General features: G+C 38.6%; 56 protein-coding genes and 2 pseudogenes (2 of these 58 running past the window's edge). 43 read left to right on the top strand and 15 right to left on the bottom strand.

Annotation, left to right across the window (positions count from 1 at the left end):
* On the top strand, positions 1-703 hold the 3' portion of the coding sequence (locus G3O08_RS02025; protein ID WP_239540837.1) for a DUF547 domain-containing protein. The gene continues 122 nt to the left of window position 1, outside the view; the window shows 703 of its 825 coding nt (coding positions 123-825); the start codon falls outside the window, past its left edge; its stop codon occupies positions 701-703.
* A gap of 296 nt (positions 704-999) precedes the next feature.
* Here the strand turns inward: G3O08_RS02025 and G3O08_RS02030 are convergent, their stop codons facing one another.
* From G3O08_RS02030 to G3O08_RS02055, 7 genes are all read right to left on the bottom strand, one after another.
* Positions 1,000-2,214 carry an MFS transporter gene (locus G3O08_RS02030; RefSeq protein ID WP_163282996.1) on the bottom strand — a complete coding sequence of 405 codons (1,215 nt, stop codon included), beginning with the start codon at positions 2,212-2,214 and terminating at the stop codon, positions 1,000-1,002.
* 252 nt (positions 2,215-2,466) lie between these two features.
* Positions 2,467-3,216: a methyltransferase family protein gene (locus G3O08_RS02035; RefSeq protein WP_163282997.1), complete on the bottom strand. Its 750-nt coding sequence runs from the start codon at positions 3,214-3,216 to the stop codon at positions 2,467-2,469.
* Positions 3,217-3,232: 16 nt separating this feature from the next.
* Entirely contained in the window at positions 3,233-3,358 is a 126-nt protein-coding gene (locus G3O08_RS21400) for a hypothetical protein (RefSeq protein ID WP_262888924.1), read from the bottom strand.
* A gap of 199 nt (positions 3,359-3,557) precedes the next feature.
* The gene (locus G3O08_RS02040; RefSeq protein ID WP_163282998.1) at positions 3,558-5,234 is read right to left on the bottom strand and encodes a CotH kinase family protein; all 1,677 of its coding nucleotides are present in this window, start codon (positions 5,232-5,234) and stop codon (positions 3,558-3,560) included.
* 124 nt (positions 5,235-5,358) lie between these two features.
* Complete coding sequence (locus G3O08_RS02045) at positions 5,359-5,769, bottom strand: DoxX family protein (RefSeq protein WP_163282999.1); 411 nt, start codon at positions 5,767-5,769, stop codon at positions 5,359-5,361.
* A gap of 75 nt (positions 5,770-5,844) precedes the next feature.
* On the bottom strand, positions 5,845-6,393 hold the full coding sequence (locus G3O08_RS02050; protein ID WP_163283000.1) for a lipocalin family protein: 549 nt from the start codon (positions 6,391-6,393) through the stop codon (positions 5,845-5,847).
* A gap of 74 nt (positions 6,394-6,467) precedes the next feature.
* Entirely contained in the window at positions 6,468-7,778 is a 1,311-nt protein-coding gene (locus G3O08_RS02055; protein ID WP_163283001.1) for a DEAD/DEAH box helicase, read from the bottom strand.
* Positions 7,779-8,148: 370 nt separating this feature from the next.
* Here G3O08_RS02055 and G3O08_RS02060 point away from each other — a divergent pair, with 370 nt between their 5' ends.
* Genes G3O08_RS02060 through G3O08_RS02080 form a run of 5 tightly spaced genes read left to right on the top strand, consistent with a single transcriptional unit; the run spans position 8,149 to position 13,455 of the window.
* Entirely contained in the window at positions 8,149-8,865 is a 717-nt protein-coding gene (locus tag G3O08_RS02060; protein WP_204336746.1) for an esterase family protein, read from the top strand.
* Positions 8,866-8,895: 30 nt separating this feature from the next.
* Entirely contained in the window at positions 8,896-10,314 is a 1,419-nt protein-coding gene (locus G3O08_RS02065; protein WP_317164003.1) for a hypothetical protein, read from the top strand.
* Positions 10,315-10,338: 24 nt separating this feature from the next.
* On the top strand, positions 10,339-11,433 hold the full coding sequence (locus tag G3O08_RS02070) for a carboxylate-amine ligase (RefSeq protein WP_317164004.1): 1,095 nt from the start codon (positions 10,339-10,341) through the stop codon (positions 11,431-11,433).
* Positions 11,430-12,257, top strand: a complete 828-nt coding sequence (locus tag G3O08_RS02075; protein ID WP_163283002.1) for a type 1 glutamine amidotransferase family protein — start codon at positions 11,430-11,432, stop codon at positions 12,255-12,257. Before G3O08_RS02070 ends, G3O08_RS02075 begins: the two co-directional genes overlap by 4 nt.
* A 1-nt stretch (position 12,258) precedes the next feature.
* Positions 12,259-13,455, top strand: a complete 1,197-nt coding sequence (locus tag G3O08_RS02080; protein ID WP_163283003.1) for a hypothetical protein — start codon at positions 12,259-12,261, stop codon at positions 13,453-13,455.
* Between the two features lie 274 nt (positions 13,456-13,729).
* On the opposite strand, the gene G3O08_RS21405 is transcribed toward G3O08_RS02080, so the two are convergent.
* A complete protein-coding gene (locus G3O08_RS21405) occupies positions 13,730-13,861 on the bottom strand; it encodes a hypothetical protein (protein ID WP_262888925.1) in 132 nt (43 codons plus the stop codon).
* 51 nt (positions 13,862-13,912) lie between these two features.
* On the opposite strand from G3O08_RS21405, the gene G3O08_RS02085 reads away from it, so the two are divergent.
* From G3O08_RS02085 to G3O08_RS02185, 21 genes are all read left to right on the top strand, one after another.
* Positions 13,913-14,164 (top strand): type II toxin-antitoxin system Phd/YefM family antitoxin, encoded by a 252-nt coding sequence (locus G3O08_RS02085; RefSeq protein ID WP_163283004.1) that lies wholly within the window; start codon positions 13,913-13,915, stop codon positions 14,162-14,164.
* On the top strand, positions 14,164-14,421 hold the full coding sequence (locus G3O08_RS02090) for a Txe/YoeB family addiction module toxin (protein ID WP_163283005.1): 258 nt from the start codon (positions 14,164-14,166) through the stop codon (positions 14,419-14,421). The genes G3O08_RS02085 and G3O08_RS02090 overlap by 1 nt, the downstream gene beginning before the upstream one ends.
* A gap of 210 nt (positions 14,422-14,631) precedes the next feature.
* Entirely contained in the window at positions 14,632-14,916 is a 285-nt protein-coding gene (locus tag G3O08_RS02095; RefSeq protein ID WP_163283006.1) for a hypothetical protein, read from the top strand.
* 98 nt (positions 14,917-15,014) lie between these two features.
* A complete protein-coding gene (locus tag G3O08_RS02100; RefSeq protein WP_163283007.1) occupies positions 15,015-15,308 on the top strand; it encodes a type II toxin-antitoxin system HigB family toxin in 294 nt (97 codons plus the stop codon).
* Positions 15,305-15,676: a helix-turn-helix domain-containing protein gene (locus G3O08_RS02105; protein WP_163283008.1), complete on the top strand. Its 372-nt coding sequence runs from the start codon at positions 15,305-15,307 to the stop codon at positions 15,674-15,676. The genes G3O08_RS02100 and G3O08_RS02105 overlap by 4 nt, the downstream gene beginning before the upstream one ends.
* A 96-nt stretch (positions 15,677-15,772) precedes the next feature.
* Complete coding sequence (locus G3O08_RS02110) at positions 15,773-17,320, top strand: SDR family NAD(P)-dependent oxidoreductase (RefSeq protein WP_163283009.1); 1,548 nt, start codon at positions 15,773-15,775, stop codon at positions 17,318-17,320.
* 519 nt (positions 17,321-17,839) lie between these two features.
* Complete coding sequence (locus G3O08_RS02115) at positions 17,840-18,076, top strand: hypothetical protein (protein ID WP_163283010.1); 237 nt, start codon at positions 17,840-17,842, stop codon at positions 18,074-18,076.
* A 1,153-nt stretch (positions 18,077-19,229) separates the two neighbouring features.
* Entirely contained in the window at positions 19,230-20,693 is a 1,464-nt protein-coding gene (locus G3O08_RS02120; protein ID WP_163283011.1) for an aminoacyl-histidine dipeptidase, read from the top strand.
* Positions 20,694-20,712: 19 nt separating this feature from the next.
* On the top strand, positions 20,713-20,874 hold the full coding sequence (locus G3O08_RS02125) for a hypothetical protein (protein ID WP_163283012.1): 162 nt from the start codon (positions 20,713-20,715) through the stop codon (positions 20,872-20,874).
* 667 nt (positions 20,875-21,541) lie between these two features.
* Entirely contained in the window at positions 21,542-22,213 is a 672-nt protein-coding gene (locus G3O08_RS02130) for a toll/interleukin-1 receptor domain-containing protein (protein WP_163283013.1), read from the top strand.
* Between the two features lie 748 nt (positions 22,214-22,961).
* Positions 22,962-24,806: a hypothetical protein gene (locus G3O08_RS02135; RefSeq protein ID WP_163283014.1), complete on the top strand. Its 1,845-nt coding sequence runs from the start codon at positions 22,962-22,964 to the stop codon at positions 24,804-24,806.
* A gap of 133 nt (positions 24,807-24,939) precedes the next feature.
* Positions 24,940-25,404, top strand: coding sequence for a hypothetical protein (locus tag G3O08_RS02140; protein WP_204336747.1), 465 nt, complete (start codon positions 24,940-24,942; stop codon positions 25,402-25,404).
* A 390-nt stretch (positions 25,405-25,794) separates the two neighbouring features.
* Positions 25,795-26,034 (top strand): DUF6364 family protein, encoded by a 240-nt coding sequence (locus G3O08_RS02145; protein WP_163283015.1) that lies wholly within the window; start codon positions 25,795-25,797, stop codon positions 26,032-26,034.
* Complete coding sequence (locus G3O08_RS02150) at positions 26,027-26,446, top strand: type II toxin-antitoxin system VapC family toxin (RefSeq protein ID WP_163283016.1); 420 nt, start codon at positions 26,027-26,029, stop codon at positions 26,444-26,446. The genes G3O08_RS02145 and G3O08_RS02150 overlap by 8 nt, the downstream gene beginning before the upstream one ends.
* A gap of 475 nt (positions 26,447-26,921) precedes the next feature.
* Positions 26,922-27,701, top strand: a complete 780-nt coding sequence (locus G3O08_RS02155; RefSeq protein ID WP_163283017.1) for a redoxin domain-containing protein — start codon at positions 26,922-26,924, stop codon at positions 27,699-27,701.
* 328 nt (positions 27,702-28,029) lie between these two features.
* Positions 28,030-28,503: a hypothetical protein gene (locus G3O08_RS02160; protein ID WP_163283018.1), complete on the top strand. Its 474-nt coding sequence runs from the start codon at positions 28,030-28,032 to the stop codon at positions 28,501-28,503.
* Positions 28,496-29,047 carry a hypothetical protein gene (locus tag G3O08_RS20850; protein WP_204336748.1) on the top strand — a complete coding sequence of 184 codons (552 nt, stop codon included), beginning with the start codon at positions 28,496-28,498 and terminating at the stop codon, positions 29,045-29,047. Before G3O08_RS02160 ends, G3O08_RS20850 begins: the two co-directional genes overlap by 8 nt.
* Positions 29,048-29,184: 137 nt before the next feature.
* Complete coding sequence (locus tag G3O08_RS02170; RefSeq protein WP_163283019.1) at positions 29,185-29,658, top strand: DMP19 family protein; 474 nt, start codon at positions 29,185-29,187, stop codon at positions 29,656-29,658.
* A gap of 77 nt (positions 29,659-29,735) precedes the next feature.
* Complete coding sequence (locus G3O08_RS02175; protein ID WP_163283020.1) at positions 29,736-30,227, top strand: hypothetical protein; 492 nt, start codon at positions 29,736-29,738, stop codon at positions 30,225-30,227.
* Between the two features lie 301 nt (positions 30,228-30,528).
* Positions 30,529-31,329: a type IV toxin-antitoxin system AbiEi family antitoxin domain-containing protein gene (locus G3O08_RS02180; RefSeq protein WP_163283021.1), complete on the top strand. Its 801-nt coding sequence runs from the start codon at positions 30,529-30,531 to the stop codon at positions 31,327-31,329.
* A complete protein-coding gene (locus G3O08_RS02185; RefSeq protein WP_163283022.1) occupies positions 31,329-32,117 on the top strand; it encodes a nucleotidyl transferase AbiEii/AbiGii toxin family protein in 789 nt (262 codons plus the stop codon). The genes G3O08_RS02180 and G3O08_RS02185 overlap by 1 nt, the downstream gene beginning before the upstream one ends.
* A 181-nt stretch (positions 32,118-32,298) precedes the next feature.
* On the opposite strand, the gene G3O08_RS02190 is transcribed toward G3O08_RS02185, so the two are convergent.
* Positions 32,299-33,432: a DEAD/DEAH box helicase gene (locus G3O08_RS02190; protein WP_163283023.1), complete on the bottom strand. Its 1,134-nt coding sequence runs from the start codon at positions 33,430-33,432 to the stop codon at positions 32,299-32,301.
* Positions 33,433-33,781: 349 nt separating this feature from the next.
* On the opposite strand from G3O08_RS02190, the gene G3O08_RS02195 reads away from it, so the two are divergent.
* The 3 genes and pseudogenes from G3O08_RS02195 (at position 33,782) to G3O08_RS02205 (ending at position 35,115) form a co-directional block, all read left to right on the top strand.
* Positions 33,782-34,135 carry a hypothetical protein gene (locus G3O08_RS02195; protein ID WP_163283024.1) on the top strand — a complete coding sequence of 118 codons (354 nt, stop codon included), beginning with the start codon at positions 33,782-33,784 and terminating at the stop codon, positions 34,133-34,135.
* A gap of 90 nt (positions 34,136-34,225) precedes the next feature.
* Positions 34,226-34,534 (top strand): annotated as a pseudogene (locus tag G3O08_RS20855) (nuclear transport factor 2 family protein); the annotation flags it as partial.
* Between the two features lie 206 nt (positions 34,535-34,740).
* On the top strand, positions 34,741-35,115 hold the full coding sequence (locus G3O08_RS02205) for a DUF2237 family protein (protein WP_204336749.1): 375 nt from the start codon (positions 34,741-34,743) through the stop codon (positions 35,113-35,115).
* Here the strand turns inward: G3O08_RS02205 and G3O08_RS02210 are convergent.
* On the bottom strand, positions 35,112-36,392 hold the full coding sequence (locus tag G3O08_RS02210) for an NAD(P)/FAD-dependent oxidoreductase (protein ID WP_163283025.1): 1,281 nt from the start codon (positions 36,390-36,392) through the stop codon (positions 35,112-35,114). The two genes, G3O08_RS02205 and G3O08_RS02210, sit on opposite strands and share 4 nt — an antisense overlap.
* A gap of 609 nt (positions 36,393-37,001) precedes the next feature.
* Between G3O08_RS02210 and folE the strand changes: the two genes are divergently transcribed.
* The 3 genes from folE (at position 37,002) to G3O08_RS02225 (ending at position 39,705) form a co-directional block, all read left to right on the top strand.
* Positions 37,002-37,700 carry a GTP cyclohydrolase I FolE gene (gene folE / locus G3O08_RS02215; RefSeq protein WP_163283026.1) on the top strand — a complete coding sequence of 233 codons (699 nt, stop codon included), beginning with the start codon at positions 37,002-37,004 and terminating at the stop codon, positions 37,698-37,700.
* Positions 37,701-37,956: 256 nt separating this feature from the next.
* Positions 37,957-38,481, top strand: a complete 525-nt coding sequence (locus G3O08_RS02220; protein WP_163283027.1) for a glutathione peroxidase — start codon at positions 37,957-37,959, stop codon at positions 38,479-38,481.
* A 294-nt stretch (positions 38,482-38,775) separates the two neighbouring features.
* On the top strand, positions 38,776-39,705 hold the full coding sequence (locus G3O08_RS02225) for a class I SAM-dependent methyltransferase (protein WP_163283028.1): 930 nt from the start codon (positions 38,776-38,778) through the stop codon (positions 39,703-39,705).
* Between the two features lie 6 nt (positions 39,706-39,711).
* Here G3O08_RS02225 and G3O08_RS02230 read toward each other — a convergent pair whose 3' ends face one another.
* The gene (locus G3O08_RS02230; protein WP_163283029.1) at positions 39,712-40,413 is read right to left on the bottom strand and encodes a DUF3291 domain-containing protein; all 702 of its coding nucleotides are present in this window, start codon (positions 40,411-40,413) and stop codon (positions 39,712-39,714) included.
* A gap of 296 nt (positions 40,414-40,709) precedes the next feature.
* Here G3O08_RS02230 and crtD point away from each other — a divergent pair, with 296 nt between their 5' ends.
* The 10 genes and pseudogenes from crtD to G3O08_RS21055 form a co-directional block, all read left to right on the top strand.
* Positions 40,710-42,176, top strand: a complete 1,467-nt coding sequence (gene crtD / locus G3O08_RS02235; protein ID WP_163283030.1) for a 1-hydroxycarotenoid 3,4-desaturase CrtD — start codon at positions 40,710-40,712, stop codon at positions 42,174-42,176.
* Positions 42,173-42,832: a carotenoid biosynthesis protein gene (locus G3O08_RS02240; RefSeq protein ID WP_163283031.1), complete on the top strand. Its 660-nt coding sequence runs from the start codon at positions 42,173-42,175 to the stop codon at positions 42,830-42,832. The genes crtD and G3O08_RS02240 overlap by 4 nt, the downstream gene beginning before the upstream one ends.
* Before the next feature lie 203 nt (positions 42,833-43,035).
* A complete protein-coding gene (locus G3O08_RS02245; RefSeq protein WP_163283032.1) occupies positions 43,036-43,227 on the top strand; it encodes a cold-shock protein in 192 nt (63 codons plus the stop codon).
* Between the two features lie 335 nt (positions 43,228-43,562).
* On the top strand, positions 43,563-44,972 hold the full coding sequence (locus G3O08_RS02250; protein WP_163283033.1) for an FAD binding domain-containing protein: 1,410 nt from the start codon (positions 43,563-43,565) through the stop codon (positions 44,970-44,972).
* Positions 44,969-47,221 carry a xanthine dehydrogenase molybdopterin binding subunit gene (locus G3O08_RS02255; RefSeq protein ID WP_163283034.1) on the top strand — a complete coding sequence of 751 codons (2,253 nt, stop codon included), beginning with the start codon at positions 44,969-44,971 and terminating at the stop codon, positions 47,219-47,221. Before G3O08_RS02250 ends, G3O08_RS02255 begins: the two co-directional genes overlap by 4 nt.
* A 112-nt stretch (positions 47,222-47,333) precedes the next feature.
* Complete coding sequence (locus tag G3O08_RS02260; protein ID WP_204336750.1) at positions 47,334-47,714, top strand: hypothetical protein; 381 nt, start codon at positions 47,334-47,336, stop codon at positions 47,712-47,714.
* Positions 47,711-48,664, top strand: coding sequence for an XdhC family protein (locus tag G3O08_RS02265; protein WP_163283035.1), 954 nt, complete (start codon positions 47,711-47,713; stop codon positions 48,662-48,664). The genes G3O08_RS02260 and G3O08_RS02265 overlap by 4 nt, the downstream gene beginning before the upstream one ends.
* 781 nt (positions 48,665-49,445) lie before the next feature.
* Positions 49,446-50,330 carry a hypothetical protein gene (locus G3O08_RS02270; RefSeq protein WP_163283036.1) on the top strand — a complete coding sequence of 295 codons (885 nt, stop codon included), beginning with the start codon at positions 49,446-49,448 and terminating at the stop codon, positions 50,328-50,330.
* The gene (locus G3O08_RS21050) at positions 50,327-50,500 is read left to right on the top strand and encodes a hypothetical protein (protein WP_239540840.1); all 174 of its coding nucleotides are present in this window, start codon (positions 50,327-50,329) and stop codon (positions 50,498-50,500) included. The genes G3O08_RS02270 and G3O08_RS21050 overlap by 4 nt, the downstream gene beginning before the upstream one ends.
* 21 nt (positions 50,501-50,521) lie before the next feature.
* Positions 50,522-50,896: pseudogene (locus tag G3O08_RS21055) on the top strand (GNAT family N-acetyltransferase); the annotation flags it as partial.
* A 197-nt stretch (positions 50,897-51,093) separates the two neighbouring features.
* Here the strand turns inward: G3O08_RS21055 and G3O08_RS02280 are convergent.
* From G3O08_RS02280 to G3O08_RS02295, 4 genes are all read right to left on the bottom strand, one after another.
* Entirely contained in the window at positions 51,094-52,317 is a 1,224-nt protein-coding gene (locus G3O08_RS02280) for a C45 family autoproteolytic acyltransferase/hydolase (RefSeq protein WP_163283037.1), read from the bottom strand.
* A gap of 638 nt (positions 52,318-52,955) precedes the next feature.
* Positions 52,956-54,806, bottom strand: a complete 1,851-nt coding sequence (locus G3O08_RS02285) for a biotin carboxylase (RefSeq protein WP_163283038.1) — start codon at positions 54,804-54,806, stop codon at positions 52,956-52,958.
* A gap of 1 nt (position 54,807) precedes the next feature.
* Entirely contained in the window at positions 54,808-57,579 is a 2,772-nt protein-coding gene (locus G3O08_RS02290) for an aminotransferase class I/II-fold pyridoxal phosphate-dependent enzyme (protein ID WP_163283039.1), read from the bottom strand.
* A 2-nt stretch (positions 57,580-57,581) separates the two neighbouring features.
* A protein-coding gene (locus tag G3O08_RS02295) for a VOC family protein (RefSeq protein ID WP_163283040.1) crosses the window boundary here: on the bottom strand, positions 57,582-57,671 show its 3' end. The gene runs 315 nt beyond the window's last position; the window shows 90 of its 405 coding nt (coding positions 316-405); its start codon lies beyond the right edge, outside the window; its stop codon occupies positions 57,582-57,584.

A 57,671-nucleotide genomic window follows, 5' to 3' on the forward strand; every position in this document is an offset into this window, starting at 1 on the left:
AAATTCTCAAACCGCTTTATCAAACCCGGTAGATCACAGTGCATGGGATGCTTTACTAAAAAAACATGTAAATGATAAAGGGCTGGTAAATTATAAGGCTATGATGAAGGATAGTGTGGCCTTGAACAAGTATTTGGATATGTTGAGTGTAAACGTGCCCGATGAAGATGTGTGGACAGACGCGGGGCAACTGGCCTACTGGATAAACGCTTATAATGCCTTTACGGTAAAATTAATTTTGAATAACTACCCCGTAAAATCTATTAAAGATATTGCCGGCGGCATTCCGTTTGTAAATACGCCTTGGGATGTGAAGTTCATTAAAATAGGAGATGAAACCTACGATTTGAATAATATTGAGCACGGAATAATCAGGAAGCAATTTGATGAAGAGCGAATTCACTTTGCAGTAGTTTGTGCCGCTATGTCTTGTCCGCGTTTGCGAAACGAAGCGTACACTGCAGAAAAGCTTAATGCACAACTTGACGATCAAGCCAGAACATTTTTTAACGACGAGAGCCAGAACAAAATTTCGAAAGATCAAGCCAGTATATCGCCTATTTTAAAATGGTACGGTGGCGATTTTAAAGATAAGGCTCCCAGCTTGCGCGAATATGTAAATCAGTACAGCAAAGTGCAGATAAACCAAGGTGTTGATGTTGGCTTTACAGACTACGATTGGGCACTTAACGAACAGAAATAATTCCAGATGCAATTCCGGAAAAGGAATAAATAAAAGGTCCGAAGAATGAATTTTCTTCGGACTTTATTTTATCTGTTGATTATTAATAGCTTAAAACTGGTGTTGGCCTTATATTATTTTTTTGAGCCTGCACAGTTTGCGGTGCTACTTTTTGGGTAGAGATTGCTTTATCAATAATGGGCTTCCATTTGTCTACAAGCTGCAATTCGCCTACCAATTGAAAAGTTTAACTTCTGCCGCCAGAATAAAACACAGGGCAACCGCTATGGGACTTCGAAACCGAACAAAAATATCTTTCATGACAATTGCGGGTTTAGCGTTTCAGCTGGCGAAACATTCAAGACTTTCTGCGACGGCGGTATGGAAATAAAATAAGCAATAACAATTGATGTGGCGATTGCTGAAAACAAAAATGCAGCAGTGGAGCCGTATTGAAACCAAATAAACCCGGTAAGGCTGCTGGCTACCATGGCACTGATGCTTTGCAAGGCCGTGTAAGTACCTACTGCCGTGGCTGTTTCGTTGCTTTTGCAAATGTTGGTAATCCATGCTTTTGAAATACCTTCCGTGGCAGCACCGTATATTCCGTAAAGGACAAATAGGACGATATAAACCACGAAATGATCATTTAGCGCAAAGCCGAAATAGACGATCGCAAAAAGGCAAAGTCCGAATACAAATGTGTTTTTCAGTCCCATCCTGTCGGCCAAAATGCCCAGCGGATACGCGCATAACGCATAAATGAAATTGTAAAAGATATAGATGCCAATTACGGCGGTATCGGTCATTCCCGATTGCTTTAATTGCAATAACAGAAACACGTCAGAGCTGTTTACCAATGCAAAAGCAAGCAATCCCACAAGCAGTTTTCGGTAATGGCTGTCGCTTGTTTTCCAATAATTGAGAAACGAGAAAAAGCCCTTTTTGTCAACCTGTTTCGGTGGGGTGTTTTTATCTTTTTTTAGTAAGAAAGTTGCACCGACGGCAATCATGCCAGGCAAGAAGGCGATGATAAACAGGTGGAAGTAATCATTTGGAAAATAGTAGAGATAGACCAATGCCAATGCAGGGCCAAACACCGCACCGAGCGTATCCATTGAGCGGTGAAAACCAAAAATACGCGCTTTGTTTGCGGGCGTGGCTTCCGCCGAAAGGATGGCATCGCGGGCTCCTGTAAGTATTCCTTTTCCAAGGCGGTCTATGGTACGCGAAAAGAAAATCCAAACAGGAAAAACGAATAATGCCAGCATGGGTTTTGAGATGGCGCTTAGTGCGTAGCCCATTTGCACAAAAGGGGTGCGCTTTCCCGAAATGTCCGACCGTTGTCCGAAGTACCCCTTGCTTAAGCCGGCCGTGGCTTCTGCAAATCCTTCCAAAATTCCAATCAGAAAGATTGAAAACCCGATTTGCTTTAGGTATAAGGGCATGATGGGGTACAGCATTTCGCTGGCCATATCGGTAAAAAGGCTTACCAAAGATAATATCCAAACAGCGCGGCTTATCTGTTTCATGCTTGTGTCAATTTTCCATTTCGTTTGTTATGCCACACGAGCTATATCGGTCAGTCCAAATTGGCTGGTGTTTAGTATTCTAGCCCGTTCGTCAAATTGGGGCGACAATATTTCTACCAAACTGTCGGTTTCCAATCCTTTTTTGATGTCAATTCGAACTGCGGTAAATTGGGAGAGAGAATTTCGGCGAAATTTAAACGCCTACTATCTCTGTATTATGGTAACTGGTAAGACTTTATGGGAACAGTTTTATTATCGATCAGTTGCTAAATAATTGGTGCTTTTTTGAACAATCTTTACAGAAATATACCACAAGAGCATAATAAAAAAGGCAACAATCCAGAACTGATTGTTTTCTAAAATAGGGAGATCGTTTACCAAATTTCCAATAATCTCAAAAATCAAAATCACCATAAATAAATAGAGCAAGCCTGACTTTTCTTGTCTTATAATTTTTTTCCAGCTAAAGGTATTTTGGGGCTTTACCCACAATTTAAAAGTTGGAACAAATACAGGCGTATGTGCAGCATATTCTAAGTAAGAGTCCTTGTATTTAGAAATTAGATATGATTCTTCTGCGTACATAATACGCTCGTAATAAAGCCAGTAAAAGAAAACGAAAGCAATAATAAACCAAAAATTTTCTGTGAAACAGGCAATACCCAACCACATAAAGAAGTTGCCGACATAGAGTGGATGCCTGCATAAAGCATACAAGCCTGTAGTATTTATAGAGTCGGCTATTTGTCCATCGGTGGTATTTCTGCCCGAAGTATTGTCGCCGGAATATCCTACAGCTACAGAACGAATTATAAGACCAAATAAGCCAATAGCCAAAAACAGGAATGCTGAATATGAATGCATTGACGCACTTGGTTCTGTGTTCTGAATTTTGCCAAAAATGAATACTGCGAGACCAACGAGAATAATAATTACCGGAAGATAGCTTCTGTGTTTAAATAAAAAATTTCCTTGGTCTCTAAATTCATCTTGTAATGCCATATTGTATAGATTTTATTTATTCTGGATTGTTAGTCCATTTTATCCTGTAGCCCAGATTCCATTCTACAAAATCGGAGATGTGAAATGAATAGCCACGTAAGGTAATACCTTCATAAAAGGCATCGCTTGCGTGGTATTCCAATTCTATTTTTTTGGCAAATATACATTTCTGTTTGAATTGTAAGGTAAAAGCGATTTCCAACTAATTGAAATGGAGCTATAGTGCTAATTTGGATTTTGATCCCAAATATACCAGGTACTAGTTCAAGGTCATCCTTTCCTGCGGCCACTAAGGCATCGAGTGTAACTTCGTGATTTTTAGATTGATTAAAAATAACACTCTACTCTACAACAATCTTTTGAGTCAAATTGCCAACTTTAAAAATATAAAAACCGGCTCTAATGCTTGAGATATCGATAGTGTTCTTGCTAATATTTCCGGTTTGAACAGTCTGTCCCTGAAGGTTGTAAATTGAATATTGCTTGTTTTTGTAGAATAGGTTATGTGTCACATAAATTAAATTAGTTGCAGGCACAGGGTAAACGAAATTTTGCCTTTCTGAAATCTCATCAATAGAGACAGTATACCCAAAATAAATATCCAGAAAGGCTATACGCTCTTCTGTCCAGTTTGCTATATAGTCAAAACTTTCCTGATCGTAAGGATAGTTTGGAAATACCAATGCCTCTCTCGCATAGATATTATTTGCCTTGAGCAGCTCATACGCTTCACTAAACCTGCCAATTAAGCTATCGGGATGCAAGACTCCCTCACGAAGCTCAAAATATCGAGTGCTCACCTCTGCTGCGTAATTACTTACATCGCTTTCTATAACCCGGCTCATGAACCCATTCTCTAAAATTGAGTCAGTAGCAGTGAGATAAGTTCCATTCCATTTTGTACCAAAACAACCATCAAGATCCCACGGCAAGTAAAAGTATGGGCTTTCGCTGTTTAGTCTGGCGGTATAAATGTTTTTGCCGTAATTATCTGTGGCACGGAGAACATTTAAGAAAATGAAATAATCTAGATAATTATCATAATTAAACTTGATCCAAACATCTTCAAATTCTGAATCAGATGAATTTATAACAAAATCTGTAAAGTCGTACAGATTTTGCCAGTTCGTGGTATCCTGGGCTTTGGGATATTCATATTCATATCCTTCCCAATTGCGGCTCTGGTTATCAAAATCAGGTAGATCCCAGAAGTTATTCGCATCGCCGTGGTAAACTCCTTTGTAAATTTCCCCTTTAATCTCACCATCAAAATGTTCGACTTTTAAAAGCTTTCTATCAATCTGCTCAGACAGCATATAAATTCCATTGTATCGCCCATTTAGAAATAGCTCAACGTATTGTACATTTGCGCCTGATTTGGCATTTGGTTTTTCTTGCAAATAATGGGGTTGATGAATATCGAGCCACAACTGATGTGCATTTTTTGACCGAATGCGAAGAGGCTCGTTGTACATGGCGTCTAGTATCCAGTCGTCGTCATTTCTCATATTTCCGAACTGAACGTCTATACTTATTTCCGTCTCGGCATCTTCCCAAAACTCAATGTCATATGTTTTTTTAGGATAGCTTTGAGAAATTCCGCCTCTACGCTCAATTCCAATGGTGGCAATCAAAATCTGATCTGCATCAGCGTAATAGAACTCGGCAGGGACTTTTGGTTCGTCGGGAATATTGCCAGGGCTTTGAATTTTAATAAGGGGCAACGTCGTAAAAAAGAGGTTGTAATTTACACTACCATTATTCACAATGTACCATCCGGTAAATTCTAGACTTTCCGGAATTTCCACAAAGGTGAACTCGAAATTTAATAAAGTGAGCTCTAATTCGTCAAAACCTGATAGATCGCTGTACTCGTCAAGGTTTTGTCTTTGAATAACAATGATTTTATTATAGGGATCAATTCGAAATCGATGTTCGGGGACATCTATGTTGAGCGATTGAGAAAATCCCGCTGTGGCTAATAGAATAAAGGTAATGAGTAGAGCAATTATTTTCATCGGTTGTTAATTGACTGGCAAAGGATTAAAAGTACAATTTTAAATCTAAATACCCTCTTTTTTTCTCAGTACATATTTGGGTTGAGATGTAATGTGTTAGACCTGGATGGTTAAAATTCGGAATTTATTTTTTTCGAAAAACCATAAAGTCAACCGAAAATTTACCTGCCCCTTTTACCAGTATTACCAAATAAATCATAAGGTAAAGAAAAGCTTTTTCCTGGATGGCGATAGGATCAGTGCGGTGTACAATAAATGCGGCTGAAATCATCGTAATAAGCAAAGGTACAGTGGCTAGTCTGGTTTTTAGGCCTATACCTACAAGAGTGGCACAAATAACTTCTGCAAAAACGGCCAGTACCAGTGAGATCGTCATCCCCATACCAAAAGGGTCTGCAAATTTAATCTCTCCACCATTAATAAGCTTCATTGCTTTTGGCCACCCATGGGTTAGCATCAAACCAGCAGATCCCAAACGGATGATTAATAAAATAAAATTTGAGACGGTTTCTCTGGTTTTTGAAGATGCAGACATAAGTGTGATTTACGTCAGCAAAAATAGAATAACTAAGGAATTAAAAATGTCAATTATTGAATTAAAAATCACGTCCTAATCCTGGTTGTGCTCTACCCAAATAAGTCTTGAAGTTTTGTATCCAAGTTTTTTGGCTTTCGATAAAAAATTGTCTTTAACCTTTCCGGGAATGTCGGTTTTGCGAGAGAGAATCCACAAATAATCCAAATTATCTCCAGCTACGAGCATATGATTGTAATCTTCGTCTACTTCAATTACGTTATAACCGGCATAGAAGGGTCCGAAGAATGATACTTTAAGTGCTCCCCGGTTTTCATCATCTTTAAATTTAGCCTTTCCGTCGGCCTCTTTCCAGTTAAACTCAAATTCGTTGTACCCGCGGTTCACCACCTCAATTTTCCCGTTACTTTTTTTGGAATAAGTAGCGGTAACATTGGTAAGATTTTTTTCAAAGGGATGATCTAAGCGTGCAATTTCATACCATTTTCCCAAGAATTTCTCTTTGTCAAATGGTTTTATTACAGCCAGTTTCTTGGGTAAGGCATTTCCCGATTTAAATAGTAAATATCCGCCGACGGCTAGAAGTGCCGAGCCGATTAAATTTCTTGTGGTTTCGCGTTCCATGGTATAACTGTATTCTTTAAAATGTATAACAAGATAGCGCTACAATAGTTTTGATCTATGCAAATATCAGATAATCAATCAAGTACACTTATTCTTACTTTCTTTTTTTTGAGCCTGCTATTATTGAGTGTCGTCACCATATCTTCGGCTTTTTGATGAGGTACAGCCACGTATGCGCAATCTTGCTTAAGCTCTATTTCGCCCAGCTCGCCTTTTTCCAGTTTTCCTTCTTTAAAAAACAATCCGGCGATATCGCCTTTAGAAATTTTGTCTTTTCTGCCGCCGGTTATAAAAAGTGTTTCCCATAAAGTATCGGCTGGCGCTTCCGCGAATGGGATCTCAAAAGTTTCAGCATTTGCAATAAACTCGGGAAGCGATCTCTTCTCAGATTTTAAAATATAGGCAGTTCCTTCGCTATGCATTCGTGCCGTGCGTCCATTTCGGTGGGTAAATTCGTCTGCCTTTGGCGGCAATTCAAAATGAATTATAAAATCAAGTTCAGGCACGTCTATTCCGCGCGCTGCGAGGTCTGTCGCCAAAAGCAATCTATGCGTGCCATTCCGAAATTTGATTAAAGCGTGCTCTCTTTCTTTTTGCTCCAGACTTCCGTGAAAAGTGGCGTGGCGTATTTCGGCTTCGGCCAGAAAATCGCTTACTTCCTGAATGGAATCTTTAAAATTGCAAAAGATGATTCCATTTCCTGTTCCCAGATATTTCAAGAGGTTCACAAGGCCCTCAAGTTTATCGTCGCCCGGTGATTCAATAACTCTAAGCGTCAGTTTGCTTTCTGCTTCTTCCGGAAAGTGCAGATATTGCGGAGTAGTTATTTCCAGAAAATCAGGAATAGCTGTTTTTTCAGTCGCGGAAGTCAGAATTTTCTTTTTGAGGTTTGGCAGCGCGGCCATTATTTCGCGGAGCTCTTTTTCAAATCCCACTTCCAGCGATTTGTCAAACTCATCTAGAATCAGGATTTCAATACTTGCGGCATCTATAGCATCTCTGCGCAAATGGTCGGCGAGCCTTCCCGGGGTGGCAATGAGAATAGCGGGCGGGTGGCTCAGCTCAATTTTATCTTTGGCCCCTGATCTTCCGCCATATACAGCATTGGCTTTAAAGCCCGTTCCCATATCGCGCACTACCTGCTCAATTTGAAGCGCCAGTTCGCGCGAAGGAACGATAATAACGACCTGAACCTTATCCAGATCCGGATTTAGCATTTCTAAAACCGGCAGCAGAAAAGCCACAGTCTTGCCCGTTCCTGTAGGAGAAATAATCACTGTATCTTTAGAATCGGCAATTACGGCTTGCGCAGCGTGCTGCATTTCATTTAGCGCGCTGATTCCCAATTTTTCAAGAATCTCCTGCTGGTTTTTGATGTTTGACATAGTGCAAAAGTAGGATAAAGAATAGAATGGCTTCTGTTTACTTTGCCTGTGTTTCGGACAATTTTAGCGAAAGGATTCTTCTTTTATAAGATTACCCTTCTACTAGAAGATTACCCATCTACTAGAAGATTACCCATCTACGTCGCAAATTTTGTACTTTAACCGCAAAGTGCGCGAAGGTTCTACGCAAAGCACTTAAAGAGAACATATCTTTTTTTAGAATGAAGCATCTTTCCTGTCATGAATCCACTTAAATAGAGCAAATTACCCAATCAACCAATCTTTCACTAAAACGCGCTACATTATTTCAATTAACATTACCTTTGTAACTCATTATTAACGCTTTTAAGACCAATCTTTTCCCCATTTTATGTCATACGGAATTAAGGAAGACTACAAACGCTGGTATTCGCCAACTCTGGGAAAAGAAATGGAAATGTTTGTTTACGGACATTTTGGAACCCCAGTAGTTGTTTTTCCAACTACAATGGGCAGGTTTTTTGAGCCACGCGATTTTAAATTAATAGATTCAGCTGCGCATGCCATCAACAATGGAAAAGCCAAGGTTTTTTGCGTTGACAGTATAGACAAACACAGCTGGTACAACAAAAGCGTGCACCCTGCCATACGGGTTAAAAACCATATCCTTTACGATAAATTTATTGAAGAAGAAGTGGTAGACGCCCTTCGTCACGACTATGGAATACAAAAAGTAGCCCTGGCCGGGGCGAGTTTTGGCGCTTACCACGCCGCAAATTTTGCTTTTAAACATCCCGAAAAGGTGAGCCATCTTTTCTGTATGAGCGGCTCGTATGATATTCGTACTTTCCTAAATGGGTATTACGACAGCAATGTATATTTCAACAATCCTGTAGATTACCTGCCCGGAAGTGAAAACCCCGAATTGAGAAATATGAAAATTATTCTCGGTTATGGTGAGTGGGATATCTGTAAAGATGCTACCTTGCAGCTTTCGGCCATATTAAACCAAAAAGGAATAGACCACTGGCTGGACGAGCGCAAATGGGCCAAGCACGATTGGCCGCTATGGCGCATGATGTTTCCACATTATTTATCAACTTTGTAACTAATTAATTACCACAATAAACCATTTAAAATGAAGAAAATAGGAATTCTCTTCGGACAGGAAAACACCTTCCCCCAAGCTTTTATAGAACGTATTAATGAGAAAAAGATCAATGGAATTATGGCTGAAGCCGTATCTATTGAAAAAGTTGCTCAAGGCGAACCTACCGATTATGCAGTAATTGTAGATCGTATTTCGCAAGACGTTCCTTTTTACAGAGCGTATCTTAAAAATGCAGCTATTGGCGGTGCAGCCGTAATCAACAATCCATTTTGGTGGAGTGCTGACGAAAAGTTTTTTAACAACGCTCTTGCTATGCACGTGGGTGTAGCTGTACCAAAAACGGTTATTTTGCCATCGCATGGTCGTCCTGCCGATACCACTGAAAACTCATTTCGCAATCTTAAATTTCCAATGGATTGGAAAGGGATTTTTGAGTACATCGGATTTCCCGCTTACATGAAACCCCACGCCGGTGGTGGCTGGAAAAGTGTGTATCAGGTAAAAGATGCGCAAGACTTGTTTAATAAGCATTCAGAAACCGATCAGTTGGTAATGATGCTTCAGGAAGAAATAGATTTTAAAGAATATTTCAGATGCTATTGCCTTGGTGGGAATGATGTGCACATTATGCAATACGAGCCGCGCAATCCGCATCACTTACGCTATGTAAAAGACGGACCACCGATGCAGAAAGCCCTTTTAGACAAGGTGCGTCAGGGTGTTATAAAATTAAATAAAGCGCTTGGTTATGATTTTAATACCGTTGAATTTGCAGTGCGCGATGGCATTCCATACGCGATTGATTTCTGCAATCCGGCGCCCGATGCTGATGTGAATTCTGTAGGTGAGGAAAATTTTGAATGGATCGTTGAGCATTCAGCAAATATGGCCATTGAAAGAGCGAAAGCTCAAAAACCGGGTCAGATGAATCTTACTTGGGGTTCGTTTATAAAAAATCAAGTTTCTGCACCGGCAAAAGGTGGCGCTTCCGCGAAAAAGAACGCAAAGTCTACTGCTAAAAAATCAGCTCCGAAAGCTGCCGCAAAACCTGCCGCTAAAAAGGAATCTGCTCCGAAAGCTGGCCCTAAAGCAGCCGCAAAACCTGCTGTTAAAAAGGAGTCTGCCCCAAAGTCAACATCCGCGGAAGCGAAACCCAAAACAGCCAAGCCGGCACCCTCTAAGCCAGGGCCAAAGCCAAAAGGCGTACCCGTAAAACGAAAGATGACCGCAAAAGCTACCGAAGCTCCTAAACGCATGGTAGATAAAGAGATGGGCACGGAAAAGCCAACGAGGGCTGAAGCAATTAAAAAAGCAACTGCCAAAAAACCTGCTACTGCTAAAAAGACTGCAGCTAAAAAAGTAGGTGGAAAAACCGGCGGTGCTAAGAAGACCACAGCTAAGAAACCGGCATCGAAAGAAGCTAAGAATAAGACAGATAAGAAATAAGGCGAAAGCCGATCTTGAATTCTGATGGAATTTACACTGGGAATAGAAGAGGAGTATCAGGTAATAAATCCTGAAACCCGCGAATTGATATCGCACGATCAACAATTGGTGAGTCGCGGAGAGGCGCTTTTGCCCGATAGAGTTAAGGCAGAGCTGCACGAATCTCAGGTAGAAGTTGATACTTCAATTTGTCGCGATATCAGCGAAGCTGAAGACCAGATTAAAATGCTGCGCCGTACCGTGTGCGGAATGGCAGATGAGCTTGGCTTTGCGATAGGTGCTGCCGGAACGCATCCTTTTTCTACCTGGCATACACAGCGCATTACTGCCAATCCGCGGTACGACGAGATTATTACCGAGCTGCAAGATGCCGCAAGGAGCAACCTTATTTTTGGAATGCATGTGCATGTAGGAATTCCCGACAGGCACGTGGCGCTTCAAATGGCCAATGCCATGCGGTATTTTCTGCCTCATTTATATGCTTTGTCGTCAAACTCACCGTTTTGGGAAGGCCGAAATACAGGTTTTAGATCTTTCAGGTCGCGCGTTTTTGACAAGTTTCCGCGCACCGGAATTCCAGATCATTTTGAAACGCTGGCCGAATACGATGGCTATGTAGATTTATTGGTGAAAACCAAGTGTATAGACAGTGCCAAGAAAATATGGTGGGATATTCGCGTGCACCCCATATACCCTACAGTAGAAGTGCGGGTGTGTGATGTAATGCTACGTGCAGATGAAACCATAGCCATTGCTGCTTTGGTGCAGGCATTGGTGGCCAAGCTGCATAAATTGCGCGAGGCAAATCTTAGCTTTAACTCATACCGCCGTATGCTGATTAATGAAAATAAATGGCGCGCCGGTAGATATGGAATTCACGGAAAATTAATAGATTTCGGAAAGGAAACCGAGGTGCCGTGTAAGGATTTGATAATGGAAATGCTTGATTTTGTAGATGATGTGTCCGTGTCGCTTAATTCGCGAAAGCATTTAAGCTACATAGAGCAAATGATTAAAACCGGCACTGGGGCTGATAGGCAGCTAAATGTGTATGAAGAAACGGGAGATTTACTGAAAGTGGTAGATTTTGTAATTGAAGAAACGAAATACGGAATATGATGAAAAGACGGTTGGCGTTGCTCAATTTGTACGATGGATTGCCAAACCAGGGAATGCGTGCTATTCGCGAAATTCTCGATGAGTTTAACAACGAAATAGAATATACAGAATTTGACGTACGCGGAAAACACGAAATTCCGGGTACTGATTTCGATATTTATCTCTCTTCCGGTGGTCCGGGAAATCCGAACGAGGGTGATGGAATCTGGGATAAAAACTGGAATAATCTCATCGACTCGCTTTGGAGTCACAATAGAGCTGCCATTTATCCGCAAGATAAAAAGTACGTTTTCTTTATTTGTCATTCCTTTCAAATGGCTTGTGCCCACTTTGAGCTAGGCGAAATAACGCGCCGGGTAGTTACTTCATTTGGAATATACCCATGTCACAAAACGGCTGCCGGCCGCAAGGACAGCTTGCTTGCAGAATTAAATGATCCGTATTATGTGGTTGATAGTCGCGACTGGCAGTTAATTCAGCCAAAGATGAAAGTGTTTAAAGATCACGGTGCTACGATTCTTTCAATTGAAAAAATACGCACTCATTTGGAGTACGAAAGGGCTATAATGGCTGTTCGCTTTAGCAACGAAATGGTTGGCACACAGTATCATCCAGAGGCCGATCCGGACGGTATGCTTCTCCATTTTTCGAAAGATGAGAATAAAGAAGTTATTTTGAAGAATTACAGTTTGCGAAAATATACCGCCATGATGAAGAGCCTTGAGCAACCCGAGCGAATAGAGCGTACGAGGGCATCTATCATTCCATCATTTTTAAAAGATTCGATTAAAAAATTGAACACCAAGGAAAAAGTACAGTTTTAAGATGATAAAAGAGATTAGAAAGGCCTATAATGATGGCTTTACTCCAGAGAAGTATGCCGATATGAAAGCGTATATCGACAGGGTGTGGAATCATAAAACCAATTTTAGAATTGCCGAAACGCCAATTTTTATTCCGGACAGCTTAAAGCAGCAATTGCTCGAGGCCTGCACCGAAATCAATAAAGTAATTACGCAGACAGATTTTAAGGAACTTACAAAAGATGCCATTAAACACCCGTCTTTACAGGTGCCCAATGAAGACTATCACACCCGTTTTCTTCAAATGGATTTTGGAATTTGCAAAGATGCCAATGGCGAACTTATACCACAGCTCATTGAGGTACAGGGATTTCCGTCACTATACTTTTTTCAGGATTTGCTTTACAATGCGTACTCTAAGTTTTTTGATATTCCCAAGGGCTTAACAGTTCATTTTGATGGGCTCGATTCAAAAGCGTACATCAATCTGCTTCACGAAATCATTGTTGGTGATTTTGATCCGAAAAATGTTGTTTTGCTTGAAATTGAACCCGAAAAACAAGTTACCTCTATAGATTTTTACGGAGCACAACATCATTTAGGTATCAAAGTGCTTTGTATTAGCAATATGAAAAAGCGGGGTAAGAACCTCTTTTATCTTGATGATGCAGGCAAGGAAGTGCCGATAAAGCGAATTTATAATCGGGTAATTTTTGATGAGCTAAATGCCCGCGACGATTTAAAAAGGGAGTTTTATTTTAAAGATGAGGTAGATGTGGAATGGGTAGGGCATCCCAACTGGTTTTTTCGGATAAGCAAATACACAATGCCCCTTTTTAAGAACAAATATGTGCCCGAATGTTTTTATCTCAATGCCCTTAAAGCCTATCCCGACGATCTTGAAAACTATGTACTCAAGCCGTTGTATTCATTTGCCGGCAGCGGCGTGAAACTGAATGTGACCAAAGCCGATCTGGATGCAATAACTGATAAAGAGAATTTTATTCTTCAGAAGAAAGTGACTTATGCACCTGTAATAGATACACCTACCGGGCCGGCTAAATGCGAAATCAGAATGCTAATGCTTTGGGAATCTGAAAAAGCTGAAGTGCGGATTGTGAATAATTTAGTGCGTATCAGCAAAGGTGAGATGGTTGGTGTGAGGTACAATAAAGATAAGGATTGGGTAGGGGGTAGTGTTGCTTTTTTTAGTAGGTAGATTACTTTTGAGAAGGCTTTGATAGAACATTGAAATTTGACCTTGGTAAATGCTCTTTAATCAAAAGCTTGCCGCGCTTTTAGATTTACATCAATTCTTCGTTCCATCTCTGTAGTATTCTCTTTAGAAATTGTATGTGAAATTGTATGTGCAAATTTAGCTTTTAAGATTTTATCGCTTTAAAAATTTGATAATCAAATACCTCTCGCGCCCCGACCCTTCCGTACGGACTCATAAAATCGAAAGGGAGTCCCCCCACGACTTATTCAAAATTTCATGTCTCATCCTTTATCAAATTAGAGTTTGAAAGTGGTGCCGATGCATTGTCGCTGACTGAATAATGTAGAATAATGGCTTCAAGTGAAATGAGCGAGTTTTGAGCATCCCAAAATCTGGCTAATTCCAATTTGCTTTGTATTTCATTTGTACGTAATTTTGTACATATAAATTCAAACCTATGATTACAACTACAATTTCAGATTTCAGAAAGGACATTAAAAAGTATTTAAAGAGAGTAACAGAGAACTTTGAAACGTTAATCATTAACCGCGGAAAAGATTCTGGTGTGGTGGTAATATCTCTCGACGAATATAATTCGTTAATGACTACTCAACATGAGCTCTCATCCGAAAAAAACAAAGCAAGACTTGATTCCGCAATAGCGAAATTCAAAAAGGGTGATTCATTTAGTAAGGACTTAATAGACTAATGAAATACAGTTTCGTTGATGAATCATGGGAAGATTATTTGTATTGGCAAAAAGTCGATAAGAAAGTGGTCAAGCGAATAAATGCTTTGATCAAGGACATTTCAAGACAACCATACGAAGGTATTGGAAAACCCGAACCTCTAAAGCACAACTATCGGGGTTATTGGTCGAGAAGGATCGATGAGGAACATAGGTTAATTTATCAGGTAAACGAAGATGAAATTCACATTATAAAATGCAGATTTCATTATGACTAAATGACAAAGAGTAGGAAGGTGAAGAGCAGGTAATTGTCATGCGGGATTATCGAGGGAAGGAAGTTCCTACAGGAACGGCGATTAGTATTCTTAAAAAAGCTGGATTAAAATGATAACCTATAAACTGATAATAGAAAAGAACAAAGACGGATTTTGGGGGCGAATCGATAAGCTCGACTCTGTGTTTTCTCAAGGAGAATCTGTTAAGATTTGAAAGTCAATATAAAGGAGGCGATTGATCTGTACTACGAAACCACAAACAAAAAAACGCCAAATTATGATTTTGAACTTGTTATAGATATTCAAGAATTTTTTAAAGCTAAAAGCTACATTAATGTCTCAACTCTTGCAGAGCGAATAGGTATGAATGCCAGTTTGCTTAGACAGTATTTAAAAGGGTTAAAATTTCCAAGCATGGCTCAAGTCGGTCGAATAGAAAGCACTATTAGACAAATTGGTGATGAATTAAGTAGAACAGAACTTCAAGCAAGTTAGAATAGCTGATTTAAAAACGAAAAACAGCGATGAGTACATTCGGAATTAAAAAGTCAAATAGTTCCCAAAAATAGAACTCTATTCCCTATCTTTGCGTAGTGAGAGTACTATCGAAGAAAACTTTAAGAGAATTCTGGCTAAAACATGAAGACTGTGAAAATCAGTTATTGGGTTGGTATAAGGAAGTCAAATTATCAAAATACCAATCTTCGGAAGAATTCTTAGCGGCATTTCCCAATGGAAGGGCAATAGGTAGGAGTCGATATATTTTCAACATCAAAGGGAACAAATATCGCTTGGTGGTTAAAGCAAATTTTGATTTAAAAACGATTTGGATAAGATTCATCAGAACTCATAGTGAATATGACGCTATAAATGCATTAGAAATATGAACTGGACAATAATTTCAACTGAAGAAGAATACGAAGCGGCTTTAGAAAGATTAGAGATAATATTCGATTCTAAACCTGTGGATTCAACATTTAAAGAAGCAGAGCTACTTACAATGCTGATAGAGAACTATGAATTAGAAACAGAGCTTGCATTTCCAGACCCAGATCCTATTGAAGTGATTAAATTTAAAATGGAGCAAAATAACATGATAAGTAAAGATTTTGCGAAAATAGTTGGTGGTAAAAGCAAAGCTTCAGAAATTCTGAATAAGAAAAGGAGATTGACACTCAAAATGATTAGGCAAATCAATAAACTATTAGGAATCCCAGCCGTAGTGCTAATCGGCGAATACGAATTGGTAAAATGAAATACAGAATGTTGTATAAGCCATAATGCAGACTGAACGGTTGCCATAAGCCTATACTCGCCGCCATCAGCCAGAATCACTACAGCAATAAATGAAATGACCCCCAACAAAGAAAAAGGTAAATTAAGCAAAGATCAAATTGATCAATGTATATCCATTTTAGAAGCATTAAATAACGACACTGATCAAATATTTGATATTCCGATAGAGCAAAGAATTGAACTTCTTACTCAAGCCGGACGACTTTCACGTCCGCAAAAAGATGAATTAAAGAAACGGATAAAAGGTGCCAGAAAGAAAGCTAAACGACAATCTGCTCAAGACGATAAACATTCCCGCAATAAAACCGGAATACGACGTGCCAGAGAAGCGGCTGTATTTATTGCACCAAAAATGCTCACGCTTGATGGTGCGCGAGAAAGGCCTGTTGTAAAATCTGTATCTCCTCGCGAATGTTATGTGTGTAAGGAGATGTTTACAACCTTGCATCACTTTTATGACACCATGTGTTCATCTTGTGCCGACTTTAACTATGCCAAGCGTTTTCAAACAGCCGATCTTACCGGACAGGTTGCTCTGGTTACCGGCTCTCGCCTTAAAATAGGCTATCACATTACCCTGATGCTATTGCGCGCCGGAGCTACTGTAATTGCAACAACCAGATTTCCGGTGGATTCTGCCTTGCGTTATGCCAAAGAACCTGATTTTGAAACATGGGGGCATCGTCTTAAAATTCATGGGTTGGATTTAAGGCATATTCCCAGCGTAGAGATATTTTGCAATTTCATAGAGCAGCAATACGATAGATTGGATGTGCTGATCAATAATGCAGCACAGACGGTTAGGCGTCCTGCCGGTTTCTATCAGCACCTATTGGCAAATGAGGAGCGCGCCTTTTCTGAATTGCCTCCCATGGTAAGAACTGTTTTATCAGATCATGAAGCGTGTCTGCAAGAAATCGAAGCCATCAGCGCACTGGTAGTAGATCAGAACAAGAACTTGCCGGTTAGCTGGCATGGAAAGCAAGTGGGTATTGGTTTAACTGCTTCCGCAAAATTATCTCAAATAGCTTATACCATTGATCAATCGCTGACAACAGAAGAAGTTTTTCCAACTGGTAAAATGGATGCCGACTTGCAACAAGTTGATTTGCGGAAGACGAATAGCTGGCGATTAAAATTAGGAGAGATTCATACCAATGAAATGCTGGAAGTGCAGCTCGTTAATTCGGTGGCTCCATTTGTGCTGTGCAATCGCCTGGTAAACGTGATGAAAAAGGAAAACACAGGAATGAAGCACATCATCAATGTTTCTGCCATGGAAGGCAAATTTCATAAATACCACAAAGAATCGCGCCATCCGCATACCAATATGGCCAAGGCTGCACTAAACATGATGACGCTTACATCTGCTGCAGATTTTGCCAAATATGGAATTTATACCAATGCAGTAGATACAGGATGGGTAACCGATGAAGATCCGATTGAGCTGGCAAAAAGCAAAGAAGAAATTCATGATTTCCAACCGCCTTTAGATATTGTTGACGGCGCCGCCAGAGTGCTGGATCCGCTTTTTGATGGCATTAATTCCGGAAAACATTGGTGTGGGAAATTTTTGAAGGATTATAAGGTTACTGGGTGGTGATGGGTTCGAGATGAAAGATTACCGGCTTCATGGAAATTTGGAGTGATAAGAATTCATCTTGTTTTACTGTTATTTGCAGTTTCCAATAATTGAGAAGTTAAAAACCGTTGTAGAAATATTATGGATTTTATTAAAGTGCTATATTTAGCGGTAGGATTGGGGTTCGGTGAATAATATTTCGGAATTCATCAGGTATTCCCATATGCTAAATAAGCGCAACAGTTGCACTTATCTCCTGATATTGACGGATATAGTTAACTAGTTGCGTTTATTGAATTGTTGCAGCGCATTAAAAAATGAACGATAGAGAGATCAGAAAAACTTGGAGAAAGTTGACAATTCCATTTGTTATTAGACTTATCGTGCTTATGACAGCAATACTTTTTCACCGATTGGGTAGTAAACGACCAGGATCGCAGACGCTTTGGTTATTTGCAGGAGTCCTTGGAGCCGTATTCACACTTTTGCCAGGATTCAAAATGCTTAAATTTCGACAGTACTTAAAGAACAGAGACGAAAATGACTGACAAGAAGGTTATTATCGCCCTGACGCAAGACGAAGCAGTAGTGCTCTACGACTACCTGACTCGTTTCAACAGTCAAGACAATAATGTCCCATTTGATGACCAAGCTGAACAACGAGTATTGTGGGACATTGAGTCCATGCTTGAAAAAGAAATGGTAGCATCCTTAAAGACAAACTATCAAGACATAGTTAAACAAGCTCGCGACAATATTCGTGACAATGAAAAATAATAAAAACACGCACTGCAACACTCTGTATAGTGCATACTCTTCGGGATACGCACCATACAGTATCGTTGTGTGTCAGCTAAAAAACACTCCGACCCAAAACGGCAAATAATCAGTAACTTTACCTTATGAAACCAAGGTTGTATTTTGACACGTCAGTTTTTGGGGGTATTTATGACATAGAATTTGAAAAAGAAACTAAACAGCTCTTTGAAATGGTCGAGCTTGGGGAAATTGTATGCTTGTATTCGGAATTGACAATTGCCGGAACTTGAAAACGCACCAGAAAAAGTTAAAAAGCATTTTCAAAAAGTTCTGACTGCCAACGCGGAAAAAGTTGAATTGACTTCTACCAGCAGAGAACTTGCGAACATGTTTTACAAGCAAAAGTTGTAGGGACGACCAGCCTTGATGACTGTTTACATATTGCTACTGCTACAATAAATAAAGCGGATATTCTCGTAAGTTGGAATTTTAAGCATATCGTGAATTTTTTCAGAATCAGAGGTTACAATTCCATCAACATCAGAGAGGGACATCAACAATTAGACATCAGGTCACCGAAAGAAATTATAAGACATGAAGACGACAACTAAAGATTTTGATACAGTAGCTTTTTTTAGGGTTGAAAAGGAAAGGATTGCCATAGAAATCTCGAATATGACTTTCGAAGAACTCAAAGCATATTTGAAATCCAAAAGCAAGTGGGTGAATAAAAAATAAAAGCCGACCACACAACATTATATAATCGTAATGCAGGGTGAACGTCTAAAGATGAATATCATACAAGGAATGAGCCTTACGGTGAATTGAAAGGATTTGCTTCGAAATCCTGCCCTACGCATCATACACATGCCGCTCTACCACAAAAGATTAATAATTCAAACCGCATGCTCAATTCAAACGATTGTTAGCTTCAGTAAAAGTACCCTTGATTGACGACCTACCCAATTCTCATTATCAGGAAATATAGAATCTGTTGTGCCACCTATAAATATCTTTTTATCAAGCGTTTCGCAAGCCAGCAATCCCATCGACCAATAGCTTAAAATGAGTTTATTGATCCATTAAACATATAAATCAAAGCCTTCTGTCGCTAATTTCACCCTTCATTTGCTAAGGAATAGTAAATTTGTATTCCAAAAAAACGAAGCCCATGAGCAATTCAATACGCAATATAGAACCTAAATCACTGTGGAATCATTTTGCAGATTTAAATGCAGTTCCGCGCCCGAGTAAAAAAGAGGAGCGTGTTAAGGCGTTTATGATGTCGTTTGGAGAAAGTCTGGGTTTACCTACACGCATGGATCCCGTTGGGAATGTAATCATTACCAAACCTGCTAGTGCCGGAATGGAAGACCGTGCGCCCATCGTGATGCAAAGTCACTTAGATATGGTGCACCAAAAGAACAATGCCACCCAATTTGATTTTGATACCGAAGGCATCAAGATGTACATAGATGGAGACTGGGTAAAGGCCGATGGCACAACCCTGGGCGCTGACAATGGAATAGGTGTTGCCACCATTATGGCGATATTGGCCAGCACAGATATTGATCACCCTGCGATGGAAGTCTTGTTTACAATAGATGAAGAAACCGGGATGACCGGCGCTTTGGGCTTGCAAGGTGGTGAGCTGACAGGGAAATACCTTCTGAATCTAGATACCGAAGACGATGATGAATTAAGCATCGGCTGTGCAGGTGGGGTAGATGTTACGGTTACAAAAGCCTACACCGAAATAGATACACCACCAGCCCACACGGCCTATCAACTAACTATGAATGGCCTGAATGGCGGCCATAGTGGGATGGACATAAACAAGGGATTAGGGAATGCCAACAAATTGCTGAACCGCATCTTGTGGGTGGCTGATGCCAAATTTGACATCCATCTCGCCAGTTTTGATGGCGGTGGTTTGCGCAATGCCATTCCACGTGAAGCCACTGCTACGGTGGTTGTGAATGAAAAAGAAGCCACCGATTTTGAAGCTTTTATAAAGAAAACCATTGTCGTTATTCAACAAGAATACCTTGTGATGGAAGCTGGATTGAACCTCGATGTGGTTTCAGCTGACATGCCGGCCAAGGTGATGGACTTGGCAGCCCAAAAGCAAATCCTTTCTGCGCTTTATGCTTGTCCAAATGGCGTTTACCGGATGAGTCCGGATATACCGGATATGGTACAAACTAGTAATAACGTGGCAAGGGTGCTGGTAGGCAATGGTGAAATAAAAGTGCTTTGCTTAACACGCAGTTCGGTAGATTCTGAAAAAGATGATTTGGCTCAAGCCATCACAGCCAACTTTATCAATATGCAAGCCACTGTTGAACTTTCCGGAGATTACCCTGGCTGGACACCCATGCCAGATTCGAGCATTGTTGACTTAATGACAGACCTATATGTAGAAATGTACGATGACCAGCCAAATGTTTTGGCGTGTCATGCAGGTTTGGAATGTGGAATTCTGGGAACCAACTATCCGGAGATGGAAATGATTTCATTCGGGCCGAATATCCGCGGCGCGCATTCACCCGATGAGAAAGTTCAAATAAGTTCGGTACAAAAATTTTGGGAGTTTACGCTTGAAGCTTTGAAGCGTATTCCAAGTGCGAACTAAAGGGCAGATGTAATAAAAATTGAAAGACCTCATTCAAACAATAGATGGAATAGCTAAGTACGGACTGTACCCGGATTTAGAAATTGAGAATAAAGAAATTGACTTAGAATTTAATCTTATAAGACTTTATTCCCTTTCCTTCCAGATTACGAATGAAATCGAAAAAGTGCATGAAAAGTAAGAAGCGATGCTGAAGAAATTTCTCGTCTCGTTCTCCGAAACTGCGCAAGAAACATAGTTTATTGCAACCGTTACCTTCCCAAGCTAATGAAACCGCCAAACAAAAAGTCTGAAATTAAACCTTGGTTGCCTCTACTCGGGGTAATACCCTTTGTATTTATTTTTCTTTGGATGGAAACCGGAAATTTAGGCACTACTGAAATCATTGTTGCTTCAACATGTATATTAGTGGCTTTCGGCGCATTGTTTTTTTTAAACCGGAATTCGCGTAAATGATATACACCGAACAGTTGAGAGAGATTGTGATTGAATCCTTACGATTGGGAGAGTAGGAGCTGCCAGATTGTTGGATATGATTTTTAATGGGAATAACACCAGGAAACATTGGTGAGGCAAGTTTTTGAAGGATTATTTGGTTTCTGGGTGGTGATTGAGAGTTTTTTTTGACCTAATACCCCCTTTTTTTTCATTTAATCGCTAATTTAGCTTTATGGAGATTGAGAAATTCAATAGCTATTTACATAACGAAATGCTCACGTGGTATATTTTAAATTGGCTTTTGTATCTCCTTCATCCTTTTGTTTGTCAAAATTTTTATTAATTGGTAAGCATTAGGAAATTACTCGATAAAAAGAATCTCGAATATAGAATAAGAACCACCCAGAGCTATGCGACATAAATTATTTATAAGTTATTCAAACTGTGATTCAGAAAAAGTGGAACTGATCAATACCATTCTAACGCATAATAAGATCTTCACACCTTTAATAATTGCGAAAAATCGTGAACCACTTATGCCTCTTTCTGAAAAAGTTACTAATGGAATAACATCTGCCGAAGTAGTTATTCCCATCCTGACGAAAAAATCAATTAAAACCCAATGGATTAATCAGGAAATTGGATATGCTAAGGCCAAAGACAAAGAAATAATACCAATTGTTGAAAGTGGCTTAATAGATAAACTAAAAGGGTTTATTCATAAGCAAATAGACCTACCATACAGTTTTATTCCAAACATTAATAAATTTCAGGAGCATAAGGATTTTAGCAATATGTTCAAGATATTGCTCATTGATTTAGAAGCAAAATATTCTGATATAGTCGTTTCAGCTTCTAAGGATGACGTTAAAAAATATTTAGAGAAAGGAAGGCTTATCAAATATGAGGAGGGTAGCAGACATTTTTTAGTTGGTAATACCGTCCACCCTTTTTCAGATGCCGATACTCCAGCCTATGTTCAGAAACTATTAAAGAGGAAACATGATGATGCTTTAAAAATTGAAAAGAGCCAGTATGATAACTATGAAAAGGGTAGAAGAGTTTTATTTAAAAAAGTATAAAAGTATTTTTTAAGGAGCGCTAAAAATTTAAATCGAGCCTATCTAACCGTGCTGCGCTTTTTAGCAAAACGTTAGAATGTATTTGAAAAGTGACATCAAAACACAAGTTATTAGCTGCTTATGATTATTTTGATTCCGATCATATATTATATGGCAGCTGAAGAATATGGTAAAAACACAGCTTTCATAGCAACCGCTGGAATCGTATTCGTAGGGTCAAGTGCATTGATAACTAGTCGATTGTTGGATAGATATTCTAAAATAGAACGAAAGGATAATAGGAAAATGATACTTTTAGTTTTTTTGTTCTTGGTAATAGCTTTATTGTCCACCCTTATTTTTGACCTACGGGGCTTGGTAATTTGTCTGTGGCTGCCTATGTCGATGTTTTTAATTCGTATACTTTTTGGTAATGATAAAACATAATTACTTCTATAAAATGGGAATTTAGTCCTTCCGTAAACCATGTCAATATTGTCGTTTTTCGTTGGTTTTTATTTCTTTATACGCAGGTTAGGGTTCGACTTTTTTTGAGACGGCTATTAATATTTTCTTTTAAATGCTATATTTATCGGAAGAACAGGGAATTGATGATTGAAGATCGAGAAATTCAACACGTAATCCTACATACGAAAGGAGACTTGCCAACGTCTTTTGCCCTGCTATACAAGCGGATAAAGATAAAAATAGTGATGTTCCAGTTTTTTGGCAACTAACCGAAAAAACAACCGAACTAAAAGAGAAACAGATGAAATTAGAAAAGATACTAGATAAACTTGGGTCATTAGAGAAGAATTCTTTTATAAAAATAATTGATCACATCATTTCCAAAAACCCTAAGAATTCAAAGGAAATTGAGAAAATCTTAAGTTCGTCAGATAAAGGATTGAAATCTGTTGACAGCCTTAATATTTCTAATATTTTCACGTTGATTTCAACAGAATTTACAGAACATTTAAAATGTGAATTCCAAGAGGCCAACTCGCAATTGGACATATTAATTGACATTATAATTCGAGACGGAAATTGCTTGATGAGACAAGATTGGTTTTCAAGATTGTATGATACAGAAATCAAGAATCTAAAAGGAAAGATCAAAACTTTGACCGCAGAATTAGAAAATGAAAAATCAGAACTAAGTGAATCCAAAAAACGGGATTACCGAGTATATAAGGCTTGCTTATCTACCGCCTATACGAACGATATTACTAATAATCGTGATGCCAAAATTACTTCTGATGAGTTGTCGATTATATTAACCTTATCAAAACAACTTGGACTTTCCCAAGAGGATATCAAATTGATTAACTATTCTATTTTACCAATCAAAAAAACTGATATTCAAGATGTAATAAACAACTTAAAGAATATCGGAGTCGTATTTTACTCGAAAAAGGAAAATACAATCTACGTCGCTGATGAAATGGTAAGACTTCTAAGAAAAGTCAGACAAAAAGAAGTGGCCGAAAAATTTTATAGGCGAACATTGAAATTATTGAGAGAACCAATAATTAATCAAATATCCAAAGAACATAACATTGACAGAAAATTAAATGCTTCTCAAAAAATAGAGGAGATAATTAAGCAGGGCATCTCGTTCACAGATTTACTCAAAGATGAAATATACAAGGAAGGAACAAATCTAACCGAAAAGAAAAAAAATCTAAATGAGCTATGTGAGAAAGGTTTAAATATTCCGAATCTGAAAGGCAGCACTATTGAAGACAAAATCAAAAGTTTAATTGACCATTTTGAAAACGTCGAAAAGGACGAAAAGGTTGGAATATCTATTGATGGATTTGATAAAATGCTCGCGGAACTCAATCAATCACTTCCAAAACTCAATAAGGAACTCAAGGAACAATTTGAGTTGCAAGATGAATATGTGCTAAGTGCAGATTATCTCCTTGACTATAACATAAAGCCTAGAGATATTTTAGATTTAATTGCCAAGCCAGATTTATCTAAATTCACGAAAGACAATGGTATTAAACAGCGTGGAGATGATATCTTAAATATTCTTGATCATTACAAGGATGTTGAAAATCTTTATTTGGAAAACTATGCCAACGTTGGGTATCGCAACTTAAACTTGCTGAAAGAAAATGGAATTTCGGTTAAGGAAAGTGAGTTAGGTTTGAAGTTTGAAGAGCTTACCAAAGTCATTTTCAAAGGCTTAGGTTTTGATGTAGATGAAAAGCTTAAAAATGAGTTAAACACAAGCAAGGATATGATCGATATCCTGTTGAACTTGGGGAATAATGAAGTCATAATCATAGAGTGTAAAACAAGCAAAGAAAGGGGATACAATAAGTTTAGTTCGGTATCAAGACAATTAAAATCATACCAGAAATTGGCACTTAAAAATGATTTAAGAATAGTCAAGATACTACTTGTTTCACCTGAATTTAGTGATGATTTTGTTTATGATTGTGAAATGGATACTGAAATGAATTTGTCTCTCTTGACAGCGGCAACGCTTTCTAAAATATTTGAGGCATTTAAGGCTTCTAAATATCAGGAATTCCCACACGTTTTATTTCGAGATATTGTAATAAATGAAGAGCGGATTATTAAGGCATTGTCGAAATAAAAGCCGTTGCCAAAACTCTGCATAGTGCGTACCCGCTCCGCCGCATTTTCCTTTAATCCGCCCCCCAAAAAGGGCCGTCGTCTACATCCACTTCTTCTAAAAGCACTACCTTACAGTCCCAAACATCCATCTATTGAAACTAACAGAACTAAGACAAAGACCCGATCTGAAAGCTAACGACAAGCTGGAAAGCGCCTATATCCAGTTTGGCAAACTCATCAGTGAGCTTAATGCTAAGGAGATACCAAATGAAGTGGCTCTCGCGATCAACAAAGAAATTGAAGACCTAAACACCACCACAGACTCGGGTAAGGATTTGAGAAACCACATTCGGCAGAATCAAACACGGATCATCAAACTACTCGAAAAAGAAGTAAAACTTGTCACCAGGAATCACCACCGCAACACGTGGTTGGCCATTGGTATGGCAGCCTTTGGCATTCCACTTGGAGTGGCTTTTGGCGCAAGCCTTGGCAATATGGCTTTTATCGGAATAGGATTGCCCATTGGCCTGGCAATCGGAGTGGCGGTGGGAACAAAATTAGATAACAAAGCTGCAGAAGAAGGACGACAACTTGATTTGGAATTGAAGTATTGAGGGGGAGTTGGGTTTTGTCGATTTTGTTTGAGTCTTTATGTTTCTAAATTCATCTTTGCTATCAACCTATAAAATCCCATGCACGCATTCCGGAAGGAGTTGGGTTACCTCCGCCTTAATTTTCTTATACTTGTTAAAACGAAACAGTTGAGCAGATGGGTTTGATATCTACTATTTTAAGTCCGTATGAGTAATAAGTTTAAATAGTTGCTCTTATTGAATTATTACCAGCAATTGAAGAAAAAACAGAAATAAATTCGAGAAATGAATAAAAAGCCAGGGCCTGAGGTATAGAGTGTATAACCTGTGGGATCCACACCATACAGTTGCATAATCTACCAGAATTTGATAAGTCACCAGCAATACGTATATTTGAATAAATATTTACGTATGAATACCAAGCTGACATTATCTTTGAAAAAATCCGTTATTGAAAGAGCTAAACAATATGCGCGAAAAAACAATCAAAGTCTCTCTCAAGTTATTGAATCGTATTTAGACAAAATCACTTCTAACAACGCAGAATACGGTGATAAGGAGCTTGATTCAATTCGTGGCATAATTACTTTGCCAAAAGATTTTGACCCAAAAAAGGAAATGAACAAAATCAGAATCCAAAAACATGGCTGAGAATAATCTATTTATAGATACGAATGTGATTATTGATTTACTTGCGGATAGGCTGCCGTTTTCGAATGCGGCTTTTGAAATATTTCATAAATCAAACAGGTCGAGGTGGAATCTTTATACTTCTTCAAATTCAATAATAACTTCTTTTTACATAATTGAAAAAAACGTGAATTCTAAACTTGCTAATAAGGCAATTCGAACGATTCTCAATAGAGTTACAGTGCAAGATCTAAATAAGTTAGATTTGCTTAATGCTTTAAATTCGAGTACTGCCGATCTTGAAGATGCGGCTCAAATTGGATGTGCTAAAAAAATCGGAAAAATAAATTTCATTGTCACAAGGGACAGAAAAGGGTTTGAGAGATCTCAAATTGAAATTATTTCTCCTGACGAATTAGTGAATACCCAATAATCCGATTCCGATAGATAACACGCTACGATGGTGCCAGATAGGCTGTTGCTAAATCTGTAACATCACGATAATAGTTTATCAAGCTACAATGACTCAATTAATATTCGAAAAATTAAAGTAAAACAACTGGTAATATTTTGGATAGTCCATAACCACCGGGATACGTACGATACATTTGCCGTTAGCATTCCCAATCAAAAGCGTATGAAGTGACCTGACTGTAAACGCATGGAAAATCGGAGTCATTCATGCTTCATTCAAGGAAAGTGAATAATTTGATGCTCTGTCGGGGTATGACGAATCGTTTAAATTAATTCAAGTATTGCCAGCACGCATCACGGCATGTGGCCCATATCTGCTCCGGCTAAGCATGGCTTCCCAAAATGACTTGCTATGCCTTTTAAGAATACAAGTACATCCATAATTTACCATTCCTAGATTGGGATAGCCAGGATATTCAAACTACCTTTCTACCATGTTGAAGAAATTATTGATAGCCTTTTCCCTCCTTCTTCACTTTGGAGTATACGCTCAACTCGCTGATGGCAGCACGGCACCCGATTTCACCCTCACGGATTATAATGGAATAGAGCATAATTTATATTCATACCTGGATGCAGATATAACCGTTATTGTTGAGATATTCGCAGCGCATTGTCCTAATTGCTGGGCATATCACCAAACACACACCCTGAAAAACCTATACAATACATACGGACCAGATGGCACAAATGAAGTGATGGTACTGACCTTGGAACACGACCAATGGAACGGTCACGACGCCTTCATCGGAGTAGGTCCGGCATGGGTAACCCAAGGAAATTGGTTAGAAGGAACACCCTTCCCGATCTTTAATGTGGAAGATCCAGACCGCGGTGTATTTGATGATTACAATGTGGTAGGCTACCCGGTTGTCTATAAAATTTGTCCCAATAAAATTGTCGAAAGGATTTCTACTTCCGCAACAACTCAACAGATCTACGAAAAAGTACAAGCTTGCCAGTTAGCGCTTTCCATCAACGAAATCACCGACTTGGGAGATGTTTATTACGATGCTAAGACTGGAAATCTGAACATATCCGCTTACGAAAAAGTGAGATCCATTCGCGTGATGACTGTCACGGGGCAAATAGTGCGAACAACCATAGCCATGGTTTCAAATGAGATTCACCTTGGCTATCTCCAATCGGGAATTTACCTCTTTGAAATCCGTACCGACAACACGACGCTAGTTCGCAAATTCTATTTGGATTAAAATCTTCCTTTTCCCATTACTAAAATTGATACCTCGCATAAAGTCAATGCCTCGCGGCTATGCCCGAAATCGGATCACAAAATCCGCACAAACCTCAAAAATAATGACTATTACTGTAGCATGTGGAATAACCCCATTCATGAAATAAGCGCAATTGCACTTATTCAATTCTGTCAAAAGCCCGCGCTTAGCAAGCATCTTCATAATCTGCAGGTTGACTGTTATGTGAACCTTTTAGGTATCAATTAATAAGTGACGAGGTAAATAATATCAGTTTATTAAATTGATAAACTATGTTTTGTATATTTGTATTATTTCAAAGGGATATATGAAATTAAAGCACCTTCCATCAGATAATGAATTGGACGCCGCAATTTCTGAAGTATCAAAAGAAGATTTCAATAGAATAAAGAGGGATAAGAATTTTTCCTTTGACTGGCAATTTGAAGAAACAAATGATGTTTATAAAATGCAGCTTGTTTCTGAAAAGACAGAAATACTAGGATTGATGTCATTGATTGATCGGAAGGATGAATACAGAATTCATATAAATTTATTAGAAACAAATGAGCGGCAGCGAGGTAAGAATAATGGGATTGATAATATAGCTGCATGCCTTATCGCATTTGCGGCAGAAATCGCAATAAAAAGAGGCTATTATGGATTTGTTTCTTTAACACCTAAAACAAAATTGATTGATCATTACCAAGATAAATATGGCTTTCGTCAATACGGTCGCTATTTGGGCATAGATGGAGTTACATCACAAAATCTAGTAGAAAAACATTTGAAAGATGAGTAAGTATAAAGAACCTACATACGAAGATTTAAGGAAGAAATATACGGATGAAGAAATTGCAGAAAGCTTTGTCTTTAGAAGCACCATGACCGTTGATGAACAAGCTGTAGCTGATAAAGAATTTAGAAAACACAGGTTTGAGCTATTAAAGAATATGTCAGATGAACAGGTGCTGCATGGAGAACTATTAAGGACGAAATACTTGATGAAAGACTATTTTAATCAAAATTTCTTCATTGATGAATATTCCTTTTCTAATCAACTAAGAAAGTATATAAGTTTGCTAAACCGAAATATGGCAAACTTTGCTTCAGATATAGATATTCATAAAACAAAGCTTAGTAGAATACTTAATGATAGAGAAAATCCGAATATCGACTTGATGTATAGACTAGAACAGCACAGTGGGAAAATGATACCGGCTACTTATTGGTATAAGCTGCATTCAAGGAAATTAGAAGAAGAAATAAAGAGAAATGATGAGAAGAGGATGGATGAATATAAAAAGGTTAAAAACGAACTGAAATTCAAAATTTCCGCAAAGTAGAAAAGAAAATTCGGAGAACTTTTTTAGTATGCCCGTACTTCCCTGATAATTTCGCAAGGGCTGAAGGCATGGCAAATCAAAATATTTAGAGGATGAGTGCCATAACTTTGTCGTTGCAACAATTGAACTAAAAAATAATGGAAAACATTTCAAATAGAGCTTTAATAAGTCGCATCTACAGTACAGCCGACCAAAACCTGGAGGACGCTGACTTTGAAGCTGAAAGTTGGTCGCAGTGGTATTCCGCTGTTCAAGAACTACCTGTGCCTGAAAAGATGGTTTACGTGATCGTGAAATTAAATCAGGCGGTAACACATGGTGGTTTTACGGAATTTTACGAAACCTCACTAGGGGTTTTTGCTCCCGAAATTATTCATGCCCTCAATGAAATTAAGGCGGTAGCAACTGCCGAAATTGTTTCGAGCACTTTGCTGGTTGTAAATCCCACAGGACTTCTGGATGAAGATTACAAAGCGTTTGTTTTTAATCTTAAGCTTTCTGAACAACAAAAGGCGCAACTTTACACGCAAGATATTCGGTATGACCAACTGCACGGACATGAGAATTTAGAGGATCTACTCGGTGCGTATTTACAGGATATAGTTAAATGAAAGTACTTGTCAGATTACTTAGTTATTTCGGATTAATCATCCTATTGACCCAGTGCGCTGCTTTTGGAAGCAAAACATTGTATAAGACTGACCGACCAATTACATTTGAACCCTCAAGAATTGGTGTCAGTCAACTTTTAAGAGAGGATATATTAAATCAGATAGTTGGTTCCACCGGGAAATATTATGGATGGGCAGTTGGCGGGTTTTTAAAAGAAAAGCATATTGCACGTGTTGAAGTCACCATTCCGCAATTTGACGACTTTTTGAATGTGGACAAAGGTGTGATTATAGAATTATGTGAAAGAGATTCTTTAGATGGAATACTGGTTGGCAGATTGAGGTATATATTTGTTGATTACTACACCTTATTTATTCCCATGGGTCAAAGTCAGGATACCGAGGTGGAATTGCAGTATTATGACTCAAAGGGTGAACTGATTATTCATACCAGGCATAATACACAGAATGGCAATACTTATGGAAACATGCCAAGTCCTGATTTAACTGTGAGAGATGGAGCCATTGGGGCACTCAAAAAGATGTTTAAAGAAATGGAGGTTAAATAAATGTGCTGGAATAGTTCATTTTTTAATCTCTCTAACTGAAACAGTTGCTACCCGTCTCAAAACAACCACTCAAAACTCCAAATTTTCAGAATCCATCATATCCACCGCCCGTTTCATTTTCTTTTGAATGACTTTAAAGTGATGTTTGTCCTCTTCAGTTACAAAAGTAATGGCGTCGCCGGGGTTTTCTGTTGGACTGTGCCTAAATCATAAGGCCTTAAATTTCAAAATCGCCCGTATAAGCATCCCTTTATTTGTTTGCGATTAACTACATTATGTGTAGCTTTGTGCAAACTAATTAATGAGCTTACAAAAAACATATAACTCCATTGAAAACTATTTGCGCAAAGTACAATCGAAGGGTCGATACACTTTGACATTAAATGAATTAACGAGCAAATTCGACTCTTCTGAAAAGGCAATTCTCCAGAACACCTTTCGGCTAAAGTCCAAAAACTTGCTTGCTCAGGTGAGAAAAGAATTCTATGTAATTCTGCCTCCTCAATATTTAGAAAGAGGTATGATTCCGCCAACCCTGTTTATCGGAGATCTCATGGAGTTTTTGCAGCGAGAGTATTACATAGGATTGTTGTCTGCCGCAGCACTTCATGGTGCAGGGCATCAACAGCCGATGCAGTTTCAGGTAATGATTAATAAACCACCCTTAAGAAGAATCAAAAACAAGAAGCTTGATCTACATTTTTATGTGAAGAGCAAATGGCGATCGGAGGACATCGTTGAAAAGATAACTGAAACCGGATATATCCAGGTATCATCTCCTTCGCTTACTGCATTCGACCTTGTACGTTACCATAAGAAAATCGGTGGTCTCAATCGTGTAATCCCTATACTTGAAGATTTGGTGGAAAACATTAAGCCTGCCGAGCTCGATAGAACTGCTAGAAATCAAAAAGCACCCGACATCCAAAGATTGGGTTACTTACTGGAGCAATTGGGTAGTAAAAATTTGTCATTTATCCTCTATAATAAAATAGAGGAAAAGTCTTTACGCGAAATCCCAATTTCATTGTCACATAAGAATAGAGACGGAGAGTTGAACTCCAAATGGAATGTAATAATCAATACAGAACTCGATTTCTAATGCTGCCAAGGCGATATATAGACGAATGCAAAGAATTTGCACATTGGCTAGAAAATGCCCAAGTGGAACAAGATCTTGTTATTGAAAAAGCGATGATGGAATTGTTCTCCGATCCATTCTTAAAAGAGCGCTTGGCCTTTAGAGGAGGAACTGCCTTGCACAAAATATTCTTAAAACCGCAGGTGAGATATTCCGAAGATATCGACTTAGTCCAGATTAGAGCGAAACCTATTAAAGACACTATTTCTGTTGTAAGAAAACAACTTGATTTCTTAGGTAAACCTGTCGTAAAACAAAAAGCGAATAACAATACTTTGGTTTACCGTTTTGAGTCCGAAATTCCACCTGTTGTAAACTTGAGACTTAAGATTGAGATAAATTGTAGGGAGCACTTTACCGTATTGGGTTACAAAGAGATTGAACATAAAATTGAGAACAGCTGGACAAACGGTTTTTGTAAACTCACGGCATTTGAAGTGGAAGAAATGCTGGGCACAAAATTGCGGGCACTTTATCAACGAAAAAAGGGTCGTGACTTATTTGACTTGTACCATGCCTTGACCAACCTGGACTTGGATACTGGAACATTGATCAAATGCTACCAAGAATACATGGCATTTTCGGTTGACAAACCTCATACGCAAAATCAATTTCTCCGCAATATGGAGGAGAAACTCAAAGACCCAGATTTTGAAGGAGACATCTTTGCCTTATTGAGACCAGGCATTGAATATGATCAAGCAAAAGCATACGAATTGATTAAAACCGAATTGATAGAAAAAATATGACAAGCAATTAGTCATACACACTTGCAAGTCGCACTTATATCTCAATTACAAAAACTTGTAAAAAAGTATACCTCCCGAACGCTATAAAGAAAAACAAAACACGAGAGAACAATACACAATCTACTTACTCCATTAATGTTGCGTATATTGTAATTGCTGCCTCCCATCTCAAAACAACCACTCAAAACTCCAAATTTTCAGAATCAATCATGTCCACCGCCCGTTTCATTTTCTTTTGAATGACTTTAAAGTGATGTTTATCCTCTTCAGTTACAAAAGTAATGGCATCACCTGGGTTTTCGGCTCGGCCTGTTCTTCCTATTCGGTGTATGAAATCTTTGGGAGATCTGGGCAATTCATAATTAATTACATGCGGCAAAAAGGCAATGTCTATTCCACGTGAAAGCAAATCGGTAGAAACCAACACCCGTAATTTTCCATTTACAAATTTGGTTAAAGAATCTGTCCTGCTGCCCTGACTCCGCTTACTGTGTATTGCCTGGGCATCTATACCGTTATTTCGCAATTTATCTGCTACCAGGTCGGCCTGATAAACCGATGATGTAAACACCAATACTTGTTTCCAGTCGTTGGTTTTGATTAAATGCCGAAGCAGCGGCCCTTTCTTCTCGGCAGTGACAAAATAGCCAAGCTGGTTGATTAATTCAACCATAACCCTTTCTGCTTCTACCTTAACAACTACCGGGTTTTGTAATAAAAACCCTTTTATTGCATCTACTTCCGGACTTAAAGTTGCGGAGAACAATAGGTTTTGACGTTTGGAAGGTAATAGCGCAAAAATCTGATCCATCTCCTTTTTAAAACCGAGATTTAACATCTTATCTGCTTCATCAAGTACCAGCGTAGAGAGCTGGCTAAAATGTACCGCATTAGATTCCTTAAGTTCTAATAAACGCCCGGGAGTTGCCACCAAAACATTGAGATGCTGCATACCCATCATTTGCGGATTTATAGAAACCCCGCCGTGCACAGCCATCGATTTAAAACGAAATGGGAGTTCTTGCGAAAAGGAACGAAATACTTCTTCCACTTGTATAGCCAATTCCCGTGTGGGAACCAATACCAATACATTAATATGTCTATTCTTAGTGGTGGTATGGCCATCCAGGCTTTGAATAATTGGCAGGGCATAAGCGGCCGTTTTCCCCGAACCTGTAGGAGCTATTCCCAATACATCTTTCCCTTGCAAAATAACGGGTATAGCCTTCTCCTGAATTACAGTCGGTTGTTTATAATCCTGATTGGCAATTGATTTTAAAATATATGGAGCTAATCCTAAAGATTTAAAAGACATAAAATGGATTTATTTTAGCTGATAAAGGTAGGCTTTAGAAATGCATTTTTTTTGAATGTAATATTTTAGGTACCCCTTTCGGGGAATGCCTTTCTACTGGGGGTACCAAATCAACGAATACCACAATCTTAGGATTCGACAAATCTATAATGCGTTTTCATTCGTACTTCACCGGGTTTACGATTATCAGCTAGCTTCGTTTAGTTGGTCATGAATTGAAATAGTTATATCTGAAGAATCCGAATTCGAGCTCTGCCATTGTCAGTTTAACCGATATTGAAGTTTGTGGAGTGTGGTTTATACGGAGGTTTGCGGTAAGCAAAACAGAATAACTTAAAACACTGATACAATGAAAATAACATCAAAGTCACACGGAATTATTGACTACATAGTAGTAGTTTTTTTAGCGATATCTCCCACTTTTTTTAATCTTCCTGAAATAACCAGTATTTTCACTTATGCTTTGGCCGGAATCCATCTAGGCTTAACTGTGTTGACCAGATTTGAACTGGGTCTTATTAAAGTTATTCCCTTCAAAATTCATGGATGGATTGAATTAATTGTCTCAATAGTCCTATTTGGAGTTGCCTTTTTCTTAGGCAACAAAGAAGGAGATTTTGCAAGAAACTTTTATCTCGGAGTTGCTGTAGTAGTATTTCTGACTTGGCTTATTACTGATTATCGAGTAAGTAAAACCGTTTAGGCCAATCAGAGCAGTACTGGCACTGTTTGAACCGAAATCACTGACACTGATGGATCGAAATAGGTGGCACCAATTGAACCGAGTTATCCAAAGGCAACGGCACTGTATGTGGGTGACGAATATATCCAACATAATCTCGCTGTGAAAAACGGGATTGAGGGTTTTATTGAATATTTTGAGCGAATGCAGACCGAATATCCCAACAAGTCAATCGAATTTGTACAAGCAATCTCCGAAAATGATTTAGTCGCTTTTCATACCCATCAAGTTTAGCCTGGCAATGATGAATATGTTACAATGGACTTTTTTAGGTTTGATGTGAATGGAAAAATTGTTGAACATTGGGGCTCCATACAGCAGATACCAAAAGGATCAGCCAACAAAAACAAAATGTGGTAAAGCGACTATACTTGAACGTCGGGAATTCCGGTGGAGGCTTTAAGGGCGTACTTTTTTTTGGCGTAAGTAAATTAGCTGACCATAAGCAGTTGCAGTGGATAGTTCAAAATAAGGTCTCTATAAGCTGGGTTAAATAAAGCGGCTAGCCGTTAGAAAAAGTACAATTGATAATCAATTAAATAAGATCCTGATTCAGGTATATAAGTATGCTAAATGACATTGAATTAAACATTCTGGGAACATCTCTAAAATCTTGTTGTAATAATCCTGTAACAGGATATTTCCGGGATGGATTGTGTAGAACTATAAGTGAAGATTCTGGAACTCACATATTGTGTGTTGTTTTAACTCAAGAATTTTTAGATTTCACTAAATCTTGTGGAAATGACCTTTCTACTCCTGTACCGCATTGGAACTTTCCAGGCTTAAAACCGGGTCAAAAGTGGTGTTTGTGTATATCCAGATGGCTTGAAGCAGAGCGCGCCGGTAAAGCTCCATTTGTGGTTCTTGAAGCAACACATCAGAGCGCATTAGAGTATACTACTTTAGAATTACTGCAAAAATATGAGGTAGTAGATTAACTGTTTTTAGATGTCATACTTTCCGAAAAAAACTTACCTGATATTGTCTCTATTACCGCTTGTGCAGCTCTTTCTCCAGAAATCATGGCCGCATTTAAGGAGCCATTTAACTGTGTGTCGCCTGCTAAGAATATGCTAGAAGTTAAACGTGTTTCAGACGGTGGTATTTCGTATTTTAAATCACTTAATTGGGGCAAGGCCATTGGTATATTGTAAAGCTTTATAAACTCACAAGAATGGATGCTACAATGCTCTTTTAATTCTTCTTTCACCCGCTCAATGAGCATTTCATTTGATAGGTTTTGATTATCTATTACCGTTACCGAAAGCAATTCTTTATTTGGCGTTGTAGTGGTGCCAAGACTTGTATGATAAAAAATATTATTTATTAAGGCTCCGTTTTTAGGAATGAGACCTATTAATGGTTTTCTAATAATTCTGCTTTCAGCTGTAAAATATAAGGTATCACAAGATTTCCATCGAGTTGTTTGATTTTTCACATTGGAAATCAGATGGCTTGCATCTGTTGCTACAATGGTAAAATGATTTTCTAATTTTGTATTGTCATCCAAGGTTACTTCCCCATCTTTTAAAGATGCTACTTTCGTATTGAATTTGAAGATAGTGCTCTTTAAGTTTTGTGACAGTTGCTTTGGAATCGCTTCAATTCCAGCTTTTGGCAAAGTTGCGTATCCTTCTCCAAACATTTTGTAAACAAACTCAAACATTCTGCTGGATGTATCCAATTTGTTTTCAAGAAAAATACCACTAAAGAATGGCTTAAAGAAATCATTTATCATTTCGGCTGAAAAGCCAAGACCCTTCAAATAAGATAATGTAGATGCTTCCTTATCGGCAAATATATCAGACAGATTTTTTTTCTTTAGTCTGTTATTCAGCTTCAATATTTTGAGCTTATCCGAAAAAGTTCCTATTCCGGAAAACAATGTGGGAAGTAACAAAGATGCATCTCTCAAGGGGTCACCTATTATGGTTTGTTTGCCCTTTTTAAAAATGGAAGCTCCAGGAATGAATTCTTGTAAATCTAAAGATTCCAAATCAAGATATTTCTGAGCTGCGGGGTAGGCCGTTAGCAATACTTGAAAGCCACGGTCTAATTGATAGCCATCTATAATATCTGTTTTTACTCTTCCTCCTGCGCGATCGGTTGCTTCAATAATAACAGCACTATAGCCATTATCTTCTAAAACTTTGGCGGCTATTAGTCCGCTCACTCCAGCGCCAATGATATGTATTTTATAGTCTTGCTTATTCATAGGCGTATTTTTTACTAAAGAATAGAAAAGTTAGCTATAGGCCAATTTTATCGTCTTAATCGTTGTTTAATAATGAGCCTATAAAAATAAACAAAAATACTAATGCCTTTGCTTCGAAGCAAAATTATAGAAAGCTACGAGATTACAGCAGCTTTCTATTGCTAAAAAATGAAGATCATTAGGGGATTATGCTAAAAAAATAAGGATACGATATGTTCTTTATAAACTGTATAGTAACTTTTAGAGGCGTATAGCAGGAATATTCTTTAAGCGAACGGACTATAAGTCTTGTTGCATGTCTTCTGCAATCAGAAATGTCAATAAGCTTATGGCCTTCAAGTGATTTAGACGTCCTACTGTCTGATTATTAGGTTTTTATGACGCTAGTAATACAAATCCATTGTAATACATCATTTTATAGACATCTCCATATATAGACCAGCCTCATAGATAAAGCTTATATTAATATGTCAATTTTGTTTATGGATTTTACAAAAGTGTTAAACAAAAATGGTAAATTTGTTCAAGAAGTATAGAAACAATATTCGCAGAATATACAGTTCTAGAAAGCTTCAATAACGGACTATATATCCCTACACAGTAAAATAGATGAAATTGAAAACAGCAAATCCAGCGCCAATGAATGGCAACAAATTCAGTGACTTTTCCATTGATGAGATAGGAGATGAGCATATTTACACCGGCTTAGAAACTCCTATGAAAGCCGACGCATTTATAATGTCTGATGTTGAAAAGAAGGAGAGAATCTCTGATTTATTTTCTCAGATAATGGATGTTATGGGACTGGATCTTACAGATGATTCTTTAAAAGGCACACCTGATAGGGTCGCCAAAATGTATATTGAAGAAATTTTCTCTGGACTCAATCCTGATAATAAGCCCAAAATTGCACTTTTTGAAAATAAATATCAGTACAACCAAATGTTGGTTGAAAAGAATATTACCTTTTACTCTAATTGCGAACATCACTTCGTTCCAATAATTGGTAAGGCTCACATAGCTTATGTGTCTTCCGGAAAAGTTATTGGCCTTTCTAAGCTCAATAGAATTGTACAGTATTATGCTAAACGCCCACAAGTTCAAGAGCGCTTAACAAATCAAATAGCGATGGAGCTAAAGGATGTGTTAAATACAGAAGATATTGCCGTGATAATCGATGCCAAGCATTTATGTGTTTCTTCACGAGGAGTTAAAGATGATACCTCTGCTACAGTTACCTCTTATTATGGCGGTGTATTTAACCGGCCACACAAAATTGCCGAATTACAAAACTATTTAAAACAATAAATTACTTTCACAGTTAAAGTAAAGACTTTAGATGTGACATGTAGCCAATTGCTACATACCCCTCAGCTTGCTTCGAGCTTATTGCGCGATTAAAAATTATTTGAGAATACAATGGAACTACAAGGTTATAAATTCCTTCCTAAAACGTGATGAAGGGACAGTCACTGTTGAATTTTTATCAACAAACAGCGCAGTGTCATTTCCTGAAAAAATAGTTTAAGTAGATTGTGGTATCATATCTTTCAAAATAAAACAAATGAAAATTATTAACGAAGCAAAAGCTACAAACAATAAAAAAGAGAAGGCGGTAAGTACTTCTATTTACAATATTGCTATAAATGCTCTTGACGGCAACCCTATTGAGCTTTCTGATCTAAAAGGCAAACATGTTTTATTTGTAAATGTGGCTTCAGAATGCGGTTTTACAAGTCAATATAAAGACTTGCAAAAATTGAGTGACGCATATCCAGAAAAATTGGTTGTTATAGGGTCGCCTTGTAATCAATTTGGCAAGCAAGAGCCCGGAGATGCTTCTCAAATTCAAGAATTTTGCGAGCTGAATTTTGGGGTTACATTCTTGCTAACGGAAAAGCTTTCTGTTAAGGGGATCAACCAACACCCATTATATAATTGGCTCACATCTAAAGACTTGAATGGTAAAAAGAATTCTAGTGTAAAATGGAATTTTCAAAAATATTTGGTAGATGGTAGTGGGAATCTCGTTGATTACTATTTTTCAATCACAAAACCAATGAGTTCAAAAATCACTAAACATTTATAGCGTCCTGCGCAGTTATTTCCGCATAAATAGGTTAAAAATTTGTTTATTGATTTGGATAATTCAGGGTATTGTTTAATCAAGTTTTCTTTAATAAAAAGCAGGAAAATCTTCAGAGCCAATAATAGTAAATGGGATGGGTACAAACCTGAACGAAATTAATAGGATTTGCGGAGTGAGCTCTTCGTTTGGCATATATTTTTAGATTTAATCATCTTTAGGTGAATTGTTTGATTTCTGATATACTAGATCTTTATTTTTCACCAATTTGGTCATCATTTAAATATAAACTACCCAATGATTCAACTTACTCAATGTCCTATTTGTAATGCCACATCTATTGGATTTTTTATTAAGACAACAGCTCAGATGCATTCGAATAAAGAGTTGTTCAATTTTGACCAATGTGCTGAATGTAAGTTGGTTTTTTTAAATCCGAGAGTACCGCTAGATCAACTAAAAAATTATTATACCTCTCATTACTTACCTTATAGAGGCGCAAAAGCGTGGGGGAAGTTTGAGAAATTGGTAGAGAACAGCCAGCAAAAATTGGATTTGAAACGGGTCAACAGGGTAAAAGCGGCTCACACGATTTCATCAGAATCTTTGATTCTGGATGTTGGCTGTGGGCTACCAAGTTTTTTAAAAGCTTGTAAGCAAGAGTTGAATTGCAAAACCTTGGGTATCGACTTTAGCGATGAGGGGTGGAAAGATCAATCTGCTCATTTCGAAGGGCTAGATTTACAAGTGGCAGAAATTAAAGACTTACCGGGCAGCCTGCATCCAGATGTAATTACTATGTGGCATTATTTAGAGCATGATTACACTCCGCTTAAAAACCTGTGTTATTTAAAATCTATTTCGAAACCAACTACTAAACTCATCATCGAAATTCCCAATTTCGATTCAGCAAGCAGAAAAAAATATGGTAAACACTGGGCAGGTTGGCATACACCTCGCCATATTTCTTTGTTCTCTCCCGATAATGTAGAGCTACTGCTTCAAAAAAGTGGATGGAAAGTTTCAAAACTACTTACTTACGGCACCATGGATCCATATTTGCTCTACTGGATGAGCGAGATGGAACAAAAAGGAATCAATTGGGATAAAAATATGGCGAACGAATTTTGGGAATTTGTGCTTGGAATGGTTCTGTTTACGCCAAAAAAGCTGATGGAAAAAAAATCTTCTCTTGGCATTATGACAGTTCTTGCCACACCACAGTAGCATTTCTTAAAAAACGAGGAGGTCTTTCCCTTCCCAAGTGCCAGTAGATTTATACGGTTGAAATCTTGAAAATAGCTCTTCTTTATACCATTCGTTCTTGCGCGTTCTTCTGATAGCTTCTATATGTTGTTTGCTTTTGTAGGCAAACTGTTTTACTGATTCAAAGTCTTTCCATAAGCTAAATGTGGCCATTTGAACTATGGGAACTTCTCCGACTCCTTTGGTATATATTAAACCTTCATTTCCGTCTAATGCTTCTTGTGAAGTAGGAACATACTTCCAAAACTGAATGAGCCAATTCCATTTAATGGTCGCTCTGGTAATTACAGCAATAGGTAAATTAGGATTCAAATCTGCCCCTTTCTCAAAAGGGTTTTTGCCAACCCACGTCCCACCTGCTGAAATGTTTTTCATGTAAAGTGTAAACAACTCACTAGTGTGGTCGGCGTATTGCTGAATCAAGTCAGAAGAAGTGAAAAAAGTATGGGCAGCTTCTTCAGATTTCCATACTTGAAGTAGGCTGTAAACTGACCAGTCAGGCAAAGGATTAAAACCCTTTCCTTTTCCACTGCCCAAAAGGCGATAAAACGTTAAACCCTTCACATCAGCTAGATCTTTGTGGGCAAACTGCATCATTTTAAAACCCCAGGCCTTGTTGCTGAAAGAAGAAAATTTGAAAAAGGAAATAGTCGTGATTTGTTGACTCATCTTCAATATTACTGATAATTTAAACGTCTCAAAAGATGTTTTTTTATCGTATGATGTTTTCTCAAATTAAAACAGCTCAATACGCGAGTTGTTTTGTTGCCCAAGAATAGTAAATTAGGTAGGATTCAATTCAGACTATATTCGTATTACAAAACGAAATAGAACAGTATGCCAATATTTAATCTGCTATATCTCTATTAAAACTTGAATGAAGTCATGCAAAACCCACGGCAAACTATTTAGAAATAGCATGAACAAATCTCCAAGAAAAGAGTTATTTTCATCGAATGCTTAACATGAAGAAGGCTATTGTTATTGGCTCCGGTATTGCAGGTATTGCCACTGCGTTAAGACTCAATAAAAACGGATACGAAGTAAGTGTTTTTGAATCCAACAGTTATGCTGGTGGTAAAATTCATGCGTTTACTAATAAAGGTTATCGGTACGATATGGGGCCTTCTTTATTTACGATGCCGCAATTAGTTGATGAGCTTTTCATCCTTCACAACAAGAACCCCAAAGATTATTTTAATTATTCAAGAAAAGATGTGGTTTGTAACTACTTCTGGGATGACGGCAAGCGATTTTCGGCTCCAGCGAACCAAGGTGAATTTATCAATAGCGCTGCAATTGAATTTAATACATCACACGAAGTATTGAGAAATTACCTAACCGGGAGTAAAGAGAAATACGATTTAACGGAAAATATATTTCTTAGGAAGTCATTGCATAAATGGAGCACCTATCTCTCGTTCAGTACATTAAAGTCACTTATCCAAGTTGGTAAGCTTCATATTAATAAGAATCTAGATCAAGTAAATCGCCAGTATTTTGATAATCCAAAATTGCGCCAACTCTTTAATAGGTATGCTACTTATAATGGATCATCACCCTATAAAACGCCTGGTATTATGTCTATGATACCGCATTTAGAAATGCATTATGGGACTTTTTACCCGAAGGGTGGCATGCATGAAATTTCACAAAGTTTATACCGACTGGCCAAAGATGTAGGTGTATCCTTTCATTTCGATGAACCTGTTACAGCTATTAATATTACGGATAAAGTCGCAGAAGGAATTACAACTGCAAAAGCCATCTATAAAGCCGATTTAGTAATCTCAAACATGGATATTTTTGGTACGTATCAGAATTTACTAAATGAAGAAAAACAACCAAAAAAAATATTACAGCAAGAACGGTCGAGTTCTGCTATCATCTTTTACTGGGGAGTTCATAGAGAATCTTCGGAATTAGACCTTCATAATATTCTGTTTTCCAAAGATTATCAAGAAGAGTTTAATAAGATATTTGAAGAAAAAATACTCGCTGATGATTTGACGGTTTATATAAACATCACGAGCAAAGAAGATGAATCAGACGCGCCTGAAGGGTGTGAAAACTGGTTTGTTATGGTCAATGCTCCTGCAAATTTTGGACAGGATTGGAAAAGCTTGATTGCCAAAGCACGACTGTCCATTATCACGAAAATAAATACCGTCTTAAAAATAAAAATCGAAGACCTGATAGATAGTGAACAGGTGTTAGATCCAATTGGGATTGAGACTAAAACAGGATCGCACCGTGGATCGTTATACGGCACATCAAGCAATTCAAAATTTTCTGCTTTTCTGCGGCATGCCAACTTTTCTTCAGCTTATAAAAACGTATTCTTTTGCGGTGGCTCTGTTCACCCCGGAGGCGGAATTCCACTTTGCTTATTGTCAGCAAAAATTACTGCCGATTTATGTACCAAACCATGAGAGCTCTAACCGTAAATTTCATAGATGATAACCATAAAGCTATTGCGATAGCTACACTCTGGGTATTTCACATTGCAGCTGTAATAGGCGTTACAGTAGGTTTTAAAGACTGGTTTATCTCTAAAACTCCTTTAACCCTAACGTTAATGCTCGTAGCGCTCATCATCTACTTTCCGATTAAGAAATTGAAATATTGGTTATTAGCTGGTATAATCTTTTGTTGTGGATTTTTGGTAGAATGGATTGGTGTTCACTATGGAATAATTTTTGGAAAATATCATTATGGAGCAAACCTAGGTTCAAAGCTAGATGAGATTCCGCTGATGATCGGCGTCAATTGGACAATTTTAGTGCTCATTACAGGGGCAATAAGCGCAGCGCTGACAAGTAAAATATGGCTTCGCATTATTATCGCTTCGATACTTATGGTTTTTCTAGATTTTTTTATGGAAACATCTGCTCCTGTTTTTGATTTTTGGATTTGGGATATTGGTCACGCACCTTTGCAAAATTACATTGCATGGTTTGGTGTCGCTCTGGTACTGCAATTCTTATTTCAGGCTTTCAAAATAGCTGGTGATCTTGCCATTTCGTTACATCTTTACGCTGCACAAGTGCTATTTTTTATGTATTTCTATGTATTTCACAATTTTTGATTTTGCAATTTAGGCAATAGCTTTAGCCGATTCATATCTAGAGCTGGCCATGAAATATTATATCGACTTCCCGAGCTTTCGATACTCTAATATTAGAAAAAAAACAATCAACAATAATATGATAATTAAATTCTTACCAAGATATTAGTGAGAACTATGATAAAACCTTACATTTATAGATAATTTAATTTATACCTTATAATATGAGTAACGGAACAGTAAAGTTTTTCAATAATTCAAAAGGATTTGGATTCATCACTCCTGATGATGGCAACAAAGATGTATTTGTACATGCAAATGGACTAGAAGATGAAATCAATGAAGGTGACAAAGTAAGCTACGATGTAGAAGAAAGTCCAAAAGGATTGAATGCAATAAATGTCAAAGTACTTTAATTTATCTCTTTGAACATATTGATTAGAAAAAGCCTGTCATAATTGATAGGTTTTTTTGTTTTCGGCAAGGTTTAAAATTTGAAAAAGCGCCACCTAAACTTATTTAAGCGTTTAATAACCAGCTGCTGATTGCGATCCTTTTTGTGGCCAACCATAAAAAAACAATGAGTCCGAAAATAGAAATTTCTATTCTTTCGGAAATAAAACTTGAGAAACCTATAACCTATCGCTCAAAACCTTATTTAATAAATTCAAATCGTATTACTCTCTTCGTTTATTACTCGAAAAAACAAATCTCATCACTCCACTCATTTTTTTTATCTTGCTTGTTCTATATGATAGATTTTATACTTAACAATCAGATTATTAAAACATCCGCTGGTGCGGGTATTACATTACTCGATTTTATTCGGGATTTTCAACAATTAAAAGGCACAAAAATCGGCTGCCGCGAAGGCGACTGTGGCGCTTGTACTGTTTTGGTTGGTGAATTGGTCGACAACAGCGTTGCTTATCAAAGCATTACCTGTTGTATTTCTCCTTTGGGAAATGCCAATGGAAAACATATTGTTACCGTAGAAGGAATTAATCTACCCAAAGAACTGAACACCGTTCAAAAGGCTATGGTCGACAATTTCGCAACCCAATGTGGTTTTTGTACGCCTGGTTTTGTGGTTTCTATGACCGGTTTCGCTTTAGAAAATAAGATTAACACGACTTGCAATGATGCGATAAGCGGGAATATTTGTAGATGTACTGGCTATAAGTCTATTGAAAAGGCTGGTTTTGAAATCGAAGAAAAATTGCAGCAAAGAGATAATAATCATCAAATAGACTGGCTCATTAAAGAAGGTTTTATTCCAAATTATTTTGAAACGATCGCCGAAAGATTAAAACAACTCAAAACGCAGCATTCGGAGATAGAATCTTCAAACAGAGTAAAAGTTGCCAATGGAACGGATTTATATGTTCGCCACGCTGATAAACTGGCTGATGAGAATGTCGAACTATTAGCAGACAAAAAAGAACTAAAAGGCATTTTATTTTCAGAAGGTGTATGCACACTAGGAGCAAATACCACTGTTACAGAAATTGCGAACAGCACCGAATTACAAGCGTTATTTCTGAAGCTGAAAAAGTTCATGAAGCTTATCTCTTCCGAACCTATTAGAAATATGGGAACCCTTGGTGGAAACTTTGTAAATGCATCTCCAATTGGTGATATGTCTATTTTCTTTTTAGCCTTGAATTCTACTTTGACGATTCAAAAAGAAGATGGAACCGAAAGACACATTCCGTTTCAAGAATTTCACCAAAAATATAAAGTATTTGATTTACAGGAAGATGAGATTCTAAAATCTCTTTCTTTTAAAGTTTTAGATGCGAATGAATCTTTCAATTTTGAAAAGGTAAGTAAGCGTACGCACTTAGATATTGCCAGTGTAAATTCAGCTGGAAGACTTTCTGTAAAAAACAATATAGTGACTGATGCTCACTTCGCAGTAGGTGGAGCCGCCGAAATTCCAAAATACTTACATAAAACAAGCGAATTTTTAGTCGGAAAGGCTTTAAACGCCGAAACGGTAAAAAAAGCTGAAGCGGTTTTACAATCAGAAATTTCTCCGATTAGCGATGTGCGTGGTGCATCAGAATACAAGCGCTTATTGGCAAGACAGTTGTTTTATGCGCATTTCATCGAATTGTTTCCAAGTGAAATTGAACTAAATAAACTGATCGGGCAATGAAGAATATTGACAGCTTTACACACGTTCGAGGCGAGTCGCTTTATGTTGACGATTTAATGCTGCGACAAGATGTTTTATTCGGATTGTGCTTCGATTCGCCTAAAGCGCATGGGAAAATAAAATCGGTAGATTATTCCAAAGCGGAGGCATTAAAAGGCGTCATCAAAATTTTTACATACAAAGATATTTTAGGCGAAAATCAAATCGGCGGAATCATTCAAGATGAGCCGCTATGGGCAGAAGATGAAGTCCATTTTTGGGGTCAACCCATTGCTTTTATTGTTGCCGAAACTGAAGCCATTGCTAAAAAAGCACGGGCTCTAATTACGATTGATATTGAAGAATTACCTGTAATTACAACGGCCAAAGAAGCCAAAGAAAAGGGGAGTTTTATCAATGCACCGCGTTCTTTTAAATTGGGCGATTCCGCAAAAACATTCGCTGATTGTGAGTATGTTTTTGAAGGGGAAACATTTTCAAATGGTCAGGAACACTTATATTTAGAAACCCAGGGATGTTATGCCGTTCCACAAGAAAATGGCAGTATCAAATTGACTTCATCTACACAAGGTCCAACTGCTGTTCAAAAAACAGCCGCTAGAGTTTTGGGCGTTCCAATGCATAAAATTGAAGTAGATGTCATTCGATTGGGTGGTGGTTTTGGTGGCAAGGAAGATCAGGCAACACCTTGGGCTGTAATGGCAGCTGTGGCAGTACAATATCTAAACCGTCCGGTGAAATTTATGCTCAACCGGCACGACGATTTGCGCATGACAGGTAAGCGCCATCCGTATTCTTCTTTCTATAAAATTGGCTTGACAAAAGATTTAAAAATTAAAGCTTTTGAAGTTGAGTTCTTACAAAATTCCGGTGCTGCTGCAGATTTATCTCCGGCTATTGCAGAGCGAACACTATTTCATGCATGCAACAGTTATTTTATTCCCAATGTGAGCACCACCGTTTATAGTTGTAAAACCAATTTGCCTCCCAATACTGCCTTTCGCGGGTTTGGTGGCCCGCAGGGAATGTTTGTTATTGAAAGTGCCATTTCAGCTGTAGCTGATAAAATAGGAATAGACAGAAGACAAATTCAGGAAGAGAATTTATTGGCCGAAAATGATGAATTTTCTTATGGTCAAATTGCAACGCAAGTAGAAGCTAAAAACACCTGGTTTTCTGCTAAAGAAAAATTTCAATTTGAAAAATTAGAGGACGAGGTTTTCGCTTTCAATCAAGAAAATAAACGCTTTACAAAAGGGATTTCGTTGATGCCGATTACTTTCGGAATTTCATTTACAAATACACAAATGAATCATGCGCGGGCCTTGATTCATATTTATTTGGACGGAAGTGTAGGAGTTTCTACCGGAGCAGTGGAAATGGGGCAAGGTGTAAATACAAAAATGCTGCAGGTGGCTCAATCCGTTTTGGGCGTTTCCGCAAATAGAGTTAAAATAGAAACGACCAATACAACTCGTGTTGCCAATACTTCTCCTTCTGCTGCAAGCTCTACTGCCGATTTGAATGGGAAAGCAGTGGAAATGGCGTGCAAATCCTTAATTGACCGCTTACGCAAAGTAGCTGCCAAAATGCTTTCATCCGAAGAAAAAAACATTTCTTTTCAGGAAGATTTTGTTTACTTAGATGCTGAGAAAACAGCCCTTTCTTGGGAAGAACTCATTACCCAAGCGATGGCTCAACGTGTTGCGCTATCAGAGAATGCACATTACGCAACACCCATCATTCATTTTGATAAAACCAAAGAGAAAGGGCATCCATTTGCGTATCATGTGTACGGAACGGCAATCACAACTGTAACGGTTGATTGTTTGCGAGGCACGTATGAAATTGATGCTGTAAAAATGGTACACGATTTTGGAAAATCTATGAATTACGCAGTTGACATGGGTCAAATTGAAGGTGGTTTAGCGCAAGGAATTGGTTGGATGACGATGGAAGAAATTGCTTATGGCAAGGATGGACGTTTATTGTCGAATGCCTTATCGACTTATAAAATTCCAGATATTTTTTCTGCTCCAAAAACGGTCGAAACCATTCCGTTGGAAACAGAAGGTAGTGAATGGGCCATTAAGAAATCAAAAGCTACAGGTGAACCGCCTTTGATGTATGGAATAGGTACATATTTCGCCATTCAGAAAGCTGTAAAGGCATTCAATCCAAATTATAAATTAAAATTCCATGCACCTTTTACGCCAGAGAAAGTGTTGATGGGATTATACGAGAAATAAGGCAATCAAACTTCAATTCACAAAACAAAACATACTTCGTGGTGCTATTATTTATAGTGCCGGAGATACCATTGCCGCTTTTTTATTGCACGAATTTTCTATTTATCGATTAGTGGGAATCATGTTAGTTGGTGCAACGCTTTATGCATTTGAAATTCCAAATTACTTTGCATGGATTGAGAAGCGAACCCTTTCTTTAAGTGGAATTAAAAAAACCTTGGCAAAAACAGGATTGGCGATAGCATATTTTAATCCAATATGGATTTTTAGACATTTGGCTTTCATTAAATTATTCTCCGGAAATTACGCGCAAATCAACGGCAACTTATTGCGTATTGCATTTTGGTCATTTTTATTAAATATTCCAATTTCGTTTCTTGCTAATTATTTGATTCAGAATAAAGTAAAGCTCGATTGGCGGTTTATTGCAAGTGCTATTTTTTCGGCAATCATGGCTGTTTATTACGCATTAAGTGAAACTATCTTTCAATGATTTTCTGGCAACACATATTAGATAAACTTCAAGACAATCAAAAGCTATATGTCTTAACCGTAATTGAAAATTTCGGAAGTTCTCCCGGGCGCAAAGGTTTTAAGATGTTGGTTGCTCAAGATGGATTTATCTTTGGTTCAGTTGGTGGTGGCGTAATGGAGTTTGCTTTAGTAACAAAAGCAAAAGAGCTTTTACAAGAAAAAAATCAACCGACGTTTATAAAAAAACAAATTCACAAAAGAAACATTAAGGATGGTTCTGGAATGATTTGTTCCGGAGAGCAAACAGTTGCATTTCATTGTTTGGATTCTGGGAATATTCCTGTCATAGCAAGTATTGTTTCCTGCTTAAAAAATGGAGAAAAGGGAACGCTGAGACTGTCGCCGGATTCTTTTGATTTTTTGAATAAGCTGTCTGGAAATCAGTTTGAATATCAAATCAATTCAGAACTAGATTGGTTTTTTGAAGAGCATATTGGTTTTAGAGAAACGCTGTATATTGTTGGTGGTGGTCACGTTGGGGTAGCTGTTTCAGAAACATTTGTAAACCTTGGTTTTTATGTGGTCGTTTTTGATAATCGAGAAAACTTAAATACGCTAGAAAACAACAATTTCGCACATCAAAAATCGGTTGTGAATTACAAGAATATCGCTGATTACATCCCACAAGGAAATTCTAGTTATGTCGCAATTATGACCAATAAATATACGGATGATAAATTGGTTTTAAGTCAGCTTATTAGGAATAAGTATAAATTCATCGGCGTTTTAGGCAGCGTAGCAAAACTAGAAACGATGTGGAAGGCTTTATTGAAAGAAGGCTACACACAGGAAGAGTTGGACGTGATTTACGCGCCTATTGGTTTGTCCATAAAAAGTCAAACTCCAGAAGAAATTGCGGTGAGTATTGCTGCGCAGATTATTCAAATTAGGAATTTGGAGAGGGGATAGTCTTGATACTTAATTATTTTCCAACCGAAGTTCTTTCTTGAGAAGAAGAATGTTGTTGGTGGTTGGGTGGCAAAATCAATTTGACTTACAATAGTTTCGGTATACGGAAAGAAATCAACTGAAAAGGAAAGGAATAAGGTGTGCGAAAACTTACGCGCTGAAAATCCAAAATTCGCATTATCTGAATTGGTGTAGGAAATTGTGGTTTTACGTAAAAAAAGAGATGAAAAATAAACCCGCAGGTAACAATCTAAAAGCCATAATCCACTTAGAACATCTAAAAATGAATATCTTGCAATAGGTAAACATTAATTTAAATTGATACTAGTTGCTTCGGAACACAACACTATGCTAATATTTGGCTGTATCTTTAAGCGAATGCAAGACATATAAACTAACAAAGATGGAAAAAAGTCTTTCAAACATTACTAGTAGAAACTTAAGTATAGAAACCGTTTCTTTATCAAATGGCCTTTATTTTATAATCTTACAAAGTGGAGACAAGTGGGCAACTGGGAAATTTATTATAGAAAAGTGAATGAAGACGGAATGCCAACAAGTAACATTGTCTAAATTCAATATCGGATATAGTGCACTTCTAAAGGGTTGTAGCCTGCTTCTACTCCCTGGTAATTTGGCAGGTTTGAAGCAGTCGGAAATTTACTCTTCCTGAAAATATGGGACTAACAAAAAATGACGTTTTAATGATTCACAAGAAATACATAGTTGTCTCTTATGCTGCTTGCCTCACGGATGGAGACTTTCAAATCATGCTACCACTATGCCACACATCCTCAAAAACAAGAATTTAGAAATTCTAATTGACCTGCCATTTGAAAATTACTGCCTCGCGCGATTTGACTGGACAGGAAAGATTGTGAGCCTGAAATTTCAGAATGTTCGATTGGCAGGTATTGAAAGGACAGATGTTGCAAACGAAAATATTCTTGGAAAAGGATTTTACAATGAATTTGGAATCGACACCGCGCTGGGTTTTGAAGAAGCCGCAATTGGTGGTTGGTTTCATAAAATAGGGGTGGGGGTGTGCAAGAAAGTGGATAGTAAATACAATTTTATGAAACACTATGAAATCAAGCCCGCCAATTTTCAGACTATTGCTGAAGACAATCGAATTGTGATTACCTGCAAATCAGAATCGGTAAATGGATACGCTTACTCGCTGAGAAAGAAAATCGAACTTCAGGAAAGCAGTTTTGGCATAGCGTACTTTTTGGAGAATACCGGTGAAAGGGATATTCGCACCGATGAGTATGTGCACAATTTTTTGGCTCTAAATCATGAGCCTATCGGATCAGATTATGTGCTGAATTTTCCGTTTGCATTAAAACCAGAACTATTTGTGGAAAAAGTTAATCCCGAATCGAAAGTAATTATAGGCGATAATTCAATCAAATTTAATGGCGTGCCCGAAAAGGAATTCTTTTTCAGTAATCTTACCGGCGGAGAAAATGTTGATGTGGGGTGGAAGCTATCGCACCTGTCAACTAAAATAGGAATTCGCGAAACCACGAGTTTTCAATCTAGCAAAGTGAATGTATGGGGATGGCGGCACGTGATTAGCCCCGAGTTATTCTTCAAAATATTTCTTAAGCCGGGTAAGACGATTGAATGGTCCAGAAATTATTCAATGTACAGATTATTATGAGCGAAATAAAAATAGAAACCGGAAGAACGGTGTTGAGATTGATTGAACTATCAGATTTAGAAGTCATTCACAATCTTCAGTCCTTGCCGGAAACGGATGAGTTTTATGCTTTAGGAATTCCAAATAACATAGCCGAAACTAAATCTAAAATAGTTCCTTGGATTGAATAAAATAAATCGGCTGAAAGCAAGAATTATACTTTTGCCATTGAGGATAAGTTGAGTAAAAATTTCATTGGTTTATTTGGGTTTAAACTTTCGCACAATAAATACCGCAGGGGAGAAGTTTGGTATAAGATTCATATCGCTCATTGGAATAAAGGATATGCCACCGAGGTTTTGGCTGCGATTATTGACTTTGGGTTTGAAAAACTCAACTTACACAGAATTGAGGCCGGATGTGCAGTAAATAATGTTGGATCAATTAGGTTACTTGAAAAAGTAGGAATGAAAAGAGAAGGAAGGGGCCGAAAAGTTTTGCCATTGAAATCTGGTTGGTCTGATAATTATGAGTATGCCATCCTCGAGACTGATGAGCAGCGGGAAATGCAACATGAATCACGATGATCGCCTGAATAAATCGAAAAACAAATTTATTTAATGATTATAGCTTCTTCCTTTATTAGATACTATTAATTTTCAAAACAAAAGGCTCCGAAAGAATTTCTTTTGAAGCTTTTTGTTTTGTTTTATATGGTTTTTGGGTAGGTGGATGCGGCCATTTGTTAGAAGTATTAGCTAAATGCTTTTAACTATTTGAGTAGTTAAACTTTTTCACTCCCCACCTTTATCCACGCGTCAGCTACTTCTTGCCACGGGTAGGTTTCGCCAGCTTTTGAAACACTATCCATTTGCGCTAGCAGTTCTTGAATTCTCGCCGAGATTGAATGAAGAGACTCTGCATTGTGTTCGTGGTTGGCCCATGAGCGTCCGTATTCCGTCCAGTAGTTCTCCACAGCTCCAGTGTAATCGGCTTGAAGCTGATCGGCTGGAATTGCGTTGGTGGTCGAAACTTCAATTCTTTCGCTATAGCTTACAGCTGTAACGCCTTCCTGAAAATTGTCAAAAGTTTGACGCAGCCTGATACCTGGCCATCTCAATTCCATAGCGCCTTCTTTGGGTTGGTACACTGCCGTGTAAATGGTTCCAAAACCCTGGCTATATTTTCTGTTAAAGAGCGGAGCTTTTAGAAATGCGTCCGCAATTTGCTCGCTTGTGCGTTCGTCTTGAGCCAGCATTTCATGCAAATAAAGCTCACGCTCAATAGTCTTTGTAAATGCCGCATGCTCTGGCCAATCTACCACTCCTTGGTGGTTGGTAGAAGCACTGAGGTCGGTGACTACCGGTGCGCGATCTGGCGCCAGTTGTACCAAATTGTGCTCGCCCTGCTTATTCATCAACATAATGTTGTAACTCATGTGCGAAGGTATACGCTCAAGAGCCGCTACGGCTTCTGTCAAAGTTGTGCAATATTCCATCACGTAGCGAAGGATAAATGGAATTCCAAATCCAACGCCAACCACTTTTCGGCCGCCAAAGGTTAGCGAAACTACCAGTCCGCTGTCGTTCATTCCATCTACCACGCCAATAAGGCAATCGCCCATGGCTATTACGCTGCGGCCATTCCAGGCAGATTGCAGCAAAGTGCCTTCACTAAGGTTCGGATCAAAATCGTAATTGCGCACCAATTGTGCTTCTTTTTCGCTTACTATCTGAGCGCATCCGCTTATGTAAGCTGGTGGTTGATAGCCGGTAAGAAAACGATGTGCCACCGGATCTGGCCCCGCCAATTTGCAAAGGTGGAGATAGGTGGGATAAAACTCGGGCATGTACTTTTTCAACTGAGCCCGGCAGGTTTTTAAGTCGGGACTATTGGCATTCATTTTCGATAAATACCAGCCTTTGTATGCCGGCCAGTGTTTCTGAAAAAGTTTTTGCCATTTTTTTCCGGGTTTCTTTTCGGATATTGAGTGAATATCAAGATTCATTTATTCGTTATTTTAGTAAGGGTAAGATTTTTCGTTAAGTATAAATTGTTTCTAGTAAACCGTCATTCGGTTTACAGATTTTTGATGTTGTAAAGTGATAACCCTTACAAATAATTATTCCGTAAAAACGGTAGTGCCTCTGGCACTTCTGAAAGATAGCTTATTTTTAGCCCAGGAATAAATTCCTGGGTTAAAATAACTGTCGTGCCGCTGGCACTGAGAAGTATTCAAGGCTTGAACTTGACAACTTGCTTCCAGCTAAAGCTCATGGATTACACCAAGTAAAGCATATCTTCATTTCGTGCAACTTCGTGATTAAAGAAACATTTAGTTCAACCAAAATCCTTAGCTTTATATCAACTTAAATGTTTTCAAAATAATCAGATCAGCAAAAGCGTTTTTAAAATTCCGTTCCTACCTTTATTTTGAGTTTGATTTTGCGTCCAAATATATCTTCTTCGAAAGTTGTATGTCTGAGCTATAGAGTCCAATAGCAAGCGCTGTGCTGAGCATTTCGACACGCTCAATGACCACTTGTCGAAGTAGCGCACGCCCTTTTGGAAATCAAGGAGTTGACATTTGTCAATGACTGTTTCCAAAAGAAGTGCAACGCCGATATTGGACTATATAGCCTGACATTACTTCATCAAGTTCGTGCTCAACTCTTGCGCCAAAACACGTTTATCTTCAACTATTGTAGAAGCATACTGACCTTGAATGGCTGCAATCCATTTCTTGGCGCGAGCATTCAACTGAAATGAATCTGTCATCATTCTTCCACGCGAAACCAAAATTCCCATGTCGGCACCTTCGTATAGGTAGTCGCCTTGTTTGGTAATGCGCATGAAGAAGGCTTCACTCTCACTTTCTACCGCCCGTCTGTGCGTGTCCATTCGGTCAAACTGAATATGGCCGTTGTCAAACATTTTCCAGATACCCGATCTTGGAGCTTGATCAACGTATTCAATGGTATCGGCTGTGTGCTTCACAATAAGCTGACTCCAGCTGTCCACATTTTCTTCGGTTGACCAGCGGTCGTTGAGTGCTGTTACATCTAGTTCGTAATCTACGTCCATCCACTCCAAAATATGGAAGATAAAAAGTGGAGCATCTGCCAGTGCAAATACGGCATGGTTCGTAATTGAGCTTGCACCCGTAACACGTGGATTTAACTCGCCAAGGTAAATTTCTCCATTATCCTGATCAATCAGGTAATCCAATTCGAAATAGCCTTTGTAACCTTCTTTTCGAAGCTGATCTCCAAAAAGACGGGTGTATTTTCGGGCTTTCTCTCTCAATTCGGGTGTAAATGCTCCCGGGTAAATCTCGTTTCCGCACCAACCACCTTTGTAAGGGGTAAGTTCTTTAAATCCGACCAATTCTGTCATTAGCGGAGCTACAACAGTTCCGTGTTTGGTTACGCAGGCTTCAATTGCAGAACCTTTACAATTGATGCGTTTCATTATTTTTACTTCTTTCTCTTGCTCTATCTCGTCGGCATATTTGTTATACTCTGCTTCATTCGAGATGAAAAAAGTGGTATGGCCGGAATCACCAAAGGGCGTTTGAATTACCAAATCGTTTCCGAGCTTGGTGGTGAGTTTTTGAAGGTGCTCGTAGTTCTTAACTTCTGATAGTACGTTAGGAACGCATGGTACACCGGCTTTCATCGCCAATCTGTTCGTATTTACTTTGTTGTCGAGAAAGGTGCGCATCTTTGCAGAAGGAAACATAATTTCCAGTCCTTGTTTTTTTGCTAACTTCTCTGTTTCTTCATTAAACATCAAAAACATGGCTTTACCGGCTTTCTTGCCTTTAGACCTGGTTTTAAGATAGTCTTGCACTTCAGGGTGCATCAGCAAGTAGTTGTTGATGTCTTCGATACTTGTAAAATCATCGTGTGGAATTTCTTCTTTCGGTGAAAATACGTTGGGGTGAAGTCCGTCGAAACATTCAATGTAACTGACAAACTTAAAGCTCTTAATCCATTCATCTGCACCCAAAAGGTTAAAATTGGTGGCACTGATGAAATATATAGGGACTTCGTTTTTGTGAAAGTACCTGCGAATATCAGCTACGCCTTTCAATTTCATTGATGCAGCCTTATTAGCTGTGGGACGTTTTTTGGCGGAAGTCTTTTTCTTGACCGCCTTCTTAACAACGGTTTTGTTTGCTGCGGCTTTTTTGGCCACAGGCGTTTTAGCAGCTGGTTTCTTTGCAGTTGCTTTCTTTGCAGTTGCTTTCTTTGCAGTTGCTTTCTTTGCTGCAGGCTTCTTAGCGTCAACGCCAGTCGTTACGGGTTTTGCAGCAGCCGTAGGCTTTTCTGCTGCCGTATTCTTAGTCGCTGGATTATTGGCCTTAGCTTTCTTAGCTGCCGGTTTTTTAGCGGCATTACTTGCAGATGCCGGTTTTGCAGATGCAGCTGGTATACCCGATTTTGTTTTTTTCTCTTCTGTCTTTTTAGCGTTCTTCGTATCTGTAGTTGCCATTTTATTTATTGTTTTTGTTAGTACCAGCCTTTATTTTCTTGTTAGAAATCCCCGGCCGGCCGATGGCTCCGATGGAAGTCGCTGTCATTTGTCTGTCTAATACGCTTTGCTTGAAAACGCGTAATCCCAAATCGGCGCGATAACCGTGTATTTCTGTAACATCCAGAGCAAGCATGAATTTTATAATTTCTTCTGTGGCTACCTGCCCAGGCACTAAAACTGGAAAGCCCGGTGGATAAGGTATTACGAATGATGATGCCACCAGTTCCTTATTCTTTGCCATCTCGGCAAGGCAATCTTCAAGCGGAATATACGTATAATTTTCTTCGTCGTAAGTTAGAAAGTAAGCTTCGCGCAAATTTCCACCCGGAATGCCCGGAACCGCTTGAAAAGATGTGTGGAAATAACTGAAATCAGGTAGGGGTGGTACATCGTTTGTGAGCGACCAAACCTTTTTATTGTGAATCTCAAGTTCGCGAGCATCAAGGGCATGTAATCCGCTGTCGAGCATTTCAGAAATGCGCAGCAAAGCATTGATCAAATAAGTAATGCTTCCGCGGCTTGTGCCAATATTGGTCATAAAAAGCACGGTATTACGCGATGTCTTATTGATCTGGATATTAAATTTATCCATCAAAAACTTGTTCTTAAACGTATCGCCATCCACACCAGTGCGACCAATGTGTAAGGTAATCTTGGTTGGATCAAGCACAAATTCATCTTCAGCCCAAGCGGTTTCCATTCGGTTCCAACCTTTATCTCTGGTGTAGTATTCGGCAATGTCCGTTTGGCGGTATTTCGATGGAATAAAATCTTTAACCGTAAGCACATCAAAATACTTGTTTAGCGCCGGGTCATCGTTAATTTTGGCACGAAGCGACATAGCGAGTTCAATGCCGCGCTCTACCAATTCATATCCTTCAAATTGTACCTGCCGTCGGCCTGCATCAAGCGAAGCCAGCATTTGATAATTTGGCGAAGTGGAAGTATGCGTCATGTAGGCTTCCATAAATGTCGCCTGGCTTTTTCGGCGGAAATCCTGATCCCAAATATGAATCATCGATCCCTGTCGGAAGCTACTCAACGTTTTGTGCGTGCTTTGGGTGGCATAAGCGCGTATGCGTACCTTATCTGGGTCTGGCAAGCAAGGTTGTTCGCCTTCCGCCAATGACTTTATATGCGCGTCATATTCTTCGCGATATGCAGCAGTTTGGTATCTCTTCTCCAGCTTTTTAGCCACAAACATAGCTGTACGCTTTTTGAAGGTGTATGTAAATCCGGCAAAGGCAAACCAGGCTTCATCCCACAGGAAAACCATATCGGGCTTAATAGCCAATACTTCTTCCATCATGCGCTCTACATTGTACACCATTCCATCAAATGTGCAATTTGTTAAGAGCAACATTTTTACTTTATCCAGTCTTCCGCTTTTGCGAAGAAGGTGGAGTTTCTCGATGATCTCATGCCGGGGAACGGCGCCATACATCGAATATTTTTCAATAGGGTAGGAGTCAAGATACACTGGAAAGGCGCCCGAAAGTACAAGTCCGTAATGATGTGATTTGTGGCAATCGCGGTCAATAAGCACCACGTCTCCGGGAGCTACGATGGCCTGCATTACTATTTTATTGGCTGTAGAAGTTCCGTTTGTCACCAAAAAGGTATGCATAGAACCGTAGGCGTCGCGGCACATTTCCTGCGCCTTTTTAAGCGGCCCTGTGGGTTGAAGTAAGGAGTCAAGGCCACCGGTAGTAGCAGAAGTTTCGGCCAGAAAAAGATTGCGGCCGTAGAAATCACCAAAATCGCGGATCCAGCGGGATTTGAAAATGGAACCACCACGTGAAATCGGCATGGCGTGAAATACACCTGTCGGCTTTTGGCTGTATTCCATTAATGCAGTAAAAAAGGGAGTCTCATAGCGTTCTGCAATTCCGCGGATGATGCTAAGATGTATTTCCTGAAAATCTTCCTTTCGGTAAAATATTCGCCGAAAGGTGTTTATAGTGCTGTCTTTAAGATCAGCTAATACGGTATCGGTTACATAATAGGTATCAATTTCGGGCCTGAACTGTTTAATTACTTGTCCCAAAAGAGGACCAAGGTCTTCGTCTTTGCTTTGGACAGGGCCCAAGTCTAACGCATGTTGAATATAAGGCCTGATTAACGGGTCTATTTCTTTCCATGAAAATGGGGGAGCGTAGCGTATTACTACCGATTGAATGTTGGTATTAAAAAGCAAGGTGATAAGCGCATCCTGAAATGAGCGCTGCACAACCAAACTATATCTAAATTGCTCGCTGCTGCTGCGCAAACTTGACAGTTTTTGGCGCATTGCCCGTTCATCGCTTTCAGAAATATTCTCAACCAAAAGTACTTCAAAATAATTCTGCTTCGTGCCTTCCGGCTGATCGATAGTTTCAATCTCGTCGCCCTTTTCGTTGTCCATCCGCAATTCTTCGCCACTTCTAAAGCTGTCGCTGATCAAGGCTCTCCTAATATCGGCAACGTTATGCGCCATGGCCACATATTCGTGCCGGTTAAAAGCTTCCTGTAGCGACATATATTTTCGCATTCCCGGAAAGGCAAAATTATGCTCGATTTGAGACAGATTGCTCAATAGAACTTCGCAATCTTTAACCTGGGTCTTGGCCGAAGCAGAACCTTCCGTTGCTTCTGACAAGCTCACAGATGCCGATCTCAATTTGTTCCAGAGATCCATTCGGAGCTGGCCAATGTTGTAATAGGGAGCGTTAACGACTTTTTTCTTTGTCATAATTATTCGGAGTGTAAGGCGAGTTTATTTCCTTCGCTGTCAATGAAAATGGCGAAGTAACCCGACTCTTCATTGATGAATGTTTTGGGCAT

Source organism: Cryomorpha ignava (assembly GCF_010686655.1).
In the GTDB taxonomy this organism is placed as follows: Bacteria; Bacteroidota; Bacteroidia; order Flavobacteriales_D; family Cryomorphaceae; genus Cryomorpha; species Cryomorpha ignava.

Bases quoted from the DNA above. Each gene is read 5' to 3' on its own strand.
- G3O08_RS02170 (WP_163283019.1), top strand. From the start codon at position 29,185: ATGGAAAACATTTCAAATAGAGCTTTAATAAGTCGCATCTACAGTACA.
- G3O08_RS02070 (WP_317164004.1), top strand. From the start codon at position 10,339: ATGGAATTTACACTGGGAATAGAAGAGGAGTATCAGGTAATAAATCCT.
- G3O08_RS02285 (WP_163283038.1), bottom strand. From the start codon at position 54,806: ATGGCAACTACAGATACGAAGAACGCTAAAAAGACAGAAGAGAAAAAA.
- G3O08_RS02190 (WP_163283023.1), bottom strand. From the start codon at position 33,432: ATGTCTTTTAAATCTTTAGGATTAGCTCCATATATTTTAAAATCAATT.
- G3O08_RS02255 (WP_163283034.1), top strand. From the start codon at position 44,969: ATGAAGAATATTGACAGCTTTACACACGTTCGAGGCGAGTCGCTTTAT.
- G3O08_RS02155 (WP_163283017.1), top strand. From the start codon at position 26,922: ATGTTGAAGAAATTATTGATAGCCTTTTCCCTCCTTCTTCACTTTGGA.
- G3O08_RS02135 (WP_163283014.1), top strand. From the start codon at position 22,962: ATGAAATTAGAAAAGATACTAGATAAACTTGGGTCATTAGAGAAGAAT.
- G3O08_RS02045 (WP_163282999.1), bottom strand. From the start codon at position 5,769: ATGTCTGCATCTTCAAAAACCAGAGAAACCGTCTCAAATTTTATTTTA.
- G3O08_RS02270 (WP_163283036.1), top strand. From the start codon at position 49,446: ATGCCACACATCCTCAAAAACAAGAATTTAGAAATTCTAATTGACCTG.
- G3O08_RS02180 (WP_163283021.1), top strand. From the start codon at position 30,529: ATGAGCTTACAAAAAACATATAACTCCATTGAAAACTATTTGCGCAAA.
- G3O08_RS02245 (WP_163283032.1), top strand. From the start codon at position 43,036: ATGAGTAACGGAACAGTAAAGTTTTTCAATAATTCAAAAGGATTTGGA.
- G3O08_RS02035 (WP_163282997.1), bottom strand. From the start codon at position 3,216: ATGGCATTACAAGATGAATTTAGAGACCAAGGAAATTTTTTATTTAAA.
- G3O08_RS02120 (WP_163283011.1), top strand. From the start codon at position 19,230: ATGAGCAATTCAATACGCAATATAGAACCTAAATCACTGTGGAATCAT.
- G3O08_RS02250 (WP_163283033.1), top strand. From the start codon at position 43,563: ATGATAGATTTTATACTTAACAATCAGATTATTAAAACATCCGCTGGT.
- G3O08_RS02130 (WP_163283013.1), top strand. From the start codon at position 21,542: ATGCGACATAAATTATTTATAAGTTATTCAAACTGTGATTCAGAAAAA.
- G3O08_RS02075 (WP_163283002.1), top strand. From the start codon at position 11,430: ATGATGAAAAGACGGTTGGCGTTGCTCAATTTGTACGATGGATTGCCA.
- G3O08_RS02265 (WP_163283035.1), top strand. From the start codon at position 47,711: ATGATTTTCTGGCAACACATATTAGATAAACTTCAAGACAATCAAAAG.
- G3O08_RS02105 (WP_163283008.1), top strand. From the start codon at position 15,305: ATGAACTGGACAATAATTTCAACTGAAGAAGAATACGAAGCGGCTTTA.
- G3O08_RS02055 (WP_163283001.1), bottom strand. From the start codon at position 7,778: ATGTCAAACATCAAAAACCAGCAGGAGATTCTTGAAAAATTGGGAATC.
- G3O08_RS02040 (WP_163282998.1), bottom strand. From the start codon at position 5,234: ATGAAAATAATTGCTCTACTCATTACCTTTATTCTATTAGCCACAGCG.
- G3O08_RS02160 (WP_163283018.1), top strand. From the start codon at position 28,030: ATGAAATTAAAGCACCTTCCATCAGATAATGAATTGGACGCCGCAATT.
- G3O08_RS02090 (WP_163283005.1), top strand. From the start codon at position 14,164: ATGAAATACAGTTTCGTTGATGAATCATGGGAAGATTATTTGTATTGG.
- G3O08_RS02060 (WP_204336746.1), top strand. From the start codon at position 8,149: ATGTCATACGGAATTAAGGAAGACTACAAACGCTGGTATTCGCCAACT.
- G3O08_RS02240 (WP_163283031.1), top strand. From the start codon at position 42,173: ATGAGAGCTCTAACCGTAAATTTCATAGATGATAACCATAAAGCTATT.
- G3O08_RS02290 (WP_163283039.1), bottom strand. From the start codon at position 57,579: ATGACAAAGAAAAAAGTCGTTAACGCTCCCTATTACAACATTGGCCAG.
- G3O08_RS02195 (WP_163283024.1), top strand. From the start codon at position 33,782: ATGAAAATAACATCAAAGTCACACGGAATTATTGACTACATAGTAGTA.
- G3O08_RS02280 (WP_163283037.1), bottom strand. From the start codon at position 52,317: ATGAATCTTGATATTCACTCAATATCCGAAAAGAAACCCGGAAAAAAA.
- G3O08_RS02080 (WP_163283003.1), top strand. From the start codon at position 12,259: ATGATAAAAGAGATTAGAAAGGCCTATAATGATGGCTTTACTCCAGAG.
- G3O08_RS20850 (WP_204336748.1), top strand. From the start codon at position 28,496: ATGAGTAAGTATAAAGAACCTACATACGAAGATTTAAGGAAGAAATAT.
- G3O08_RS02085 (WP_163283004.1), top strand. From the start codon at position 13,913: ATGATTACAACTACAATTTCAGATTTCAGAAAGGACATTAAAAAGTAT.
- G3O08_RS02050 (WP_163283000.1), bottom strand. From the start codon at position 6,393: ATGGAACGCGAAACCACAAGAAATTTAATCGGCTCGGCACTTCTAGCC.
- G3O08_RS02065 (WP_317164003.1), top strand. From the start codon at position 8,896: ATGAAGAAAATAGGAATTCTCTTCGGACAGGAAAACACCTTCCCCCAA.
- crtD (WP_163283030.1), top strand. From the start codon at position 40,710: ATGAAGAAGGCTATTGTTATTGGCTCCGGTATTGCAGGTATTGCCACT.
- G3O08_RS02150 (WP_163283016.1), top strand. From the start codon at position 26,027: ATGGCTGAGAATAATCTATTTATAGATACGAATGTGATTATTGATTTA.
- G3O08_RS02115 (WP_163283010.1), top strand. From the start codon at position 17,840: ATGACTGACAAGAAGGTTATTATCGCCCTGACGCAAGACGAAGCAGTA.
- G3O08_RS02225 (WP_163283028.1), top strand. From the start codon at position 38,776: ATGATTCAACTTACTCAATGTCCTATTTGTAATGCCACATCTATTGGA.
- G3O08_RS02210 (WP_163283025.1), bottom strand. From the start codon at position 36,392: ATGAATAAGCAAGACTATAAAATACATATCATTGGCGCTGGAGTGAGC.
- G3O08_RS02220 (WP_163283027.1), top strand. From the start codon at position 37,957: ATGAAAATTATTAACGAAGCAAAAGCTACAAACAATAAAAAAGAGAAG.
- G3O08_RS21050 (WP_239540840.1), top strand. From the start codon at position 50,327: ATGAGCGAAATAAAAATAGAAACCGGAAGAACGGTGTTGAGATTGATT.
- G3O08_RS02230 (WP_163283029.1), bottom strand. From the start codon at position 40,413: ATGAGTCAACAAATCACGACTATTTCCTTTTTCAAATTTTCTTCTTTC.
- G3O08_RS02030 (WP_163282996.1), bottom strand. From the start codon at position 2,214: ATGAAACAGATAAGCCGCGCTGTTTGGATATTATCTTTGGTAAGCCTT.
- G3O08_RS02145 (WP_163283015.1), top strand. From the start codon at position 25,795: ATGAATACCAAGCTGACATTATCTTTGAAAAAATCCGTTATTGAAAGA.
- G3O08_RS02205 (WP_204336749.1), top strand. From the start codon at position 34,741: ATGCTAAATGACATTGAATTAAACATTCTGGGAACATCTCTAAAATCT.
- G3O08_RS02110 (WP_163283009.1), top strand. From the start codon at position 15,773: ATGACCCCCAACAAAGAAAAAGGTAAATTAAGCAAAGATCAAATTGAT.
- G3O08_RS02185 (WP_163283022.1), top strand. From the start codon at position 31,329: ATGCTGCCAAGGCGATATATAGACGAATGCAAAGAATTTGCACATTGG.
- folE (WP_163283026.1), top strand. From the start codon at position 37,002: ATGAAATTGAAAACAGCAAATCCAGCGCCAATGAATGGCAACAAATTC.